Consider the following 53,600-nt stretch of genomic DNA (forward strand, 5'->3'; position numbering starts at 1 on the left):
CGACCAGGCGCGCGTCGGGCCGCGCGAGGCGGGCGGCGGCGAGCGCGGCGAGGCTGCGCGGCGCGCTGAAGCGCTCACCGCCGGCGTGGTAGTCGAGGTCGGGGGCCGTCGCCAGGGCGTCGAGGGCGACGCGCAGCGGCGCGCGGTCGAGGGCCACGCGGGCGCGGGCGCGCGCCACCGGTAGCGCGTCGACGATCGGTCGGTAGCCGGTGCAGCGGCAAAGGTTGCCGGCCAGCGCGTCGGTCACCTGGGCGCGGTCGGCGTCGGGGTGGTTCTCGTAGAGCGCGAACAGCGCCATCGTGAAGCCCGGGGTGCAGAAGCCGCACTGGCTGCCGTGACCCTCCACCAGCGCCTGCTGCACCGGGTGCAGGCCGCCGCCGGCGAGGGACGCGAGGTCTTCGACGGTGAACAGGGCCTTGCCGTCGAGCATCGGCAGCAACAGCAGGCAGGCGTTGGCCGGCGCGAGGCGCACGCCGCCGGGGGCCTCGTCGTCGCGCTCGCCCAGCACCACGGTGCACGCGCCGCAGTCGCCTTCGTTGCAGCCTTCCTTGGTGCCCGTGGCGAGGCCGGTCTCGCGGAGGTATCGGAGAACGGTATGCGTGGGCGGCAGACCATCGATCCGGTGGATGGCTCCGCGGAAATGGAACTGGATGGGGCGCTCGATCATGGTCCGAACCCGTCTCTGCGTCGGTGCCGCGGCGGCCCGGGCCGCACGTGGCGTGCAGACCACGTTATCACAAGGCGGCGGCGCCCGCAGCGAATGCGGGGCTTGACAGCCGCCTCAGATGGGCTATACTCCGCGCCCTTCTGTGCTCCTGTTTTTTCGGGTGCGCCGGAGTGCCTTGGTGGTGAAATTGGTAGACACGCTATCTTGAGGGGGTAGTGACGCAAGTCGTGCGAGTTCGAGTCTCGCCCAAGGCACCAATAGCTGTTCCGCAGTGTTCCGAATCAGGCCGGTAAGCCCAGTAAAATCAAGGGTTCCGGCCTTTTTTGCGTTTACTCGCCGGGGCCCGGGCGCCTAGGCCGGGCAGTCGATGACCAGCACCGAGATGTCGTCGTGGGCCGGGCAGGTGTCCAGGTGGGCGGTGAGGGCGTCGCGCAGGCGCGCGATCAGGTCGGTGTCGCGCGGACAGGCGAGGGCGTCGGCGAGGCGCAATTCGCCGAAGGCTTCGCCGCCGGGGCCGGTGGCTTCGATGACGCCGTCCGACAGCAGCACGAGGCGGGCCGGGGCGGTCCAGGCGAGGGTTTCGATGGCGTCGATGCCGGCGTCGTCCCGCGACACGCCCAGAGGCAGGTTGCGCGATTCGAAGCAGCGCAGCACTTGGCCGGTGTCGTCGAGCAGGTGCACGCCGGGAATGCCGCCGACCCACACCTCGCCGCGGTGCGCGGCCTCATCGAGGCACACGAAGGCGGCGGCGACGAAGCGGCCGGCCGGCAGCGAGTTGGCGAGCACGAAGTTGATCGACTCGACCATCGTGGCGAGGCTTTCGTCCTGTTCGACGAGACGGTAGAACTCCTGAACCACCGGCAGCACGCTCACCGCGGCGGCGAGGCCGTGGCCGGTGGCGTCGGCCAGCAGCGCGAAGAGACGGCCGTCGGGCGCGCGGGCGGCGAGGATCAGGTCGCCCGAGAAGTGGGTGGCCGGCATCACGGTGTAGCGCACGCCGGCCTGGCGGATCAGGTCGGTGCGGATCTGGTGGTCGAGGATGCGGCGGGCCATCTTCGCCTCGCGTTCGTGCTCTTCGTAGTGGTGCTGGAGGATGCTGGCTTGCTCGGCGACCTTGGTTTCGTTGAGCTTGTTGGCGGTGTTGTCGCGCAGGGTTTCGACCACCGCGACGAGCTGGCCGGCGTCGTCGAAGACGGGGCCGGCGTCCACCACTAGATAACGTCGCTCGCCGCGCGCGGGCATCACGCACCAGTTCTCGGCGTGCACGCCGAAGGCCGGCGTGTCGGGGGCGTCGTGGGTGGTGTAGAGCTTGTCGATGGCGGTCCAGTCGTTGTCGGCGACGAGGTCGGCGAGGCACGGGCGCGGGCTGTCGTAGAAGGCCCGCCAATGGTCGCGGGTGCCGATCACTTCGTCCGCCCGGATGCCGGTGAGGCGCTCGCAGGCGTGGTTCCAGATCAGCACGCGTCGCTCGGCGTCGAGGACGAAGGTGGGGACCACGAGATGCGCCATCAGCGTGATGGCGAAGCTGGTGGCGTGGCCGTGGTCCGGGGCGGCGGGCTGAGGGGACATGGCGGTTCTCCGGCGAGGTCGATCGGGCGGGGGCGAGCCTGTTTACGGCGTGGCGGCGCCGATCTTTTGCCGTCGGCGGGTAAGATGGCCGTATCGTGTCCGACCGGAGTCGCCGCCATGTCCACCGATCCGCTGAACCTCGCCCTGGCGATGCCCAAGGCCGAGCTGCACCTGCACATCGAAGGCACGCTGGAGCCCGGCTTGGCCTTTGCGCTGGCGCGCCGCAACGGGGTGACGCTGCCCTACGCCGACGAGGCGGCGCTGGCGGCGGCTTACGATTTCGACAGCCTGCAGTCCTTCCTCGATCTGTACTACGCCTGTGCCGACGTGCTGCGCACGCGCGCCGATTTCCGCGACCTGATGCGCGCCTATCTGGCGCGGGCGGTGGCCGACGGGGTGGTCCATGCCGAGATCTTCTTCGATCCGCAGACCCACACGGCGCGCGGCGTTCCGTTCGAGACGGTGCTCGCCGGGCTGGAGGACGGGCTGGCCGAGGGTGCGGCGCGCTGGGGAATCAGCGGAAGGCTGATCCTGTGCTTCCTGCGTCATCTTTCCGAGGAAGCGTGTCTGGCGGCGCTGGACGAGGCGATGCCCTTCATCGGGCGCATCCACGGCTTCGGGCTGGATTCGTCCGAGCGCGGCCAGCCGCCGTCTAAGTTCGCGCGGCTGTTCGCCCGCTGCCGGGCGCTGGGCAAGCCGGTGATGGCCCACGCCGGCGAGGAAGGCCCGCCGGCTTACATCGTCGAAGCCCTCGACGTGCTCGGCGCGCAGCGCATCGACCACGGGGTGCGTGCGGTGGAGGACGCGGCGGTGCTCGCCCGGCTGGTCCGCGAGGGGGTGCCGCTCACCGTCTGTCCGCTGTCGAACACGCGGCTGTGCGTGTTTCCGACGATGGACGCGCACAGCCTGCCGCAACTGCTGGCGGCGGGCGCCAAGGTGACGATCAACAGCGACGACCCGGCGTATTTCGGCGGCTACCTGGGCGCCAACATCCGTGCGGTGCAGGCGGCCTTCGGGCTGGACGCGGCGACCTGGTACCGGCTGGCCCGCAACAGCTTCGAGGCGAGTTTCGCGACGGACGAAGAAAAAGCCGGGTGGATCGCCTGGCTCGATGCGTTCTTTGCCGCCGCCGGGGTGGCGACGGCGGCGTGAAGGCCGGCGCTCAGGCGGCGAGCGCGGCTTCGATGGCGGCCACCAGCTTGTCGGCGTCGGGCGTGGTGTCCGGCGCGAAGCGGCGCAGCACCCGGCCGTCGCGGCCGATCAGGAACTTCTCGAAATTCCACAGCACCTCCGGGGCGGCGGTGGGCTCGATCTTGTAGCCGCGGAGCATGTCTTCCATGCCCGCGCGGTCTTCGGTTGCCGGCTGGGCGGCGGTGAGGGCCGCGTACAGCGGGTGCTTGTCCGGCCCGGTGGCGACGAGCTTGCTGAACATCGGGAACTGTACGCCGAAGTTGGCGGTGCAGAAGCTGGCGATCTCGGCGTCGCTGCCCGGCTCCTGGCCGGCGAAATCGTTGGCGGGGAAGCCCAGTACCGCGAAACCCTGGTCGCGGAAGCGTTCGTGGAGCTTCTCCAGCCCTTCGTACTGCTTGGTGAGGCCGCACTTGGAGGCGACGTTGACCACCAGCAGCACCTTGCCGGCGTAGTCGGCGAGGGTGGCGGGGGTGCCGTCGATCTTCTTGAGGGGGATGGTGTAGAGGGATTGGGTCATGGGGGTCTCCTGAGGTTGGGGGCGTTGTTGTTGTCGAATGGGACGGACTCCCGGCGGGATCCGGGAGTTCCCCGCCGAAATGGAAATGCCCCGCCGGAGCGGGGCATTGCGGGGCCGGGCCTGGGTGGTTTAAACCACGCCGGCGCCATGCGCCTGCTGGTCGGCCCAGTAGCTGGAGCGGACCATGGGGCCGCAGGCGGCGTTCTTGAAGCCCATCTTGAGCGCTTCGGTCTCGAACATCTTGAAAGTGTCGGGATGCACGTAGCGCAGCACCGGCAGATGGCCGCCGGAGGGCTGCAGGTACTGGCCGATGGTGAGCATTTCGACGTCGTGGGCGCGCATGTCGCGCATGACTTCGAGGATTTCGTCGTCGGTCTCGCCGAGGCCGACCATCAGGCCGGATTTGGTGGGCACCTCGGGGTGGCGCGCCTTGAATTGCTTGAGCAGCTCGAGGGAGTAGGCGTAGTCGGCGCCCGGGCGGGCCTGCTTGTAGAGGCGCGGCACGGTTTCGAGGTTGTGGTTCATGACGTCGGGCGGGGCGGCGTCGAAGATTTCGAGGGCGATGTCCATGCGGCCGCGGAAATCCGGCACCAGCACCTCGATGGTGGTCTTGGGGCTGGCTTCGCGGGTGGCCCGGATGCAGTCGACGAAGTGCTGGGCGCCGCCGTCGCGCAGGTCGTCGCGGTCGACGCTGGTGATCACCACGTAGTTGAGGCGCATCGCCGCGATGGTCTTGGCCAGATCGCCGGGCTCGTTGGCGTTGAGCGGCTCGGGGCGGCCGTGGCCCACGTCGCAGAACGGGCAGCGGCGGGTGCAGATGTCACCCATGATCATGAAGGTGGCCGTGCCCTTGCCGAAGCATTCGTGGATGTTGGGGCAGGAGGCTTCCTCGCAGACGGTGTGCAGCTTGTGCTCGCGCAGGGTGTCCTTGATCTCGTTGAAGCGCTCGACCTCGGCACCGGCGCCGAGCTTGATGCGGATCCACTCGGGCTTTTTCAGGCGTTCGGCCGGGACGATCTTGATCGGGATGCGGGCGGTCTTTTCGGCGCCGCGCTGCTTGCGGCTGTCGGTGCTCATCGGGCTGCGTCCTTTGGTCAGGCGGTGGGGGCGACGGCGTCGGGGAAGTGCCGCTGCAGGTGGCCGAGCAGGCGTTCGGCGACGGTGTCGGGGTCTTCGGTGACGCCGAAGTCCTTGAGTTGGATGGTCTTGAGGCCACTATAGCCGCAGGGATTGATCCACGTAAATGGTGTCAAGTCCATATCGACGTTGAGGGATAGGCCGTGGTAGCTGCAGCCGTTCTTCACACGCAGGCCGAGGGCGGCGATCTTGGCGCCGTGGATGTACACGCCGGGCGCGCCGTCCTTGCGGCGGGCGTCGAGGCCGTAGTCGGCGATGCAGTCGATGAGGGCCTGTTCGAGCAGATTGACCATCTCGCGCACCTTGAGGTGGCGGCGGTGCAGGTCGAGCAGCAGGTAGGCCACCACCTGGCCGGGGCCGTGGTAGGTGATCTGGCCGCCGCGGTCGATCTTCACCAGCGGGATCGCGGTGGGGTGGATCAGGTGTTCGGGCTTGCCGGCCTGGCCCAGCGTGTAAACCGGCGGGTGCTGGACCAGCCACAGTTCGTCCGGGGTGGCGGCGTCGCGGGTGGCGGTGAATTCCTGCATCGCCCGCCAGGTGGGCTCGTAGGGGGCGACGCCGAGGCGGCGGACGATCACAGGACGACCTTCACCATCGGGTGCGACGACAGCTCGCGGTACAGGTTGTCGAGCTGCAGCTGCGAGGTGGCGTTGAGGGTGCAGGTGATTGCCAGGTAGTTGCCCTTGGACGAGGGGCGCATCTGCATCGAGCCGGGCTCGAAATCGGGGGCGTGGCGCAGCACGACCTCCAGCACCGTCTGGGCGAAGTGGTCGACCCGCGCGCCCATGATCTTGATCGGGAACTCGCAGGGAAACTCGAGCAGGGTCTGGCGTTCTTCGGTCATGGCGGGCTCCTTGGGCGGGGAAAAAGCAACGGGCGCCCACCGCATATGGGGGCGCCCGTGGCGTTTTGCTAGGCCCGGCTTACAGGTTCTTGAACCACAGGCGGATGGCGTCCCACATGCGGCCGAACCAGCCGGCCTGGGGCACCTCGTCGAGGGCGACGATCGGATAGTCGCCCACCGGCTTGCCGTCGAGGGTGAGCTGCAGGGTACCGACGGTCTGGCCCTTGGCGAGCGGTGCCATCAGCGGCTGCTGGCTGACGACGTTGGCCTTGAGCTTGGCGACGTCGCCCTTGGGCAGGGACAGCACGAAATCGTTGAGGAAGCCGGCCTTCACGATGTTCTCGCTGCCCTTCCAGACGCGGAACTCGTTCACCGCCTGGTTGGCGCTGTAGACCTTGACCGTGTCGTAGGCCAGGTAGCCCCAGTTGAGCAGCTTCTGGGATTCCTGGGCGCGCACGCTGTCGCTGGTGGTGCCGACGACGACCGACAGCAGGCGGCGGTCGTTGCGCTTGGCGGAGGCGATCAGGCAGAAGCCGGCGCTGTCGGTGTGCCCGGTCTTGACGCCGTCGACGGTCGGGTCGATGAACAGCAGGCGGTTGCGGTTGGGCTGCTTGATCTTGTTGTAGGCGTATTCCTTGATCGAGTAGATCGGGTAGAACTCGGGGAAGTCGCGGATGATCGCGGTGGCCAGGATCGACAGGTCGCGCACGGTGGTGAGGTGCGACGGGTGGGGCAGGCCGGTGGCGTTCTCGAAGTGGGTGTTCTTCATGCCCAGGCGCGCGGCTTCCTTGTTCATCAGCTGGGCGAAGGCTTCTTCGGAGCCGGCGATGGCTTCGGCCAGCGCCACGCAGGCGTCGTTGCCCGACTGGATGATCATGCCGTGGATCAGCTCATCCACCGTGACGGGCTTGAGCGGCTCGATGAACATCTTGGAGCCCGGCACCTTCCAGGCCTTCTGGGACACCGGGATGGTCTGGTCGAGGGCGAGGGTCTTGTTCTTGATGGCGGCGAAGGTGAGGTAGGCGGTCATCAGCTTGGTGAGCGAGGCCGGCTCGATCTGCTGATCGGGCTTCTCGGCGGTGAGCAGCTGGCCGGAGCCGACGTCGAGGAGCAGCCAGGCCTTGGCGGCGACCGGCGGAGGCGTCATCTGGGCGAAAGCGAGCGCCGGGACGAGCAGCAGGAACAGGATGATGCGATGCAGCATGGTGGGGGCCAGAGCGGTAAAACCGCGATTATAGTCACGCTGGCGCCGCCGTTCGCCCTGGAATTTTCGCTTTCGACGGGAACTCCCGGCGGCCCGCCGGGTCTCCCTTGCTGCAATGCAACCCCTTCGTCGAACGCTCTCTCGCCTGCTCTCCCTGACGCTCGCCTGCCTCGTGCTGGTGTGGGCGGGGGCCGCTAGTGCCGAGGAGGCTTACGACTCCGCCACTGAGCTGGTCGAGCAGGTGCAGTTCGACCAGCTGACGGCCCTCGACAACGGCATCGACGGTCCCCACGACTGTCCGGCCTTCGTCAGCAGCTTTGCGCTGCCGACGCGGGTGCTGCTGGAGATGCGGGCCGAAACGCCATTGCCGCGTTTCCGCTCGGTGCTGCCACAGCCCACCTCGCCGCCTCCCAGGCGCGTCTGATTCCCGCCTGATCCCCCGCTGGGCGCTCCTGCGTCGGCCTTCGTGGCCGCCGTCGGGCGCGCGGCTCCGTGTTTCCGTGCATTGAAAGCGGCGCGCCCGGCGCGTCGAAGGAATCCCATGTCTACGAAATTGGTTCTGGCCGTCGCCCTCGCGGTGGCGGCCGCCCCGTCCCTGGCCGCGCCTGTCGCGCCGGCCGGCACCCCCGCCGTGCGTCCGGCGCAGGCGCTGGCCACGCCCGTTTATTCCCTGTCCGCGCTGCGCGCGCTGGCCCGCGACGGGCATCCGGCCCTCGCGGCGGCGGCGGCCCAGGTGGATGCCAGCCGCGCCCAGGTGATCGGCGCCGGCGCCTATCCCAATCCCGAGGTCGAATTTCTCGCCGGCCGCACCCAGGCCCGCGTGCCGGGGGCCGTCGCCGGCGGCGCCCAGAACCTCAGCGTGCAGCAGCGCCTCGACAACCCGTGGCAGCGCGAGGCGCGCATCGCCGCCGCGCAGTCGGGGCTGGAGGCGCGTCAGGCCGAGCGCCGCGGCTTCGAGTCCGACCTGCTGGCGCGCTTGGAGCAGCGCTTCTTCGAGATGCTGCGTCGTCAGGCCGAAGAGCGCGCGACGCGGGAGGATCTGCTCCTGGCCGAGCAGATTCGTGCCAAGGTGGCGGTGCGCGTCGATACCGGCGAGGCGCCGCGCTACGAGCTCATCAAGGCCGACACCGAGTTGCTCAACGCCCAGAAGGCCGCCGAGAGCGCGGCCCTGCGCGTCGCCCAGGCCCGCGCGGCCCTGCGCGCCGTGGTGGGGCCGGCCCTGGGCGGTCAGTTCCAGCTCGAAGGCACCCTGGCCGGCTCGGTGAGCGTGCCGCCGCTCGACCTGCTGCGCGACGAGCTGCGCGCGCGCAACCCCGAACTGCGCCGCAGCGAGGCCGAGGTGCGCCGCGCCGAGCGCCAGCTCGAACTGGAGCGCCTGCGCCGCCAGCCCGATGTGGCGTTGAAGTTCTCCGAAGATCGCGACCACGAGCTGCGCGACACCCGCGTCGGTGTCGTGGTGACGGTGCCGGTGTGGGATCGGCGCCAGGGGCCGGTCGCCGAGGCCGGCGCCCTGCTGGCCAAGAGCCGCAGCGAGCAGGCCGGCCAGATGCTGGTGCTCGAACAGGCGCTGGAGACCGCCTACCGCCAGTACGAGATCGCCAGCACCCAGGTCAGCGCCCTCGAGAACGGCATCCTGCGCGAGGCCGAGGCCGCGCTGCGGGTGGCCGAGGCTGCCTACCGCTTCGGCGAGCGCGGCATTCTCGACTACCTGGACGCCCAGCGGGTCTTCCGTGCCGCCCGCAACGAACTCATCGCCGCCCGCTACGAACTGCAGCTGGCCGTCATCGAAATCGAGCGCCTGCGCGCCGCCAACCTCGAGGATTCGCAATGAAATCCGCTCCCTCCCGTCTGCTGACCCTCGTGCTGTGCGCCGCCGTGCTGGCGGCCTGTGGCAAGGCCAAGGTCGAATCCCCCGCCCCGGCCAAGCCGGACCCGGCCCGCATCGAACCGGGCGACGCCCTCAGGGCGCAGCTCAAGGTGGCGCCACTGGCGCTGGCGCCGGTGACGGATTCGCTGCGGGTGGCCGGCCGCATCGCCTTCGACGAGCAGCGCCTGGCGCGCATCGGCGCCACCGTGACCGGCCGCGTGGCCGACCTGCACGCGCAACTGGGCGACGAGGTGAGGCCGGGCTCGGTGCTGGCGGTGATCCACAGCACCGAGCTGACCACCGCCCAGCTCGCCTACCTCAAGTCGCGCACCACCGCCGAGCTCAACCGTCGCGCGGTGGAGCGCGCCCGGGTGCTGGTGCAGAACGACGTGATCGGCACCGCCGAGCTGCAGCGCCGCGAGACCGAACTGGCGCTGGCCGAGGCCGAGCGCAAGGCGGCGGCCGACCAGCTGCGGGTGCTGGGCCTGTCGGACAAGGCCATCGAGGCGCTGGGGCGCAACGGGGCGATCTCGTCCACCACGCCGGTGGCCGCCACCCTCAGCGGGGTGGTGGTGGAGCGCAAGGTGACGCCGGGCCAGGTGGTGCAGCCGTCCGACGCGCTGTTCACGGTGGCCGATCTGTCGCGCCTGTGGGCCGTGGCCCAGGTGCCGGAGGAGCAGTCCGGTCAGGCCCGGGTGGGCCAGAGCGTCACGGTGGAAGTGCCCGCGCTCGATGGCGAGCGGGTGTCCGGCAAGGTCATCTACGTGGGGCAGATCGTGAACCCGCAGACGCGCACGGTGCTGGTGCGGATCGCGCTGGACAACACCGATGGCCGCCTCAAGCCCGACATGCTGGCGACCATGCTGATCGAGGGTAAGCCGAAAGATCAGTTGGTGGTGCCGGCCAGCGCGGTGGTCCGCGAGGACAACACCGATTACGTGTTCGTGGCCGAGGACGAGGCGGCCGGTCGCTACCGGCTCACCAAGGTGGCGCTGGGGCCCGAGACCCGCGGGCAGCGCCCGGTGCTGGACACCGCGGTGAAGCCGGGGAGCCGGGTGGTGGTGGAGGGCGCCTTCCACCTGAACAACGAACGCCGACGCATTCTGCTGGGGGGTTGAGCGATGATCGAATCCCTCATTCGCGGCGCGCTCAAGCAGCGCGTCGTGCTGCTGGTGGTGGCCGTCGCCTTGCTGGTGGCGGGCCTTCTGGCGGTCAAGAAGCTGTCGGTGGACGCCTTTCCCGATGTGACCAACGTGCAGGTGCAGGTGGCCACTGAGGCGCCGGGGCGCTCGCCGGAGGAGGTGGAGCGCTTCGTCACCGTGCCGGTGGAGATCGCGATGACTGGCCTGCCGGGCCTCACCGAGATGCGCTCCCTCAACCGTAACGGCATCTCCATCGTCACGCTGGTGTTCACCGACAAGACCGACGTGTTCTTCGCCCGCCAGCTGGTGATGGAGCGGCTCATCGAGGTGATGGGGCGGATGCCCGCCGGCGTGGCGCCGGTGCTCGGCCCGGTGACCACCGGCCTGGGCGAGGTGTTCCAGTACACGCTGGAGCACCCGGACGACCGGGGGGCCGACGGCAAGCTCAAGCAGCTCACCGAGGCCGAGCTCATCGAGCGGCGCACCGTGCAGGACTGGGTGGTGCGTCCGCTGCTGCGCTCGGTGGCGGGCGTGGCGGAGATCAACTCCCAGGGCGGCTTCGCCAAGCAGTACCAGGTGAAGGTGAATCCCGACCGGCTGCGCTACTACCAGCTCACCGCCCACGAGGTGTATCGCGCGCTGGCGGCCAACAACGCCAACTCGGGCGGCGGCGTGCTGCCCCTGTATGCCGAGCAGCTCATCATCCGCGGCCAGGGCCTGATCCGCAGCGTCGAGGACATCAGCCTCATCGTCGTCAAGGAGGTGGGCGGCACGCCGGTCTACGTGCGCGACGTGGCCGAGGTGGACCTGGGCGCCGAATCGCGCCAGGGCGCCATCCTGAAGAACGGCGAGACCGAGGCGGTGGCAGGCATCGTGCAGATGATCCGCGGCGGCAACGCGCGGGAGATCGTCGAGCGCCTGAAGCTCAAGGTGGCCGAGATCAACCAGAAGCAGATGCTCCCAGGCGGGCTGCAGATCGTGCCCTTCTACGACCGCACCGACCTCGTCAATGCGGCGATGTTCACCGTCGGCAAGGTGCTGGCGGAGGGCATCCTGCTGGTGATCGTGGTGCTGTTCGTGTTCCTGGGCGACGTGCGCTCGTCGCTGATCGTGGTGGCGAACCTGATCCTCACGCCGCTGCTCACCTTCATGGTGATGAACCGCTACGGGATTTCGGCCAACCTGATGTCCCTGGGCGGTCTGGCGATCGCCATCGGCCTGATGGTGGACGGCGCCGTGGTGGTGGTGGAGAACGCCTTCGTGCGCCTGGGCGAGCGCGCCCGGAGCGGCGAGTCGGCGGTGCGCATCATCTTCGACGCGGCGTCCGAGGTGGGCAAGCCGGTGCTGTTCGGGGTGGGCATCATCATCCTGGTGTTCATGCCGCTGCTGTCGCTGGAGGGCATGGAGGGCAAGATGTTCGCGCCCCTGGCGCTGACCATCGGCATCGCCCTCACGCTGTCGCTGCTGCTCTCCTTCACCCTGACGCCGGTGCTGTGCTCCTACCTGCTCAAGGGCGGCGACGAGCACGACACGCGGGTGGTGGCCCTGCTCAAGCGGCCTTACCTGCACCTGCTCGACAAGGCCCTGGCCCATCCCAAGGCCACCACGCTGGCGGCGGTGGGCGCGTTTGTCGCGAGCCTGGCGGTGGTGCCGCTGCTCGGCAAGTCGTTCATCCCGACGATGCAGGAAGGCGCGCTGACGCCGGTGATCGTACGGGCGCCGAACATCTCCCTGGACGAGTCGATCAAGATGGAGTTCGAGGCGCTCAAGCGCATCATGGAAGTGCCCGGCGTGAAGATGGTGGTGTCGCGCCTGGGACGCGGCGAATCGGCCTCCGACCCGGGCCAGCCCCACGAGTCCGATCCCATCGTGTCGCTCCAGCCGAAGGACGCGTGGCCCGACGGGTGGACCCAGGACGACATCGCCAACGAGATGCGCGAGCGCCTCAAGAGCCTGCCCGGCGTGGAGCTTGCGATTTCCCAGCCCATCGCGGCGCGGGTGGACGAGATGGTGTCCGGCGTGCGCTCCCAGGTGGCGATCAAGCTGTTCGGCGACGATCTGGATACCCTGCGCGCGGTGGGCGAAGACATCTCGCGGGTGCTCACCTCCGTGCCCGGCGCCACCGACCTGCGGGTCGAGCGGGTGTCCGGCCAGAGCTACCTCAACATCCAGATCGACCGCGCCGCGATCGCCCGCCACGGCATCAACGTGGAGGACGTGAACGAGCTGATCGAGATGGCGGTGGGCGGCAGGGTGGCCACCGAAGTGTACGAGGGCGAGCGGCGCTTCCAGCTGCTGCTGCGCTACCCGGCGATGTACCGCAACAACGCCGAGGCGATCGGCAACATCGTGCTGCGCTCGCCCAACGGCGCCGTGGTGCCGCTCCACGACGTGGCGCGCATCGAGGTGCTGGACGGCCCGGCGCAGATTTCCCGCGAGTCCGGCAAGCGCCGGCTGGTGATCGGCGCCAACGTGCAGGGGCGCGACCTCGGCAGCTTCGTGGCCGACGCCCAGGCGCGCCTCGCCAGCGAGGTGACGCTGCCGGAGGGCTATTACCTGCAGTGGGGCGGACAGTTCGAGAACATGGAGCGGGCCATGACGCGCTTGGCGGTGATCGTGCCGATCACCGTGCTGGCGATCTTCTTCCTGCTGTTCGTGCTGTTCAACTCGGCGCGCTACGCCGGCCTGATCATCACCGTGCTGCCGCTGGCGTCGATCGGCGGGCTGTTCGGGCTGCTGGTGGCGGGCGAATACCTGTCGGTGCCGGCGGCGGTCGGCTTCATCAACCTGTGGGGCATCGCGGTGCTCAACGGGGTGGTGCTGGTGTCCTGCGTGCGTCAGCTGCAGGCGGCCGGGATGAGCCAGGCCGAGGCAGTGCGCGAGGGCTGCCGCCAGCGCTTCCGCCCGGTGATGATGACCGCCAGCGTGGCGCTGCTGGCATTGATCCCGATGCTGTTTTCGACCGGCCCGGGCTCGGAAGTGACCCGTCCGCTGGCAGTGGTGGTGATCGGCGGCCTGGTCAGCTCGACCGCCCTGACGCTGCTGGTGCTGCCGGTGCTGTACCGCTGGTTCGAGGAAAAGGAGATCGAGGCATGAAGGAAATCAAGGCGGTCGTCCGCCCCCAGAAACTGCCCCGTCTGCGCGAGGTGCTGCGGGCCTACCCCGGTTTTCCCGGGATGACCATCACCCGCGCGGTGGGCTGCGGCGCCACCGCGCGCCACATCCCCAGCACGATCAAGGAGGAGCTGACCGATTTCTCCGACAAGGTGCGCATCGACATCGTCTCGCCGGACGACCTCGTCGATGCGCTGGTCGAGCTGATCGTCCAGGTGGCCAGCACCGGCCAGACCGGCGACGGCCTGGTGTGGGTGACCGACATCCAGCGCGCGGTGTTCATCCGCCGCACGCTGGATGGCGGGGCTCCGGGGGGTTAGAGCTCGAGGCTGAAGGAAATCCAGCCCATCGTGGCGGCCGGGTTGACCGGCTTGCCCAGATGGGCGGGCAGACACTGCTCGGAGCGATCGGTGATCTCCTGGTGGCGGCTGCCCAGGTTGATGCCGTTCACCGCCACCTCGGCCCGTCGCCCGTCGAGGCGGAAGGCCCGGGCGATGCGCAGGTCGCCGGTGGTGTAGGCGCGGGCGGCGTAGTCGCAGCCCGGCACGTAGCCGTAACCGCCGGCCAGCGGGCCCATGCGCAGCAGGCTGGCGGTGCTCGACCAGCCGTTGGCGTAGCTCTGCAGCCAGGTCAGGCTGGCGCTGTAGGGCGCGGTGCGCTTGAGAATTTCCGGATCGTCGCTGCGCCGGTCGATGAGGGTGTGGCTGAGCAGGATTTCGGTGCCGCTGCGCGGCTTGGCGCGGAGCTGGTATTCGATGCCGCGCAGCTCGACCGGCGAGTCGAGGTTGATGAACTGGCTGCTCGGCAGCGGCAGGATCGCGCTGCCGGCCGGCACGGTGCGGCGGATCACGAAATTGGTGATGCGCTCGTTGAAGATGCGCACGTCGAGCGTCGAATCGAGGGCCTGGAAACGTCCCAGGTAGCCGATCTCGACAGTGTCGACGCGCGGCACCCGCAGCTCGGGGTTGGGCTGGTAGGGCCACGCCAGCAGGGTGTTGGGCTTGGCCGGGTCGTAGGCGCGCACGTCGCTGTAGAGCTCGAAAAGGTTGCGCTGCTGCCAGGCGCGGGCGTAACCGGCGCGGAAGGTGTCGCGCGGGCCGGCCTGCCAGTTCACGAAGACGCGCGGAATGAACTGCGGCACCAACGGGCCGTTCTTTTCGAGCAGTCCGCCCAGGTTGAGCTGCCAGTCGGGGGTGAGGCGCCAGTCGAGGTTCGAGAAGGCCCGGTGCATTTCCGCCACCGGCGGCGTCCCGCCCACGAACAGGAAGGGCGCGTGGGCCTCGTCGCGTCGGGTTTCGAGCCCCCACACCAGCCGCGCCTGGGGCGCCAGGGCGAAACGGTGCTGCAGCTCGACGTTGGTGCGACTGGCGGACCGGTTGCGGTCGAGGGGCACCGCCGGGTAGGTGGGGGGCGCCGAGGCGAGCCAGCGGTCGTGGCCGACCTCGTGGTTGCGGTACAGGCTCACCAGCCATTCCTCGTCGTCGCTGATGGTGCGGCGCCAGGTGAGGTGCAGGGTGCTGTCTTCGGCCGTGGCGCTGCGCTCGGCGTTGTTGCCGAAGGTCGAGTCGGGGTAGCCCAGGTCGCGGCTGATGTGGCTGTAGCCGGCCCGCAGCGTCAATTCGTCGCGGGCGTTCAGGCGGTAATCGCTGCGCAGGCTCAGGGTGCGGTTGTCGCGGCTGTCGCGCAGGCTGCCGAAGCCGCTGTCGCGGGTGCGCGCCGCCGAGATGCGGACGCCGAGCCCGTCGCCGCCGCCGCTCCAGCTGGTGTGCAGGTCGGCCAGCCCGTGGCTGCCGAGATTGGTCTGCGCCGTGGCGCCATGATCCTGGTGGCTGTGACGGGTGATGATGTTGATGACGCCCAGGAAGGCGTTGGCGCCGTAGGCGTTGGAATTGGTGCCGCGCACCACTTCGATGCGCTCGATTTCCTGCAGCGTCAGCGGCAGGGCCGACCAGTCGACGCCGCCGAAGGCGCTCGGGGCATAGACCGACCGGCCGTCGATGAGCACCTGGATCTCGGTCGGGTAATCGCTGCCCAGGCCGTGGTAGGTGACCCACTGGGCGTGGCCGCGCTCCTGGCCGATCTGCATGCCCGGCACCAGCCGCAGCAGGCGGGCCACGTCGCGGTAGCCGGTGGCGCGGATGAAGTCGCGGTCGAGGATGGTGACCGCGCCGGGGGCTTCGTTGAGCGCCTGGGGCAGGCGCGAGGCCGACAACACGGTGGGCAGCTCTTCGAAGAACAGCCTTTCGCCGCTCTCGCTGGCCGACCCGGCGTCGCCAGCGATACCAGGCAGGGAGAACAGGGCGGTGAAGGTGAAGAGCAGGAACCGACGTGACGACGGCAGGGACATCGGGCTTTATCGTTGTTATGACCGGTACGGGAGGCTGCCGCGCCGGCACCGCCCCGATTTTCCCGATTATAAACAGCCTCTCCCGCCCCGAGCGTGGTAAATCGTGACGCCCGTCGTGAGCCTTGTCCTGGTCGCGGAAAGAGAACGGCGCCCCGTCGGGCGCCGATTCGTTTTAAGGTGTTCAGTCGAGCCGCAGGGGCACGAAGATGCGGTTGCCGCCGCGCTGGACGAGGAGCGCGAAGCGATTGCCGGCGCCGTCGAGCTGCTTGCGGAACTGTTCGATGCCGCTGATCGACTGGTTGTTCACCCCGACGATCACATCGCCGGCCTGCAGTCCGGCGCGCGCCGCCGGCCCGCTCACCCCGTCCACCACCACCCCACCGGGCACGCCGAGGCGCGCCGCCTCCTGGGCGGTGAGGGCTCGTCCGGTGAGGCCGAGCTTGCCGCTGGCGGCTTCGTTCTTGCGTTCGGGGCTGGCCGCGGCGGCCAGCTTCTCGGTGCTCTGCTCGCCGAGGGTGACGTTCACCTCGCGGGCCTTGCGGTCGCGCCAGATCGACAGGCGCACCACCGAGCCGGGACGCTGGTCGCCGATGATGCGCGGCAGGTCGGCGGAGCTGTCGATCTTTTGGCCATTCACGCCGAGCACCACGTCGCCGCTCTGCAGCCCGGCCTTTTCGGCGGGCGAGCCGGGCTCGACGTTGGCGATCAGCGCGCCGCCGGGCTTGTCGAGGCCGAAGTTCTGGGCCAGGTCGGCATCGAGCCCCTGGATCGCGACGCCCAGCCGCCCGCGCGAGACCTTGCCGTACTTCTGGAGCTGGTCCTTGACCTTCATCGCCACGTCGATCGGGATCGCGAACGAGATGCCCATGAAGCCGCCGGAGCGCGAGTAGATCTGCGAGTTGATGCCGATCACCTCGCCCGCCAGGTTGAACAGCGGGCCGCCCGAATTGCCCGGGTTGATCGCCACGTCGGTCTGGATGAAGGGCACGTAGTTCTCGTCGGGCAGGCGGCGCGCCTTGGCGCTGATGATGCCGGCGGTCACGGTGTTCTCGAACCCGAACGGCGAGCCCATCGCGACCACCCACTCGCCCACCTTGCTGTGCTCGGCGTCGCCGGTGCGCACCGCCGGCAGGCCGGTGGCGTTGATCTTGAGCAGCGCCACGTCGGTGCGCTTGTCCACGCCCACCACCTTGGCCTTGAACTCGCGCTTGTCGGTGAGGCGCACGGTGACTTCGTTGGCGCCATCCACCACGTGGGCGTTGGTCAGCACGAAGCCGTCGGCACTGACGATGAAGCCGGAGCCGACGCCCTGCTGGATCTGCTCCGGCGAGCGTCCGCCGCCTCCGCCGGGCATGCCCGGCACCGGTACGCCGAAGCGGCGCAGGAAGTCGTAGAACGGATCGCCGGCGAAGGGGTCGTCGCCGTTGCCGCCACCACCGCGGGTGAGCCGCTGGGTGGTGCTGATGTTCACCACCGCCGGTCCGACCTGTTCGACCAGCGCGGAGAAATCCGGCAGCCCGTAGCGTCCGGCGGGCGCGGCCGGGGCGACGGCCGGCGCCACCGCGGGAGCCGGCGTCGCGGCGTGGGAGGGCGAGATCGCGCCGCCTTCCTGCAGGCAGCCGGCAAGGGCCAGGGCGATCGCGGAGGCGACGAGGGTCGAGCGGACAACGGCAGGTTTCATGCGTGGCTCCTGAATTGGCACGGGACTATGGACGACGCGGGCGGCGGCCTGTTCCCGGTTCGAACAAAGGCTTACAAAAGCGCAGCGGCCGGGCACCCCGGTGATGTGCCTGAAAATGGGGGCGCGACGCCGGATTTCCAGTCCTGGCACCGCGATCTTCATTATCCACTTCCCATTTCATGGGTCCGATGTATAGTTAATCACTATCGTTCTCGCCGGGGGTGACCCATGACGCTTACCGATCTCCGCTATCTCGTCGCACTGGCCCGCGAACGGCATTTCGGGCACGCCGCGGAGCGCTGCAACGTCAGTCAGCCGACCCTGTCGGTCGCCATCAAGAAGCTCGAGGACGAGCTCGCGGTGACGCTCTTCGAGCGCAGCGCCGCCGATGTGAAGATCACCGACATCGGTGCGCGCATCGTCGCCCAGGCCGAGAAGGTGCTCCTCGAGGCCGGCCAGATCAAGGAACTCGCCACCGCCGGCCGCGACCCGCTGTCCGGCCCGCTCAAGCTCGGCGTGATCTACACCATCGGGCCCTACCTGCTGCCGCACCTCATTCCCCGCGTGCATCAGGCGGCGCCGTCGATGCCGCTGCTGATCCAGGAGAACTACACCGCGCGGCTGGCCGAATCGCTCAAGCGCGGCGATCTGGACGTGATCGTCATCGCGCTGCCCTTCGAGGAGCCGGGCATCGTCACCCAGGCGGTGTACGACGAGCCCTTCCGGGTGCTGATGCCCGCCGGCCACGCCTGGGAGCAGGAGGCGGCGATTCCCGCCAAGCGCCTGGCCGAGGAGCAACTGCTGCTGCTCGGCGCCGGCAACTGCTTCCGCGACCAGGTGCTGGAAGTCTGCCCCCTGTGCCGCCCCGGCGAGGGCCTGCAGCGCACCCTCGAGGGCAGTTCGCTGGAGACGATCCGTCACATGGTGGCCACCGGTGCCGGGGTGACGGTGCTGCCGAGTACCGCCGCGGCCCCGATTCCGGGCGGCAACCCGATGCTGACGGTGCGTCCCTTCGAGGCGCCCGAGCCGTCCCGCCGCATCGCGCTGGCGTGGCGCGTCACCTACCCGCGCAGCGGCGCCATCGACGTGATCCGCCAGGCGATCCTCGCCAGCCCCCTCGACGGCGTGCGGCCGGTGCGCTGAGTCGTCCTGCGCCGGCCGGTGCGGCGCTCAGGCGCTGGTGCGCCAGCAGCCCGCCTCGGTGACCAGCCAGTCCATCGGCTGGTCGTGGGGCTGCGGCCAGCAGGTGTCGGCGCGGGCCAGCTCGAAGGCCACGCCCACGGTGGGCGGGGCCGGGTCGAGGGCGGCAAGCGTGCGGTCGAAGTAGCCGCCGCCGTAGCCAAGGCGGTAGCCGGCCGCGTCGAAGGCATTGAGCGGCACGAGGATCAGGTCGGGGGCGAGGCGTTCGTCGCCGCCGGGGATCGGGATGCCGTGATGGTCGGTGGCCATCGGCGCGTCGGGCGTCCAGCGCAGGAAGCCCATCGGCTGCGCCGGGTTCAGCACCACCGGCAGCGCTGCCTGCCGCGCCGGCTCGGCGGCCAGCCAGCGACGCACCCACGGCACCAGGTCGGCCTCGCCGCGCCAGGGCCAGCAGAAGGCCAGCCGCATCGGGGCGAGGCGGGCCACGAGCGCGTCGAGTTGCGTCTCGATCCGCGCCGTGAGGGCCGCGCGGGTCGTCGGGGGCAGCGCTTCGCGGGCGGCGATGCGGGCGTTGCGAAGGTTTTTGCGCAGGGTGGCGATTTCGCTGCCGGATCGGGCCGGCGAGGCGGGGAAGGGCGAGGTCACTGTGCTATTCTCCGGCGGCATTTTGGCGAGACGTAGAGCAATGAAGAATAGCGCGTGGGCCGTTCTGGCGGCAGTGTTGTGGATGGCCATGCCGGCCGGCGGCGATCCCGGCGACGAGCGGATCCTGCTGGCCAAGGACGCGGCCCGGGGCGGTGATCGCGGCCGTCTGGCCCAGCTGGCCCCGCCGACCGGACACGTCCTCGACCTCTATCCCGAATACTGGGCGCTGTCCAACATGCTGGCCCGCCCTAACGACGTCGATTACGCCCGCATCCGCGACTTCCTGCAGCGCTACCCGGGCAGCTGGCCGGCCGAGAAACTGCGTGCCGACTGGTTGCGCTTCATGGGCAAGCGCGGCGATTTCGGCCCCTTCGTCGCCGAGTTCGACAAGCTCGAGCAGCCCGAGCAGGATCTCAAGTGCTACTACAGTCAGGCCCGCCTCGCGAGCGGCGACCCCGACGTGCTGGCCGAAGTGCGCCCGCTGTGGTTCTCGCTGGTGGATACGCCGGAGGCCTGCGTGCCGGTGCTGCAGGCGCTGGTCCGGGAGGCGATGGTGAGCCCCGACGAGATGTGGGGCCGCGTGCGCCGGCTGATGGAAGCCAAGCGCGTCACCGGCGCCCGCGCCGTGGCGAGCTGGCTGCCCGCCGACCAGCAGCCGGGCCCCGCCGATCTCGACAAGGCGGCCGCCAATCCGTCCACCTGGCTCGACCGCATGCCGATCAACTTCTCGGCCAGCCGTGCCGGACGCGAGCTGGCGCTGATGGCCCTGGCCCGACTCGCCCGCGACGACCCGCAGGGCGCCTACGCGCGCTATCTCGGCATCAACGAACGTCTCTCCGCCGCGGAGCGCGGCTACGTGCTCGGCCAGATCGGCTGGCAGGCCGCCACCAAGCTGATGCCCGACGCCAACACCTGGTTCCGGATGGCCGGCGACACCCCGATGTCCGAAGACCAGGCCGCCTGGCGGGTGCGGGCCGCCCTGCGCGCCGGCGACTGGAAGGCCGTCAAGGGCGCCGTCGAGGCCATGTCCGCCGAGCAGCGCAGCCAGCCCGACTGGACCTACTGGCTCGGCCGCGCCCAGCAGGCGCTGGGCAACCGCGAGGCGGCCCGCAAGGCGTTCGAGCGCATCGCCGGGCATCCCACCTTCTACGCGATCCTCGCCGACGAGGAGCTCGGCCGCAGCTTCACGCTGCCCCGGAAGGCGCGGCCGATCAGCACCGAGGAATTCGACCAGACCCGCAACGCCCCCGGCATCCAGCGCGCCGTGGCCCTGTTCCGCCTCGATCTGCGCACCGAGGGCACCCGCGAGTGGAACTGGGCGCTGCGCAATCGCGACGACCGCTTCTTGCTGGCCGCCGCCCAGCTCGCCCAGCAGCTCGGCATCTACGACCGCGCCATCAACGCCGCCGACAAGACCCGCAACGAGCACGACTACAGCCTGCGCTACCTCGCCCCCTACCGCGAGCGCATCGAGCCCAACGCGAAGAGTCGCGACCTCGACACCGGCTGGGTGTACGGCCTGATGCGCCAGGAGAGCCGCTTCGTCACCGCCGCCCGCTCGGGCGTCGGCGCCCAGGGGCTGATGCAGATCATGCCGGCCACCGGCAAGTGGGTCGCCGGCAAGCTCGGCATGAGCGGCTACAACGTCGGCTGGCTGCAGGACCCGGATACCAACGTGATGCTCGGCACCACCTACATGCGGATGGTGCTCGAAGGCCTCGACAACCACCCGGTGCTCGCCTCCGCCGCCTACAACGCCGGCCCCGGCCGCGCCAAGCGCTGGAAGGACGCCAAGCCCCTCGAGGGCGCGATCTACGCGGAGAGCATCCCCTTCAACGAAACCCGTGACTACGTGAAGAAGGTGATGGCCAACTCCATCGTCTATTCCGCGCTCCTCGACGGCCGCGCGCCGTCGCTCAAGGCGCGCCTCGGCACCATCGCGGCGAGCGACGGCAGCCTTTCTGGCGTCGGCAGCGCCGCGCCCGGGGCAGGGCTCGACACGCCATCGGCGGGGGCCGGCTCGGGCGAGTGAGCCGCGCCGGGGAATTCCGCGCCGCTTTGCCGATCCATGTCGTGCATGACTGAACTTTCCGGAGCCCGCCCATGAATACGCCCAGCAAGATCCTCGTCGTCGGTGGCAGCGGTTTCGTCGGCACCGCCGTCGCCAGCCGTCTGACCCGCGACGGGGCGCGCCTTGTAGTGCCGACCCGCCGCCGCGAACGCGCCCGCCACCTGCTCACCCTGCCCGCCATCGAACTGGTCGAGGCCGACGTCTTCGATCCGCCGACCCTGGCACGCCTGATGGACGGCGTCGACGCGGTGGTCAGCCTGGTCGGCGTGCTCCATTCCCGTCCCGGCGCGCCGTGGGGGCCCGATTTCGCGCGCGCCCACGTCGAACTGCCGACGCGTCTCGTCACCGCCGCCCAGGCGGCGGGCGTGCGCCGGCTGGTGCACGTGAGCGCCCTGGGCGCCGACGCCGCGGGCCCGTCCGAGTATCAGCGCTCGAAGGCCGCCGGCGAAGCCGCGATCCGCGCCGCCGGCACCGGGCTGGCGTGGACGATCCTGCGACCGTCGGTGATCTTCGGTCCCGGCGACAGCTTTCTCAACCTCTTCGCCGGGCTGGTGAAGCGCTTTCCGCTGCTGCCCTTGGGCGGGGCCACGGCGCGCTTCCAGCCGGTGTTCGTCGGTGACGTGGCCGACGTGGTGGCCGCATCCCTGGTCCGCCCGGACGCTGTCGGCCAGACCTTCGAGCTCGCCGGCCCGCGGGTCTACACCCTGCGCGAGCTGGTCGAATACGTCGGCCGGGTCAGCGGCCACCCCTGCCCGGTGATTCCGTTGCCCGAAAGCCTGGCGATGTTCCAGGCGACGCTGCTCGAATGCCTGCCGGGCCCGTTGATGAGCCGCGACAACGTGCGTTCGATGCGTGCCGACAACGTCGCGGCGGGGGTTGCGCAGCCCTGGGGCCGCGTGCCGACGCCCCTCGAGGCCGTCGCGCCGGCCTACCTCGGCACCGCCAACAAGCGCGCTCGCCTCGCCGCCGGGCTGCTGCGCCGCGATTGACGATGAAGACCTACTGCGTGGGCGGCGCGATCCGCGACGAACTGCTCGGCCTGCCGGTCAAGGATCGCGACTGGGTCGTCGTCGGCGCGACCCCGGAAGCCCTGGTCGCCGAAGGCTACAAGCCGGTCGGCAAGGATTTTCCGGTCTTCCTGCATCCGCGCACCCACGAGGAATACGCGCTGGCGCGCACCGAACGCAAGACCGCGCCGGGCTACGCCGGCTTCGTGTTTCACACCGATCCGTCGGTGACGCTCGAAGAAGACCTCGCCCGCCGCGATCTCACCATCAACGCCATTGCCCGCGACGCCGAAGGCGGCCTCGTCGACCCCTACGGCGGCCAGCGCGACCTCGCTGCGCGGGTGTTCCGCCACGTCAGCCCGGCCTTCGCAGAGGACCCGGTGCGCATCCTGCGCCTCGCCCGCTTCGCCGCCCGCTTCGCCGACTTCCGCGTGGCGCCCGAAACCCTCGCGCTGATGCGTGGCATGGTCGCCGCCGGCGAAGTGGACGCGCTGGTGCCCGAGCGGGTCTGGCAGGAGATCGCCCGCGGCCTGATGGAGGCTCGCCCGTCGCGGATGATCGAGGTGTTGCGCGACAGCGGCGCCCTGGCGCGCCTGCTGCCGGAGGTGGAGCGCCTGTTCGGCGTGCCCCAGCCTGCCGTCCATCACCCCGAGGTGGACTGCGGGCTGCACCTGCTGATGGTGCTCGACGTGGCCGCCGCCAGCGCCCAGCCGCTGCCGGTGCGGCTCGCCTGCCTGCTCCACGACCTCGGCAAGGGCGTCACCCCGGCCCACCTGCTGCCCCACCACCATGGCCATGAAGCCGCCGGCGAGGCGCTGGTGCGGGCGGTCTGCGAGCGTCTCAAGTGCCCGGCCGACTGCCGCGACCTGGCGCTGATGGTGGCCCGCGAACACGGAATCGTCCATCGCGCCCTCGAACTGCGGGCCGCCACTGCGGTGAAACTCGTCGAGCGGTGCGACGGCCTGCGTCGGCCCGAGCGTTTCGCGGCGATGCTTGACGCCTGCGCCTGCGATCACCGGGGCCGTGGTGGCCGCGCGGATCGGCCCTACCCGCCGCGCGAGCGCCTGCTCGCGGTGCTCGAGGCCGTGCGCGGCGTCGACGCCGGGGCCATCGCCCGGGGCGTAACCGACAAGTCGCGGATTCCCGCCGAAGTGCATGCCGCCCGGGTGGCCGCGGTGCGGGCGCTGGGTCTGGTGGGTGACACGATTGTTGACAATCCCATGCCCGCAGCCGGGCAGTAGTCCCGCGTCCGGGGAGGCGGCGAGGGGCATACAATCCCGCCCAGCCATGTTCCACAGCCACGTTTTTCCCGCGTTTTCCCCGCTACTCCGGCAGATCGCGCTGGTGCTGCTCGGTGCCGGCGTCGCCACCGCCGCGGAGGCGACGCAGCCGATCCCGGCCTTCGCCGACGTCAAGTCGGGCGCCACCCCTTCGGTGGCGGTGCTCCTTGCCCGCGACGGCACGCCACTGGCCGAGCGGCGCATCAACACGCACGTGCGGCGCCTCGAATGGGTGCCCCTGGCAAATCTTTCGGCGCCGCTCAAGGAGGCCATGCTGGTCGCCGAGGACAAGCGCTTCTTCGAACATTCCGGCGTCGACTGGCGCGCCTTCGCCGGCTCGCTGTGGCACAACCTGTGGTACGACCGCAAACGCGGCGCTTCCACGCTGTCGATGCAGCTCGCCGGGCTGCTCGATCCGGAGCTGGCCCTGGGCCGCGACGGCGCGCCGCGTCGCTCCATCGGGCAGAAGTGGGACCAGGCCCTCGCCGCCCAGGCGCTGGAGGCGCGCTGGACCAAGGAGCAGATCCTCGAGGCCTACCTCAATCTGGCGCCGTTCCGCGGCGATCTCCAGGGCGTGCACGCCGCCGCCCGCGCCCTGTTCGGCAAGACCCCGGCCGAGTTGGGCCGGCCCGAGGCACTGATCCTCGCGGTGCTCCTGCGCGGTCCCAACGCCAAGCCCGAGATGGTCGGCCGGCGTGCCTGCCTGCTCGCCGAGCGGCTCAACGCGCCGTCTGCCTGCGGCCCGGCCCAGCGCCTGGCCGATAACAACCTCGACCGCCAGCAGACCGCACCGCGCTGGGAGCTTGCGCCCCACCTGGCGCGTCAGCTCCTCCAGCACGCCGGCGAGCGCCTCGTCACCACCCTCGACGCCGATGCGCAGCGGCTGGCCCTCGCCGCCGTGCGCCGGCTCGGCAGCGGCGACGCGGCGGCGGTGGTCATCGACAATGCCACCGGCGACGTGCTGGCCTACGTCGGCGCTCCCGATGCCGGCCAGCCCGACCACGCCGGGATTCTGCGCGGCGCGGGTCCGCTGCTGCTGCCTTTCGCCTACGGTGTCGCGCTGGAGCGGCGCCAGCTTACCGCCGCCACGCTGCTCGATGAATCCCTCGCCAATCACGCCCCGACCCATCCGGACGAGCGCCTGTGGGTGAGCGCCCGCCGCGCCCTCGCCGACAGTCTCGGCGAGCCGGCCCAGGTCGTCCTGCGGATGAGCGGCGACGCCCTCGCCGAACGCCTGCGCCAGGCCGAGGTGGATCTTGCCCGCGGCGGGCTGGCCGACCTGGGGCTGCTGCAGCTGGCCGGCCTGTATCGCAGCCTCGCCAGCGGCGGTCAGTGGCTCGCGCCGCGCCTGACGCCGGGCGGCGATCGCACCCCCCGCCGCCTGCTGCGGGTCGAATCCGACTTCATCGTCGGCGACATCATCACGGCGCTGGACGCCGACGGCAATCCGCAGCCCTTCGCGCTGCGCCACTACGTGCCGGACGGCCGCGAGTCGCTGCTGGCGGGCTATTCCGACCGCTTCAGCGTGGCGCTGTGGGCCGGAGGCAGCCGGGCGCTGCCCGCCCAGGCCGGGGCGGCATGGGCCGAGATCCTGCGCGGTCTGCACCGCAACCAGCCGGCCCAGCGGCCACTGCCGCCGCCGGGGGTCGTGTCGACGCTGGTGGCCTTCGAGCCGCCGGTCGAGAGCGCCCGTCGGGAATGGTTCATCCGCGGCACCGAGGTGGATCGGGTGGCGCTGCCACGCAACCCGCCGCGCATCGCCCAGCCGGGCAACGGCATGCTGGTGGATGCGATGGCGCTGGTCGAGGACGACAGCTTCCGGGTGCATTTCGAAGCGACGCGCGTGCCCGCGGGGGCCGGTTGGCGGCTCGATGGCGAACGCTTCGGCACGCCCGCCGTAGCGGCCGGCGGGAACGGAAACGGGATGGTGGGCGGAAACGGCGGCACAACGCTGCGTACCGCGTGGCGGCCGGTGGCGGGGCGCCACGTGCTCGAATTGCTGGGGCCCGACGGCCAGGTGCTCGACAGCGTGACCTTCGCGGTCCGGGCGCCGCTCGAGCCCGTATCAAAGCCAGCGGAAGACGAGCCAGGCCAGCAGTGACATCAGCAGCGTGCTGGTGAGCGGAATGTGGATGTGACGCCCGAAGACGTCGAAATGCAGATCACCGGGCAGGTGCCCGATTTTCCATTGCCGCAGCGGCAGGCTTGAACTCAGCCCCGACACCACTGCCAGCACGACGATTGCCAGTAACCACTTGAGCATCGGCCCTCACGCAGGCTTCGAAAGAAACGCTTCGACCATCGTCGGTTTCTTCCGGGCCTGGGGAGGGCCGATGGGAATGCAGCTCGACGACACGCAGCCCGGAAAGTAACGCTTTTCCGGGCCGTCGTGTTGTCAGGCCTTGCGGCGGCGGGTCGCCAGCAGGCCGGTCAGGGCCACGCCGGCCAGCGCGAGGCCGGTCGGTTCGGGAACGGAAACCGAACCCTGGTCGACGGTGGCCCAGCGCAGGGTGCCGCCGGCATACAGCGCTTCGCCGAAGCCGTCGCCGTAGAAGGTCACGGTGGTGAAGGTGCTGGTGTCGTCGATGGCGGCCACGAAGTTGGTGTAGACGTAGTCCTTGACGGAGTCGCCGTTGTAATCCTTGTTGCCCGGGTTCGAATCGTCGCTGGTGGCGTTGGCCACCAGGCGGGTCGCACCGCCGTCGAAGGAGATGAACAGGTTCGAGCCGGTGGGCGCGCCGGTGTCGGCGTGGGTCACGCTGGTGCAGCAGGTCGCCCAGTCGGCGATTTGCAGACCGAAGGCGTTCACCGGGGTCGAGAAGGTGAAAGTCAGGCCGGAACCGGACGCCGGGGCGTACGGGTTGATGGTGATGGCCTGGCCGCCGATGGCGTAGCTGTAGCCCGAGGAACGGTAGCCGTTGTAATCGCTGTAGACGAAGCGGCCGGTGCCGTCGGTCGACGTGATGGTCACGGTGGTCGAGCCGGCCGTGGCGGTCCAGCTCGACGCGCCGGACGACAGGCCGGAAAGCGACAGGGTGGTGACCGTGCCGCCGACGCCGGTGATGGTTGCGTCGAACGCAGCCTGACCGGTGACGATATCGTTGTTGTAAATCACGGGCGCCGCAGTGGCGCTCATGGACAGAAGGGCCCCGATGGCCGCGAACAGAACTTTGCTTTGCATTTTAGCCTCCGTGAAAAAATGCAAAATTTAATAAGCAAAATTCATGCTCAAAACGGTTTTTCAAATAAAAACAAAATCTTGCAAAATCATCTAGATGAATTTGCGACAAAGTGTAAAGTCCCTCGACACGCTGGCGTGGGTTTGATGGATTCGCCGGGCCGGCCCGCGATCCGGCGGGCGGGACGATCCGGGCTCGCTCGGACGCTTCGGTGGGGATATGCGGAGTGCTGTTCGGCGCGTCTTTTGCTTTCCTCCGGCAGCGCGCTGGGGTAAGTTCTCGGCCCACCACAAGAAAAATCCTCTCCCCGCCCATGATCTCTCCGCTTGTCTGCCGTTCCCGGCCCGTTGCCGCTGGAGCGTGCGCATGAACCGTTCCCGTTTCGGTGATCTCGAAGTCCTGTCCAGCATGCCCGATGGCCCTGCCCATCCGACGCCGCTGCTGTTCGTCCACGGCGCCTACACCGGCGCGTGGTGCTGGCAGGAGAATTTCCTGCCGTGGTTCGCGAGCCAGGGTTACGCGGCCTATGCGCTGTCCCTGTCCGGCCATGGCCGCAGCCGCGGGCGGGCTTACCTCGACAGTTTCTCGATCGCCGACTACGTGGAGGACGTGGCCGAAGTCGCCACCAAATTGCCGGCGCGACCGGTGCTGATCGGCCATTCGATGGGCGGCATGGTGGTGCAGAAGTTCCTCGAGCGTTTCAGCGCGCCCGGCGTGGTGCTGATGTCGTCGGTGCCGCCCCAGGGACTGCTCGGCTCGGCGTTCGGGCTGGCGTTTGCGCGGCCGCATCTGCTGGGCGACCTGAACCGCATCATGGGAGGCGGTCAGCCGCAGATGGAAACCCTGCGCGACGCGCTGTTCCACGAGACGATCGAGCTGGAGCGCCTGCAGCGCTATTACCACCTCTGCCAGCCCGAATCCCATCGGGCGATCTGGGACATGTCGTTGTTCGACCTGCCCTCGCTGTCGCGCATCCAGGCGCCGCCGATGCTGGTGCTGGGCGCCGAGCACGACGTGCTGATTCCGCCCGATCAGGTGCGGATGACCGCCATGCGCTACGACGTCGAGGCGACGATCCTGCCGGGGCTCGGCCACGGGATGATGCTGGAAACCGACTGGCGGGTGGCGGCCGATCCGATCCTGGCCTGGCTCGCGCGTCAGGGATTGTGACGGCGGCGCGATTCACGTCGCGGCCGTGAACTTCGTCATTGCGGTTGATTCGGGCGTGATCCATTCTGAGAACGTGCGACCGGTGATGGCGCCGTCCCGGAGGGTTTTCCTCCGCCGCTGCCGCCGGGTTTTCCCTTCAACCTTTGGAGGCCGCAGCCGTTAAAAATAACAAGGGGTTCGAATGCCACCCCGGAACGGAGGCCGAAATGGTGATCTTCATGGATATGGAAAGCGGTGATCGGCGCTATCTCGAGCCCGACGAATCGATGGTTCCGGCGTACGACGACGAAGTCTTGAACGCCAATCTGCTGCCCCCCGAACTGGCTCTGGGCCTGCAGGAGATTCCTGCGACCAGCCACGACAGCCACGCCGCGCCGATCGACGCGGAGGCTTTCCTGAACGCCGTCTATCGCTATCAGGAATAAGCGAAACGGCTTGTCAGGCGGGTGGTTCAATCAACGAAGGCCCGCCGACGTGATGCGTCGGCGGGCCTTCGCGCGTCTGGCGAGGCGCGGCTTACAGCGCGTGGAGGCGGTCGCCGCGCAGGAAGCCGAGCAGCGGCTGCGCGATGCCGCGGCCCAGGGCGATCACCTTGAACAGCTCGCCCATTTCGTGGGGGCCGGTCAGGCGCTGCACCGCCTTGGCGGCGCGGATGTAGTCGGCTGATTCTTCGGGCGCGCGCCGCGCCAGGCAGGCCAGCACCCCACTGTTGAACAGGAAGTTGGCCTGATCGGTGTAGCCCAGCACGTCCAGCCCCGCATCGAAACCGGCCTCGGCCACCGCGGTGAAGTCCACGAAGGCGGTGATGTCGTTGAGTCCGGGCCATTTGAACGGGTCGCCGTGGGCGTGGTGGCGGAAGTAGCACAGCAGCGTGCCGGTGCTCCGACTGTCCAGATAGTACTCGGCGCGGGGATAGCCGTAGTCGATCAGGATCATCGCGCCCTGTTCGAGGCGGGCGGCCCATTCGGCGACCCACGCGCGGCCGGCGAGGTTGAGTTCGCTGACGTATTCGCCCTCGTCGGGCAGGGGCAGGTCGAGCGCGGCCACGGCTTCGGCGAGCTTGCCGCTCACCGGCCGGTCGGCCCAGGCGAACTGACCCGCGGCGTCGAGGCTGACGCCGCGTTCGAACACCCCGTCGGCGCGCCAGGCGATCAGGTGCACCGGCATCACGTCGAGCACTTCGTTGGCCACCACCGCGCCCGAGTAGCGCTCCGGCAGGCCGTCCAGCCAATGCACGCGGGCTGCCAGGTGGGGGGCCTTTTCGGCCAGGGTGGCGAACTGGCGTTCGCGCAGTTCGCCGGAGACTTCGAGGATGCCGTAGGTTTCGGGCACGGCGCCCAGGTGCTCGAGTTCCAGCAGCAGATCGGCCGCCAGCAGGCCGGTTCCGGCGCCGGCCTCGATGATGTGCGGCGCCGACAGATCCATGATCTGCTTGACCTGGTTGGCCAGAGCCTGGCCGAAAAGCGGGGTGAGTTCCGGCGCCGTGATGAAGTCGCCGCCCGGCCCGAACTTGCGGGCGCCGCCGCTGTAATAGCCGAGCCCGGGCGTGTACAGCGCGTCGGCCATGTAGGTGGCGAAGGACACCCAGCCGCCGGCGGCGTCGATCTGGCTTTGCAGGCGGGCGACAAGGCGGTCGCTCTGGGCGAGCGCTTCGGCGGACGGTTGAGGCAGGTTCATGGCGGCGGCAGGAGGCGCAAAAGCCGGCATTTTACTCCGTGCGGCCATCCGTGCCGTCCGCCGCCCGCCGTACGGAGGCGTCCCGGCGCCGCACGTCGCACGACGACGCCATTCTGGCGTCAGGCACCGTATGATTACGCTCCCCGTTTTTGTACGTCCAGCCAGTGATGAACCCAGCGGCAGAGCTTCCCGTGGTGCTCGTGACCGGCGGCGCCAGGCGCGTCGGCGCGGCGATCGCACGCCAGTTGCACGACGCCGGCGCACGCCTGGCCCTGCATTGCAGGCATTCGCGTGTGGCGGCCGATGCCCTGGCGGCCGAACTCAACGCCCTGCGGCCGGCGTCGGCTGCGGTGTTCCAGGCCGATCTGCTCGACACTGCGGGTTTGCCGGGCCTGGTCGCCGATGTGGTTGCCCATTTTGGGCAAATCGACGGGCTTGTCAATAACGCGTCCAGCTTCTTTCCCACGGCCCTGGGCGAGATCGACGAGGCGGCCTGGGTCGATCTGATGGGCTCCAACCTCAAGGCGCCGCTGTTCCTCACCCAAGCGGCAGCCCCGTGGCTGGCCGAGCGGAGCGGCGCCGTGGTCAATATCGTTGACATTCATGCCGAGCGTCCGCTCAAGGGGTATCCGCTGTATTGCGCCGCGAAGGCCGGCCTGGTCGGGCTGACCCGCGCCCTGGCCATCGAGATGGCGCCGCGGGTACGGGTCAATGGCGTCGCGCCGGGCCCCATCGAATGGCCGAGCGACGGCCAGTTCTCGCCGGCCGAGCAAGAGGCGATCGTCGCCCACACCCTGCTCGGTCGGGTCGGTGCGCCGTCTGACATCGCCCGCACGGTGCGTTTCCTGCTTTTCGACGCGCCATACATCACGGGCCAGATCATTCCGGTCGATGGTGGAAGAAGTGCGCACTTATAACGTATTTAACATTTATGGCGGACCGATCAAATTCGGGCGCCCTTATAATCAACGGACATCTGACTGAATGGAACACCTCGTGGCTTTCCCCGCGCCGGCGGCGACCGAACCTCCCGAAACGGAATCCCGTTTCTCGAACTCTTTCCTGCGCCTCAAGAAGCACCTGATGCGCAAGACCGGGGAGGCCATTGTCGATTACGGAATGATCGCCGACGGCGACGTGGTGATGGTCTGCGTGTCCGGTGGCAAGGACTCGTTCTCGCTGCTCACGCTGCTGCTGGCGCTGCGCGAAAAGGCGCCGATCGATTTCCGCATCGTCGCGATGAACCTCGACCAGAAGCAGCCGGGCTTCCCCGATCACGTTCTGCCAGCGTATTTCGAGTCCATTGGCGTCGAGTACAAGATCGTCACCGAGAATACCTACAAGATCGTCAAGGACAAGATTCCGGAGGGCAAGACCACCTGCTCGCTGTGTTCGCGCCTGCGCCGGGGCATCATCTACCGCACCGCCAAGGAAGTGGGTGCGACCAAGATCGCGCTCGGTCATCACCGCGACGACATGATCGAAACCCTGTTCCTGAACATGTTCTTCGGGGGCAAGATGAAGGCGATGCCACCCAAGCTGGTGAGCGACGATGGACAGAACGTGGTCATCCGTCCGCTTGCCTATTGCTCCGAGAAGGACATCGAGCGTTTCGCCCGGGGCATGGAATACCCGATCATCCCGTGCAACCTCTGCGGCAGTCAGGAAAATGCCCAGCGCAAGCAGATCAAGGCTATGCTACGCGATTGGGATAGCCGTTTTCCGGGGCGTATCGTGTCGATCGCGACCGCCCTCAAGAACGTGGTGCCGTCCCATCTGGCGGATGGCAACCTGTTCGATTTCCTGAACGTGTCGAGCACGACGAAAGTGGAGCAGGGGGACATCGTCTTCGACGCTCCCGAGTTGCCGGTTCCGCATGAAGAAGCCTCAGCCATCCCGATCGGGATCTGGAGAAGTTAGCACCCATGGATCGCCCTGCCAGCCCAATGCGAATACCCGCGGGAGCCGCCGCGTCCGTGTCGAACCCAGCTTCGGAGCCCGTCGGAGGCCGCTGCGATGACTGAGCGTTCATCCGCCCGCTGCCTGCTGTTTGCCGATGTGGCAAACGGCGTGCGGCTGGCCGTCAAGCTGGGGGAGGCCGAGGCGGGCTACGCCGTCGAGCGTTGCCTGAACCGCATGTCGCGTTGCGCCGAGGCCTATTCGGCCAGCGAACTGGAGATTCGCTCCGACGTGCTGGTGGCGCGCTTTCCCGATGCGGACGCCGCCCTGCTGGCTGCCCGCGAGATGCGCGAACGGGTGCGTGCCCTGCCGCCGATGAGTGGCATCAAGCTGGTCCTGCGGGCGGGCGTGGTGCTCGAATCCGAGGGCAGCGAGGCGGAAAGTGCCGAGAAGTGGGCCGCGCGCCTCGTCGAGAGCCATAACCCGGACACGATCGCGGTTTCCGAAAACCTGTCCGAGCTGCTCTCGCCGTCGATGCGGCGGATGCTCGGCAAGGTGGATGAGGCCCCGGGCAACGCCGCCCTGCCGGCGCTCGAACTGAACAACGCGCCGCCGCCCAGCCCCGCCGAATTGCGCCAGGAGGCGCAGCAGGCCCAGAAGCAGATGCGGGTGAGCTTTCGCGGGCAGAGCTGGGTCATCGATGCCGCCCATCCGACGCTGCTGTTCGGCCGCGAAACCGGCAACGATATCGTCGTTTCCGATCCCCGCGTGTCGCGCCAGCATGCCCGTATCGAACTGCGCAACGGCATGTTCTATCTGGCCGACTCCAGCACCAACGGCACCTATCTGCTCGAGGAGGGTACGGCGGAGCACTGCGTGAAGCGCGACGAGTTCGTGCTGAGCGAAAAAGGCCACATCGGTTGCGGCTTTTCGGTTGGCGACAACATGCTCGATGCGGTGGCGTTCGCGCTCGACTGAGCTTCAATCGACGTCGCCAATGAAAAGAGGGCCCCGCGGGGCCCTCTTTTCGTGGAGGCTACAGGTGCAGAGGCGCGTTCAGCCCTTCAGGCAGCTGCTCATGAATTGCTTGCGCTCGTCGCCCTTGAGCGCTTTCTCGCCGGCTTCCTTGTTACAGGCCTTCATCTTTTCCTGTTGCGGCGTGCCTTTGGTTTCGGCCGCGGCGGGTTTGGCGGAGAGGCATTCCTTCATGAAGGCCTTGCGTTCGTCGCCCTTCTTGTCGGCGGCCGAGACGTTGCATTCCTTCATCTTGTTCTGCTGCGCCGAGGCCGCAAAGGCGGCGGGCGCCAGGCTGGCGGCAAACATCCAAACGGCGACGCTCAGGATCACTTTTTTCATCTGGCCACTCCTCGAATGGGCGGTTTAGGGGACTGCAACACCATCTTAAACGGGGCGCGCGTCAATCCGTTGACGGGGTGCCGGGGCTGGTCGGCCGGATTGCGTGTCTTTTGGTTAAAAGCCGCCTTCTTCCATCGCGCGGCGCTGGCGGTCGACGAATTCCTGGGTCGAGTCGATGCCGCGCAGCAGCAGGATGGTCGAGCGTACCGCGGCTTCGAGCAGGACGGCGAGGTTGCGGCCGGCGGCGACCGGCAAGATCACGCGGCGGATGGGCACGCCGAGGATCATCTGCTGCTCGCCTTCGAGGGACAGGCGCAGGGGGTCCTGATCGCCCGGCTGACGGCGCTGCAGGTGGACCACCAGCTTGAGCTTCATCTTCCGCCGACACGCGGTCTCGCCGAAGATGGTGCGGATGTTGAGGATGCCGAGGCCGCGGACCTCGATCACGTCCTGGAGCAGCGCGGGGCAGCGCCCCTCGAGCACGGTGGGGGCGATGCGCGAAAACTCGACGATGTCGTCCGCGACCAGGCCGTGGCCGCGGGAAAGCAGTTCGAGGGCCAGTTCGGATTTGCCCGCACCGGAATCGCCGGTGATGAAGACGCCGAGTCCCAGCACATCCATCAGCACGCCGTGCAGCGCGACCCGTTCGGCGAGCTTGCGCGACAGGTAGCTGCGCAGCAGATCGATGACATTTGCCGATGGCAGCGGGCTGGCGAACAGCGCCACGTCTTCGTTGGCGCAGACGGTGCGGATCAGGCTCGGAATGTCCTCGTCGTCGGCGACGATGATCGCCGGCGGGCCGTAGGAGAGGATCTCGCGGACGTGGTGGATGACCTTGTCGCGGGTCTGACGGCGTGCCCAGGCGAGCTCGGACGAGCCGAGGATCTGCAGGCGGTCGGGGTGGATCAGGTTGAGGTGGCCGACCATGTCGGCCGGCCAGATCCGGTCTTCGGAAACCGAGATGCGGGTATCGAGGCTGCCGCAGATGTGGCGCAGCCTCAGACGATCGAGGTTGTCGTCAAAGAGCCGGGCGACCGTTGTCTGGCGCATCGCTGCCCCACTGGGCGAAAAGGGTGTGGGCGCCGAGGGCGTCAGGGGCGGCGAGGAGCTGCTCGCGGAAGCCGCGGTCGCTGAACATCTGAGCCAGTTCGGACAGCAGCTGCAAGTGGTGTTCGTTGGCCTGCTCCGGTACCAGCAGCACGAACAGCATCGAAACCGGGCGGCCGTCGGGCGCGTCGAAGGGAACCGGTTCGGCGAGACGGATGAAGGCGCCGAGGGCGTCCTTCAGGCCTTTGATCCGGCCGTGGGGAATCGCGATGCCCTGACCGAGGCCGGTAGAGCCGAGTTTTTCGCGGGCAAACAGGCTGTCGAAGACGGTGCTGCGACCGATGCCGTGATTGTTCTCGAACAGCAGCCCTGCCTGCTCGAAAGCACGCTTCTTGCTGCTCGCCTCGAGGCCGACGACCACGTTGGCCGGGGGCAGGAGTTTGGCGATGAGGTTCATGGAAGACTCTCCTGCACGCGACGGGGCGGGACAGGTGCCGATGAAGAACGACGCTGGAAGAAATCCGGAGGCGGGGGCCGCCGGGACCGTTGTGTCAGTTGGGGCGCATTATAGCCACAACGGTCCCGGGGATAAGGGTATTACGTTTCGCCGGGAATCAGGATTCGGCGAGGTGCTGCTTCAGCGAATCATGGCCGTGATCGGAGGCCTTGTCCTTGTACTTGAGAACCTGACGGTCGAGCTTGTCGGCCAGGGCATCGATGGCGGCATACATGTCGGCGTCTTCGCTTTCGACGTGGATGTCCTTGCCGCGCACATGAACGGTGACTTCAGCCTTCTGACGCAGCTTTTCCACCGAGAGGGTCACGCCGACACTGGTGACGTTGTCGAAATGACGGATCACGCGGTCGAGCTTGGAGGAGATGTACTCGCGGATGGCCGGCGTGACTTCGACGTGATGCCCCGTGATGTTGAGGTTCATGGTTCTTACCTTTCTGTCAGATGGTTTTGCGCAAACTGACCGGCGGAATATCGAGGGACTCGCGGTACTTTGCGATCGTGCGGCGAGCGACGACGATACCCTGCTGGCCCAACAATTCGGCAATCTTGGCGTCGGACAAGGGTTTTTTCTTGTCTTCCGCCCCCACCAACTGGCGAATCAGCGCCCGAATCGCCGTTGAGGAAGCTGCCCCACCGGTATCGGTGGCGACGTGACTGCCGAAAAAATGCTTGAACTCGAAAATGCCTCTTGGCGTGGCCATGTACTTCTGGGTGGTCACCCGTGAGACGGTGGACTCGTGCAATTCCAACTGTTCGGCGATTTCGCGCAGTGTCAGCGGTCGCATCGCCACATCGCCATAATCGAAGAACTGACGCTGGCGGTCAACGATGGCCTGTGAGACGCGCTGGATGGTGTCGAAGCGCTGCTGGACGTTCTTGATCAGCCAGCGGGCTTCCTGCAGGTGGTTCGACAGCGACCCGCTGGCCCCGCGGTTGTCACGCAGGATCTGGGCATAAAGCTGATTGATGCGCAGCCGCGGCATCGCGTCCGGATTGAGATTGACGACCCAGCTGTTGCGCACCTTGCGAACCACCACGTCGGGAACCACGTAGCGGATTTCCGATTGGGCGAACTGGGCACCGGGCCGGGGGTTGAGGCTGAGGATCAGGGCGTGGGCCTCGCGCAGTTCGTCGTCGCTGCAGCGTAGGGCGCGCTTGAGCTTGAGGAAATCGCGGGAGGCGAGCAGTTCGAGATGTTCGGCGACGATGGCGAGGGCCAGCTCGCGGTCACGGCTCGGCGGCAGCGGGCGTAGCTGCAAGGCCAGGCATTCGCTGATGTCGGCGGCGCCGATGCCCGACGGGTCGAGACTCTGGATCTGGCGCAGGGCGATGGTGAGGTCGTCCAGTTCGACTTCCAACTCGGGTGGAAGCAGGGGGAGCAGGTCTTCGAGGGTCTGGCTCAGGTAACCGTCGTCGTCGAGGGCCTCGATCATGAAGCGGACCAGCGCACGGTCGCGATCGGACAGCGGGGTGAGGGCGATCTGGGCGTCGAGGTGGTCGCGCAGGGTCGGTACGGTGGCCTGGAAGTCGTGGAAGTCGTGGAAGTCGGTCTCGTCGTCGTCGTCCCGCTGGCTGCCGCTGCCGGACGACTGCCAGTCGCCGCCGTCGGTGCCGATGTCGAAGTCGTGGTCGGGCTCGCGTTCGCGCTGCTCCGATTCGCGGGCCTGTTCCTGCTCGCGCTCCTGGGCGGCCTCGCTGCCGGCCGGCGCGACGGGGCCGGGAGCCTCGAGGCGGCTGGAGCCGAGGTTGGCGTCCGGCTCGTCGCGCTCGATCATCGGATTCTCGAGGAGGATCTTCTCGATTTCCTGATTGAGTTCGAGGGTCGACAGCTGGAGCAGTTTGATGGACTGCTGCAGCTGTGGCGTCAGCGCGAGATGCTGGGAGAGTTTGAGCTGGAGACTGGGCTTCATGACAGCGATGATGCCTTAAAGCCTGAAGTGTTCGCCGAGGTAAACCTGACGAACCTGCTCATTGCGGACGATCTCGTCGGGGCGGCCGCTGGCCAGCACTTCGCCAGCGTTGATGATGAAGGCGCGGTCGCAGATGCCGAGGGTCTCGCGGACGTTGTGGTCGGTGATGAGGACGCCGATTCCCTTTTCCTTGAGGAAGCGGATGATCTTCTGGATGTCGATGACCGCGATCGGGTCGACACCGGCGAAGGGCTCGTCGAGGAGGATCAGGCGTGGGTCGGTGGCCAGCGCGCGGGCGATCTCGCAGCGTCGCCGCTCGCCACCGGACAGCGAGATGGCGGTGTTGTCGCGCAGGTGGGCGATGCCCAGTTCGTCGAGTAGCTGGTCGAGGCGCTGTGCGATCTGGGCCTTGCTGAGGTTCTGCAGTTCGAGCACGGCCTGGATGTTCTCGGCGACGGTGAGCTTGCGGAAGACGCTCATTTCCTGCGGCAGGTAAGACAGGCCGAGGCGTGCGCGCTGGTGGATCGGGCGATGGGTCAGGACCTGGTCGTCGAGGGTGATCTCGCCGCCGTCGGCGACCACCAGGCCCACGATCATGTAGAAGCAGGTGGTCTTGCCGGCGCCGTTGGGGCCGAGCAGGCCGACGACCTCGCCGCTGCCGACGTTGAAGGAGACGTCGTGGACGACGGTGCGGGCCTTGTACTTCTTGCGCAGGTTGCTGACTTTAAGCAGGCTCATCGCCGGGATTTTCTTTCAGGACTCTACGAATGATTTCGGTCGAAAAGCCGCGACCTTGAAGGAATCGTGCCTGGCGGGCCCACTCGCGCGCGTCGCCCGGGGCGGCGGCGAACTTGCGCCGGTGGATGTCGCGGGCGCGTTCGAGCTCGCTGTCGCCGCAGTTGTCGGCGATGGCTTCGCCGATCTGCTCGGCGGCTACGCCGCGCCGGGCAAGCTCGAGGCGCAGCCGGGCTGCGCCGAAACGGGCCGCCTTGGCGCGCACGAAGGCGTCGGCGAAGCGGGCGTCGGAGAGCAGGCCGAGCTCGGTGAGGCGATCGAGCTCGGCCTTCACGTCGTCTTCGTTGCCGAGGGTACCCAGCTTGCGGGCCAGCTCGGCGCGGGAATGCTCGCGCGTGGCGAGGCAGCGCAGGGCCCGGTCGTGCAAGCTGGTGGCCATCGGTCGGGCGGCGCGGGGCTTACGCGGCTTCGGCGGAGGGCGAGGATGGCGGGATCACGGCCATCTCGGGCAGCCCGACAGCGACGCGGATCTTGTTCTCGATCTCGCGGGCGATGTGCGGGTTGGCCTTGAGGAATTCGCGGGCGTTGTCCTTGCCCTGGCCGATCTTCTCGCCGTTGTAGGCGTACCAGGCGCCGGACTTGTCGACGAACTTGTGCTGCACGCCGAGATCGATGATCTCGCCTTCGCGGGAGGTGCCTTCGCCGTAGAGGATGTCGAACAGGGTTTCCTTGAACGGGGGCGCGACCTTGTTCTTGACGACCTTGACCTTGGTCTCGGAGCCGATCACCTCGTCGTTCTTCTTGATGGTGCCGATGCGGCGGATGTCCATCCGGACCGAGGCGTAGAACTTGAGGGCGTTGCCACCCGTGGTGGTCTCGGGGCTGCCGAACATCACGCCGATCTTCATGCGGATCTGGTTGATGAAGATGACGAGGGTGTTGGTGCGCTTGATGTTGGCGGTGAGCTTGCGCAGCGCCTGGGACATCAGGCGGGCCTGCAGGCCGGGGAGCTGGTCGCCCATCTCGCCTTCGATTTCGGCCTTGGGGGTGAGGGCCGCCACGGAGTCGATGACGACCACGTCGACGCCGCCGGAGCGCACCAGCATGTCGGCGATCTCGAGGGCCTGTTCGCCGGTGTCGGGCTGGGAGATCAGCAGGTCGCCGATGTTCACGCCGAGCTTTTGCGCGTAGGAGACGTCGAGGGCGTGCTCGGCGTCGATGAAGGCGGCGGTGCCGCCGAGCTTCTGCATCTCGGAGACGACCTGCAGGGTGAGGGTCGTCTTGCCGGACGATTCGGGACCGTAGATTTCCACGACCCGGCCGCGGGGCAGGCCGCCGATGCCGAGGGCGATGTCGAGGCCCAGGGAGCCGGTGGAGACGGTCTGGATGTCGTGCTCAACTTCGCCGTCGCCGAGGCGCATGATCGAACCCTTGCCGAATTGCTTTTCGATCTGGGAAAGCGCGGCGGCGAGGGCCTTGGCCTTGTTGTCATCCATCTGTCGTGATCCTTGTAGAAAGGGTTTTGGGGATTATGGCACAGAGTTTGCGTGCGGGTGCTCGCACGACGTTGCGGTGGGTGTCGCAGCGCCGTTTTTTTGCGACATCTGATATTTTATACAGTTCTCGCGGCGAGTCCACAGGCATCGCCAAGGCCTTGAGGCGACGGGGATTTCAGGCGTAGCGGCGGAGCAGTTCGGTGAGCGCGAAGACCACCGCCTGGCGGCGGATCGACTCGCGGTCGCCGTCGAAGCGGCAGGTGGCGGTCTGGGGGGATTCGCCGCTGCGGGCCCAGCCGAAGCAGACGGTGCCGACGGGTTTTTCGGCCGAGCCGCCGCCGGGGCCGGCGATGCCGGAGATCGACAGGGCGACGTCGGCCTCGGCGCGTTCGAGCGCGCCGCGGGCCATCGCGGCGGTGGTCGGTTCGCTGACCGCGCCGTGGCGGGCGAGGGTCATCGGCGAGACGCCCAGCAGCGCGCACTTGGCGTCGTTCGAGTAGGTGACGAAGCCACAGTCGAACCACGCCGAGCTGCCGGCGGTGGCGGTGACGACCTCGGCGACCCAGCCGCCGGTGCACGATTCCGCGGTGACGAGGCGCCAGCCGCGGGCGGCGAGGTGGTCGCCGACGAGGCGCGAGAGGGTGTCGAGTCGGGTGTCCATCAGGCGAGGAGCCTCACGAGGATGGCCAGCGCGAGCAGCGTGTAGCCGGCGGCGAGGAGGTCGTCGAGCATCACGCCGAAGCCGCCGCGGGTGCGCTCGTCCACCCAGCGGATGGGTTGCGGCTTGACGATGTCGAAGAAGCGGAAAAGGGCGACGGCGATGGCCTGCCAGCCGAAAGTGGCCGGGGTCAGCCACAGGACCAGCCAGATGGCGACGATTTCGTCCCACACCACGGCGCCGTGGTCGGCCACGCCGAGGGCACGGCCGGTGCGCTCGCAGGCCAGGACGCCGAACAGGAAGCAGGCGAGCAGCAGGCCGCCGAACAGTCCGTCGCCGAGCGGGGCGCGGATGAAGGGGAAGAGCAGCCAGCCGGCAAGGGTGCCGGCAGTGCCGGGGCCCTTGGGCCACAGCCCGGAGCCGAAGCCGAGGGCGACGAAGTGGGCCGGATCGGAGAGCAGGAAGCGCAGGCTGGGTTTCATGCGCCGCTGCCGAAGTGGTCGTAGCCGCGGGCGGCCAGGTCGTGCAGGCGGCCGGAGTCGGTGCGCAGATGCAGGCCGGGCGCGGCGGCGATGGTGCCGATGCAGTGCAGCGGCAGGCCTAGGCGAGTCGACAGCGCGGTCACGTCGCCGCGGCGGGCGGCCGGCGCGGTGAACAGCAGCTCGTAATCGTCGCCGCCGCTGGTGCAGGCCTTCAGGGCGCGAGCGGGATCGGCGCAGGCGGCAACGAGCGGGGCGAGCGGCAGCGCCGCCTCGTCGAGGGTCGCGCCGACCTGCGAGAGTTCGAGGATGTGGCCGAGGTCGCCGAGGAGGCCGTCGGAGACGTCGAGCATCGCGGACGCGAGGCCACGCAGGGCGAGGCCGAGGGCGACCCGCGGCTGCGGCCGGTGCAGGGCGTCGAGGCAATCGGCGAGGTGCGCGTCGGCGAGGCGGACTTCGCCGCGCAGGTGGGCGAGGCCGAGGGCGGCGCGGCCGGGCCGGCCGGAGATCCACAGATCGTCGCCGGGCCGGGCGCCGGCACGGGTGACGGCCTGGCCGATCGGGACTTCGCCGAAGATCGTCGGGCACAGGTTGAGTGGCCCGCGGGTTGTGTCGCCGCCGATGGCGTCGATGCCGAAGGCGTCGCAGCAGGCGAAGAAACCGCGGGCGAAGGCGGCGATCCAGGCTTCGTCGGCGCCGGGCAGGCTGGCGGCGAGGACGACCCAGCGGGGTTGGGCGCCCATTGCGGCGAGGTCGGAGACGTTGACGGCGAGGGTTTTCCAGCCGAGGTCTTCGGGGTCGGTGTCGGCGAAGAAGTGGGTGCCGGCCACCAGCATGTCGGTGGAGATGGCGAGCTGCATACCGGCGGCGGGGCGGATCAGCGCCGCGTCGTCGCCCACCGCGAGATCGGTGTGGTGGGCGGGACGGGTGAAGTACCGGCGGATCAGGGCGAATTCGGAGGGCATCGCAGGGTGATTCCGCCGGGATTGGGGGCGTGGCGCGCCGGCTCAGGCCGGTTTGTGGCCGCGGGCGGCGGCGCGCTCGCGGGCGTTGGCTTCGACTTCGTCGGCGCGCACGTGGGCGGCGAGCTTGTCGAGCACGCCGTTCACGAACTTGTGGCCGTCGGTGCCGCCGTAGCCCTTGGCGAGCTCGATGGCCTCGTTGATGATGACCCGGTAAGGGGTGTCGGGGCGGTGGATGAGCTCGAAGGTGGAGATCAGCAGGATGCCGCGCTCGATCGGCGAGAGTTCGTTGAGCGGACGCTCGATGTAGGGCGCGAAGCCGACCTGCAGTTCGGGGGCGTTGCTGATGGTGCCGCGCAGCAGGCCCACGAAGAGGTCACGATCGCATTTGTCGAAGCCGCCGACCTCGCTCATCTGGCTTTCGATGGCGGTGAGGGCCGACTGGTTGAGGAGCCACTGGTAGACGCCCTGCAGGGCGAATTCGCGGGCGCGGCGGCGGGGGGACTTGGGGGCGCCGGTCATGCCAGAGCCTTCAGCAGTCGGGCCATTTCGACGGCGGCCTGGGCGCAGTCGGCGCCCTTGACCTGCATGCGGGCGAGGGCCTGATCGTCGTCCTCGGTGGTGAGGATGCCGTTGGCGATGGGCACGCCGGTGTCGAGGGTGACGCGGGTGAGGCCGGCGCCCTGCTCGTTGGAGACCAGCTCGAAGTGGTAGGTCTCGCCGCGGATCACCGCGCCGAGGGCGACGAGGGCGTCGAAGCGGCCGCTCTTCGCCATGACCTGCAGCGTGAGAGGGGCTTCGAGGGCGCCGGGCACGGTGGCGATGGTGATGTCGCTGGCGGCGACGCCGAGGCGCTTGAGCTCGGCGGTGCAGGACGAGAGCAGGCCTTCGCAGACGTCGAGGTTGAAGCGGCACATGACGACGCCGACCCGGAGGCCGCGGCCGTCCAGGTTGGGGGCGATTTCGGGGATGTCGTTGTAGCGGGGCATGGTGTTACCTGGAAAATTGGGGTGGGGCCGGATCAGGCGTCGGGCGCGGCGTGGCCGACGACCGTGAGGCCGAAGCCGGTCATGCTGGGGATCTTGCGCGGGCTGGCCATGATGCGCATCTTGCCGACCTTGAGTTCGCGCAGGATCTGGGCGCCGATGCCGAACAGGCGCGGGTCCCACTTCTGGGCGGGACGCGGGCTGGCGCTGTCGCCGCTGAGCTGGGCGAGCAGTTCCTGGCCGCTCTGGGGGTGGTAGAGCAGGACCAGGACGCCGTGGCCGTGGGCGGCGATGCGCTGCAGCGAGGTGTCGATCGGGAAGCTGTGGCGGCCGCTCTGGGGATCGATGAAGTCGAGCACCGAGACGGGTTCGTGGACGCGCACGAGGGTCTCGACCTCGGGGGCGATGTCGCCGTAGCTCAGGGCGAGGTGAACGTCGCCGGAGGTCTTGTCCTCGAAGGCGGACAGCTGAAAGGTGCCGTGGGCGGTGTTGACGGGTTTCTCGCTGACCTTCTCGACGAGCTTCTCGGTGCGGGCGCGGTATTCGATGAGGTCGGAGATGGCGCCGATCTTGAGGCCGTGGGCGGCGGCGAACTCGATGAGCTCGGGCAGGCGGGCCATGGTGCCGTCGTCGTTCATGATCTCGCAGATCACCGAGGCGGGCTCGAGGCCGGCCATGGCGGCGAGGTCGCAGCCGGCCTCGGTGTGGCCGGCGCGGATCAGCACGCCGCCGGGCTTGGCCATGATCGGGAAGATGTGGCCGGGCTGGACGATGTCGGTGGGCTTGGCGTGACGGGCCACCGCGGCCTGCACGGTGCGGGCGCGGTCGGCGGCGGAGATGCCGGTGGTGACGCCCTCGGCGGCCTCGATCGAGACCGTGAAGGCGGTGCTGAACTGGCTGCGGTTGTCGCGGGCCATCTGGTTGATGCCGAGCTGGCGGCAGCGGTCTTCGGTGAGGGTCAGGCAGATCAGGCCGCGGGCGTGCTTGGCCATGAAGTTGATGGCTTCGGGCGTGATGTGCTCGGCGGCGATGACGATGTCGCCTTCGTTTTCGCGGTCTTCTTCGTCGACGAGGATGACCATGCGGCCGGCCTTGATGTCGGCGACGATGTCCTGGATCGGGGCCAGTGCGCTCATGCGGGGGTTCCTTCGGTGGTGCCGGGGTTTTCGTCGCGCCAGGCCAGCATGCGTTCCATGTAGCGGGCGATGATGTCGATCTCGAGGTTCACGGTGCTGCCGGCGGCGAGGCGCTTGAGCGTGGTGACCTGCACGGTGTGGGGGATCAGGTTGATCGAGAAGTCGCAGCCGTCGACGCGGTTGACGGTGAGGCTGACGCCGTCGACGGTGATCGAGCCCTTCTTGGCGATGTAGCCCGCCAGTGCCGCCGGGGCGCGGATGACGAGTTCGTGGCTCTCGCCGACGGGTTCGAACTTCTGCACCACGCCGATGCCGTCCACGTGGCCGGTGACGATGTGGCCGCCGAGACGGTCGGCCAGGCGCAGGGCCTTTTCGAGGTTGACCTCGCCGGGGGCGTCGAGGCCGACGGTGCAGTTGAGGCTCTCGCGCGAGACGTCGTAGCTGAGGACGTTGCCGTCGCGGGCGATGACGGTGAGGCACACGCCGTTGTGGGCGATGCTGTCGCCGAGCTGGACGTCGGAGAGGTCCAGGGTGCCGACATCCACCGCCAGGCGGACGCCGTCTTCGAGCGGCGTGACGCTCAGGATGCGGCCGGTGGCGGCAACGATTCCGGAGAACATGGGCGTGGTTCTTCTTGAGGGGAAACGGGGATTTTAACGCGATTTCGGGCGAAGTCCGCGCCGACGCGCGTGCGCCGCCGATGGGGCGGCCGGAAAGCCCGGGGCGGGCCTTCCGGCGTCGTGGTCAGAGGATTTCGGCGATGTGGTCGCGCTCCACCAGTTCCTGCTCGAACTGGTGGATTTCCAGCCCGAGGGCGTTGCGGGCCGACACCATGCCGATCGGCTTGCCGTCCTCGACCACCGGCACGTGGCGGAAACCGCCTTCGAACATCAGGTGCAGGGCGTGGGCGAGGGGCTTGTCGGGGCTGGCGGTCTGGAGGTTGGTGGTCATCACCGCGGAGAGGGGGGTGGTGTCGGGGTCGAGGCTGCGGGCGACGACCCGGTTGAGCACGTCGCGCTCGGTGAACAGGCCGCTCAGGACGCCGCCGGGATCGACGACCAGGATCGCTCCGACCTTGTGGGTGGCCATCGTGACCGCCGCGGTGCGCACCGAGGTGTCGGCGCGGGCGGTCACGACGGTCTGGCCGGCGACGATCTGGCGCAGGGTTCTGTTGGGCATGGGAGTCTCCTTGCAGGGTGAAAGGTGGGAAGGGCGATCGCGACCGACCCGCAGGGCGGGCCGGCTCTTCTTGTTGTGGTCGATCAGGCGGCCGCCTTCGGGTTGGCGGGCTTGCTCATGTCGGGCTTGCCACCCTTGGCGCCGTTGTCGCCACAGGCCTGGGAGGCTCCGGCGGCGCCCAGGGCGAGGGCGAGGAGGAGGGCGATCTTGCGCATCATGCTGTCATCTCCGGTTGGGGTGATGGTTCAATATGGAACGCCGGGACCGCTTTCGCAAGGCGGCGCAGCGCCGGGGGCGCTGTGCCGGGATGTGTCGAATTCGGGTGCGGCGCGCAGAAAACACGCTGGGAGCCGGCTGCTTGGGCTTAACATTCCTCCTTCTGAGCAGTCTGTGCCGGGCCGGTGGATAGATGACCGACAAAACGACAAAAAGCTCCCCGGACGAGGGAGTGGAGAGGCAGCCGGGTTCCACCGCCCCAACCGGTGAGACCGCCGGCGGGGCGGCCGACCACGCGGTCGGCGGACCCGTTTTCGAGGCGATCCTGGCCCAGGTGTCGCGCGCCAGCGGCGTGGACATGAGCCGCTACAAGGAAAGCACGTTGCTGCGCCAGACCCGGCGCCGCTGCCGCGTGCTGGGATTCGATTCCCTCGAGGCCTATCTCGCTCACCTCGGGACGGATCCGGAGGAGCCGGGGCGCCTGCACCAGAGCTTCATGATCTCGGTGTCGGCCTTCTTTCGCGACGCCGAGGTGTTCGACGAGCTCGCCCGGGCGCTGCATGGGCTGATCGCCGCCAAGCAGCCGGGCGACGCGCTGCGCGTCTGGGTGCCGGCCTGCGCCACCGGCGAGGAGGTGTACTCCATCGCGATCCTGCTCGCCGAGAGCCTCGGCGAACGCCTCGACAGCCTCGATGCGCGGGTCTTCGCGACCGACATCGACCAGGAAGCCCTCGATTTCGCGCGGGCGGGGGTGTATGCCGCGTCCGACCTGGTGGGGCTGTCGGCGGCGCGGCTGGCGCGCTGGTTCCGTCCGGAAGGCGAGGCCTGGCGGGTGAGCAAGCCGCTGCGCGAACTGTGCGTGTTCTCCCAGCACGACCTGATCGGCCACCCGCCGCTGGTGCGCATGGATCTGGTGAGCTGCCGCAACATCCTGATCTACTTCAAGCCGGGCCAGCAGGCCGAACTGCTGCGCAGCTTCCACTTCGCCCTCAAGCCGGGTGGGCTGCTGCTGCTCGGCAAATCCGAATCGGTGGGGCTCGACGGTGGCGGCTTCGAGGCCGTCGATGCCGCCGGCAAGCTCTACCGCAGCAGCGCGGCGCCGGTCGCCCGGCCCCACGTGGCCCACGCGCCGGCCCTGGCGCGGCCGATCGCGCAGCGGCCGGTGCTGGCCTCGCGGCGCGAGTCGCTGGTGGACATCAGCCGCCGCACCCTGCTGGAAGCCTATGGGCCGCCGGCGGTGTTGATCGACGCGAGTTTCGAGCCGCTGCATTTCTTCGGCGCCTCGCGACGCTACTTCGCCCTGCCGGCCGGCAGCGCCGACTTTTCGGTGTTCAGCCTGTGCCTGCCCGAGCTGCGCAGCGAGCTGCGCGCGCTGTGCTTCCGGATGCGCCAGGAGCGCCTCGAGCAGTTGCAGGGCCTGGGCACGCTGGTGCGCTTCGGCGACGAGGTGCTGAAGGTGCGGCCGGTGGTGCGGCGCATCGAGAGTGGCGGCAGCGACCCGCGCTGGGCGCTGCTGATCGGCTTCGAGGAAAGCCAGGCCAGCGTGATGCTGCGCCCCGCGGGCGCCACGGACACCCTCGCGCCGGACGAGGCCGCCGACGAGATCGCCCGCCTGCGCCGCGAGCTGGCCGACACCCGCGATCACCTGCAGGCGGTCATCGAGCAGCTCGAGGCGTCGAACGAGGAGCTGCAGTGCCTCAACGAGGAGCTCCAGTCGGCGGGCGAGGAGCTGCAGGCGTCCAACGAGGAACTCCAGGCCACCAACGAGGAACTCACCACCCTCAACGACGAGCTGCAGATCAAGTCGGTCGAGTACGCCCGCCTCAACGCCACCCTCGGCAACATCCAGAACTCCATCCGCACCAGCCTGGTGGTGGTGGACCGGGACGGCCGGGTGACCCGCTTCAACCCGCTGGCCTCACGCATCTTCGGGGTGCTGCCCAACGACATCGGCCAGTTCCTGTACGGCGTGCCGTGCTACCTGGAGCTGCCGCGCCTGCGCGAGTGGGTCGAGGAGGTGGTGAGCAGCGACGAATCCCACGTCGAGCACGTGCACCAGCGCGGTTTCCATTACCTGATGCAGATCGACGCCTACCGGGACGAGCACGGCCGCACCAGCGGCGCGGTGCTCACCTTCGCCGACATCTCCGACCTGCATCGCGCCGAGGAGGCCCGCGACCACAGCGAGGCGCGCTTCCGCCAGGTGTGGGATTCGAGCGTCGACGGGCTCGCGGTGGTGGATGTGGAGGGGCGCATGGTGCTGGTCAATCCGGCCCTCGAGCGGATGTTCGGCTACGCGCCCGGCGAGCTGGCCGGCGAGCTGGCCGAATGCCTCGTGCCGCCGCACTTGCGCGCCAACCACGCCATCCAGCGCGACATGTACCGCATCGCGCCAGCGCAGGCGCAGGCCCTGATGGCCCGCCGCAGCATCAACGGCTACTGCAAGGATGGCACCGAGCTGGCGGTCGAGCTGAGCCTCGCCAGCCTGACGCTGGATGGCACCGAGCACGTCCTCGTCACCGTCTCCGACGTCACCGAGCGCAGCCTCTCCGAGGCGCTGCTGCGGGCCAGCGAGCGGCGCCTGCGTCTGGCCCTGGACGCCGCGCGGGCGGGCACCTGGGAGTGGTTCATCGAGAGCGGCAACCATTTCTGGTCCGACGAGCTGTGGCAGCTCTACGGCCTGTCGGCCGACGGCTCGATGCCATCCACCGAGGCGTGGTGGCAGACCATCGATCCGGACGACCTCGACCGGGTGGTCGCCACGGTGATGTCGGCGCGCAACGTCGGCGAGCCCTTCGAGACGGAATGGCGGGTCATGCAGCCGCCGTCGGCGCCGCCGCGCTGGCTGTTGTGCCGCGGCCAGCCGAACTACGGCGAAACCGGCCGGCTGGTGAGCTATATCGGCATCGTGCTCGATGTGACCGAGCGCCGGCTCGGCGAGGAGCGCCGCCGCCAGAGCGAGGCGATGCTCACCACCATCCTCGACAACGTCGGCGCCTGCATCTACATCAAGGACGTGGATTACCGCTACACCTACGCCAACCGCCAGGTGTGCGCCTTGTTCGGCCGCGAGCGCGGCGAGATCGTCGGGCACCCCGACGAGCGCTTCTTCGACGCCGCCACCGCGGCGGTGCTGCGCACCAACGACCGCCGGGTGATCCTCGGCGGCGAGCGCATCGAGGTCGAGGAGACCAACCGCGAGGCGGCTTCCGGCGAGGTGCGCGACTTCCTGTCGATCAAGCTGCCGCTGCGCCGCGAGGACGGCAGCATCTACGCCCTGTGCGGCATCTCCACCGACATCACCGAGCGCAAGCTCGCCGAGGAGCGCCTGCGCATGTTGTCCACCGCCGTGGAGCAGAGCCCCGGCAGCATCGTCCTCACCGATCTGGACGCGCGCATCATCTACGTGAATGCCGCCTTCGAGCGCACCTCGGGCTACACCTTCGACGAGGTGCGCGGCCAGAACCCCAACATGATGCAGTCGGGCCAGACCTCGCCGGAGGTGTTCCGGCAGATGTGGCAGACCCTCACCCGGGGCGATTCCTGGCATGGCGAACTGGTCAACCGGCGGCGCAACGGCGAGGTGTACCTCGAATCGGCGGTGATCTCGCCGGTGCGCCGTGCCGACGGCAGCATCTCCCACTACCTCGGCATCAAGCGCGACATCACCGAGGAGAAGCGCATCGAGCAGGAACTCGACCGCCATCGTCTGCACCTCGAAAGCCTGGTCGAGGCGCGCACCCGCGAGCTGGCCCTGGCCAAGGACGTCGCCGAGAGCGCCAGCCGCGCCAAGAGCGCCTTCCTGGCCAACATGAGCCACGAGATCCGCACCCCGCTCAACGCCGTGCTGGGCATGGCCCACATCATGCGGCGCGAGGGCGCCAGCCCCCAGCAGACCGAGCAGCTCGACAAGATCGACGGCGCCGCCCAGCATCTGCTCGGCGTCATCAACGACATCCTCGACCTGTCGAAGATCGAGGCCGAGAAGTTCAACCTCGAGGACGGCGAGTTTGCCCTCGACGGCGTCGTCGCCAGCGTCGTCTCGATGCTCCACGACAAGGCCGGCGCCAAGGGCCTGCGCCTCGAGGCCAAGCTCGAGAGCCTGCCCAGCCTGGTGCGCGGCGACGCCACCCGCTTCACCCAGGCCCTGCTCAATCTCGCCAGCAACGCCGTCAAGTTCACCGAGGCCGGCACCGTCGCCCTCGATGTGCAGGTCGTGGAGCGGCGCGATGCGCGGATACGGGTGCGGGTCGAGGTGCGCGACAGCGGCATCGGGGTGCCGCCCGAGGTGTTGCCGAAGCTGTTCGGCGCCTTCGAGCAGGGCGATACCTCGACCACCCGCAAGTACGGCGGTACCGGCCTGGGCCTGGCGATCACCCGCCGGCTGGCCGAGCTGATGGGCGGCGAGGCCGGCGCCACCAGCACCCACGGAGTCGGCAGCACCTTCTGGTTCACCGCCTGGCTGGGCGTCGGGCGCGCCGTGCATGCCGCCGACGCGCTGCCGCCCGACGAGGGGCGCGCCGAGGACATCCTGCGCCGCGACTTCGCCGGCGCCGGCGTGCTGCTGGTGGAGGACGAACCCGTCAACCAGGAGGTCGCCAAGCTGTTCCTGCTCGACGTGGGGCTCGACGTGGCGATCGCGGGCAATGGCGCGGTGGCCGTCGAGATGTTGCGCGACGCCGGTTTCGATCTGGTGCTGATGGACATGCAGATGCCCGAGATGGACGGCCTCGAGGCCACCCGCCTGATTCGCCGCATCCCGGGCCGCGAGAACGTGCCGATCGTCGCGATGACCGCCAACGCCTTCGCCGAGGACCGCGCCCAGTGCATGGCCGCCGGCATGGACGACTTCCTCTCCAAGCCGGTCGAGCCCGACCGGCTGTTCTCGACCCTGCTGCGCTGGCTGCGGCGCAGCCGCGAGCGCCTCGCCAGCCCTTAAGCGGCGGGGGTGTCCCCGTGGCGGGCGAAGCCCTCGAGAACGATCTTGCCCACCGCCCTGCCGCTTTCGAGCAGGGCATGGGCCTCGCGGAGGGTGGCCGCGCAGATCGGGCCCAGCTTCAGTTGGGCGGTGCTGCGGATGGCGCCCTGGTCCACCAGGTCGGCGAGGGCGTCCAGCAGGTGGTGCTGGGCGATCATGTCGTCGGTCTGGAACAGCGAGCGGGTGAACATCAGCTCCCAGTGCAGGCTGAGGCTCTTGCGCTTCATCGCGCGCACGTCGAAGGGCGCCGGGTCGTCGATCAGCGCCAGTTTGCCCTGGGGCGCCAGCGCGTCCACCAGCTGCGCGAAGTGCTGGTCGGTGTGGGTCAGGCTGATCGCGTAATCGACCGGCGGCACGCCGAGCGCGGCGAGTTGCGGCGCGAAGGGCTGGCGGTGGTCGATCACGTGGTGGGCGCCCAGCGCCAGCGCCCAGGCCCGGCTTTCCCGGCGCGACGCGGTGCCCACCACGGTGAGGCCGGTGCGCTGACGGGCCAGCTGGATCAGGATCGAGCCGACCCCGCCGGCGGCGCCGACGACCAGCAGCGTGGCGGGGCGGCCGGCGCCGGCGAGGGGCACCTGCAGGCGGTCGAACAGCAGTTCCCAGGCGGTGATGCCGGTGAGCGGCAGCGCTGCGGCGTCCGCCGGGCTCAGGCTCGCCGGCTTGCGGCCGACGAGACGTTCATCCACCAGCTGGAACTCCGCGTTGCTGCCCGGGCGGTCCATGGCGCCGGCGTACCACACCGCGTCGCCGGGGCGGAACAGGGTGGCCTCGGCGCCCACCTCGCGCACGATGCCCACCGCGTCGTAGCCCAGCACCTTGCAGGCGCCCGGCGGCGGCGCGGTGCCGCGGCGTACCTTGGTATCGACCGGATTCACCGCGATGGCCTGGATCTCGACCAGCAGATCGCGGCCCTCGGGCCGCGGGCGGGGCAACTCGACGTCGAGCAGGGCGTCGGGGCGGTCGAGGGCGCCCGGTTGGTGGTAGGCGACGGCTTTCATGCGGGTTCGGCCTCGGTGGTGGGGTGGGTCGGGTAGTCCAGGTAGCCGCGGGCGTCGCCGCCGAAGAAGGTGGTGGCGTCGGGTGCGTTGAGCGGCCAGCCGTGCTGCAGGCGCTCGGCCAGGTCGGGGTTGGCGATGTAGGGGCGGCCGAAGGCCACCAGGTCCGCCTCGCCGCCCTTGAGCACGGCTTCGGCCCGTGCCAGGGTGTAGCCGCCGGCGACGATCAGCGGTCCGGGGAAGGCGGCGCGCAGTTGTCGGCGCGCGTCGATGGCTTCAGGGCTGTCGTCGCCGGGCTCGTTGATGTGCAGGTAGGCCACGCCCCGCGCGGCCAGTTGGGTGGCGGCCGCGACGGCGGTGGGGAGGCTGTCCGGGCAGTCCATGCCGTTCGCCAGGTTGCGCGGCGACAGGCGCACGCCGGTGCGCGCCGCGCCGATGGCGCCGGTGACCGCGTCGGTGACCTCGAGCAGGAAGCGCAGGCGTTTGTCGCGGCTGCCGCCGTAGGCGTCGCTGCGCTGGTTGGCGCTGCTGCGCAGGAACTGGTCGATCAGGTAGCCGTTGGCGGCGTGGATCTCGACGCCGTCGAAGCCGGCCTCGATGGCGTTGCGGGCGGCCTGCCGGAAGTCCGCCACGATGGCGGTGATCTCCGTGGCGTCGAGCGCGCGGGGGGGCGGGCAGGGCACCATGCCGCCGCGTCCGTCGGGCCCGGCTTTCCAGATCTGCCCGGAGAAGGGTAGCGCCGACGGCGCCACCGGCAGGGCACCGGCGTGGAAGTCGGGGTGGGACATGCGGCCGCAGTGCCAGATCTGCAGGAAGATCCGCCCGCCGCGCCGGTGCACCGCCTCGGTGACGTGCTGCCAGCCCTCGATCTGCGCCCGGCTGTGGATGCCGGGGGTGAGCGAGTAACCCTTGGCGTCCGGCGAGATGTCGGTGGCTTCGGCCACGATCAGGCCGGCGTAGGCGCGGGCGGCGTAGTAGGCGGCGTTCATCGCGGTGGGCACGTTGCCGGGCTGGGCGGCGCGGGCGCGGGTCAGCGGTGGCATCACGATGCGGTTGGGAAGGCGCAGATCGCCTACGGCAAGCGGCTGGAAGAGGGGCGCGTTCATGGTGACGGTGCGGGCGTGAGGGAGATGGCGTCGCAGTCTAGGCAGGTGGGGTGGGTTTGATAATTGGGCTATCCTTTAACGAACTTTCAAATCAGTTTTGAAAATGATCCATCTTCCGGACGTCGAGCTGTTCATCCGCGTGGCCGAACTGGGCAGCATCAGCGCCGCCGGGCGTGCCCTCGGGCTGAGTCCGGCGGCGGCCAGTGCGGCCCTCAAGCGGCTGGAGCGGCGGGTGGACAGCCAGCTCTTCGAGCGGTCGACCCGCTCGCTGCGTCTGACCCAGGCGGGCGAGGATTTCCTTGGTTTCTGCGTGCAGTCGCGTCAGGCGCTGGAGGAGGGGCTGGCGGCGCTCAAGCAGGGGCGCGAGCAGCTGTCGGGCGAGATTCACCTGGGCGCCCCCTCCGATCTGGGGCGCGACCGCCTCGATACCCTGCTGGAGCCTTTCCGCCGGCGCCACCCCCAGCTGCGGCTGGTGATGCATCTGGCCGATGATCTGATCGACCTCTACCGCAACCCCATCGACCTGGTGCTGCGCTATGGCCTGTCGCAGGATTCGAACCTTGTCGGGCGCAAGCTGTGCGACAACGGCCGGGTGCTGGTGGCGTCGCCGGATTACCTGGCGCGTCACGGCCACCCGGAAAGCTTCGAGGCGCTGGCCGGCCGCAACTGCATCTGTTTCTACCGCAACGGCGAGCTGTTCAATCGCTGGCGGCTGTTCCTGGACGGTCACCAGCGCGAGGTCACCGTCGCGGGCGACCGCGCCGCCAACGACGGGGCCCTGGTTCGCAAGTGGGCCCGGGAGGGCTACGGCATCGCCTACAAGTCGCGCCTCGACGTCATCGACGACCTGGCGTCGGGGGCGCTGGTCGATTTGTTTCCGGCCGCGCGCTACGACGAGACGCCGCTCTACGTCGCCTATCCCAGCCGGCGCTACCAGCCGGCGCGGATCAAGGCCTTGCTGGCGTGGCTGGCGGAGGCTTTCGGCGCGGCTGTGGCCGGCCCGGCGGTCAGCCCGCCTCCACCGGCAGGGTCGTGACTTCACCGCGCAGCGGCGAGGGCAGGCGGGCGTGGTGCAGCCATTCGAGGGCGATCGGCCACAGGCTGTGTTCGAAGCGGCTGTGGAAGAACGCGAAGTGGCCGATCTGGCGTTCGCCGATGGCCTCGGGATGCAGGTGCAGATGGGTGCGCGGGCTGGCGCGGTAGTAGCCGAGCAGGCGGCGGATCGCCGCCACGGTGCCGAACTCGTCGTCGGCAACGCTGAGGGCCAGGGTGTCGCCGCGCAGGCTGGCGAAGCGGCGCAGGATCGCGTCGCGCTCGGCGGTGGGCAGGAGCGCCCGCCAGTTGTCCTCGAAGCGCGGGGCACGGGCGGTCCAGTCGCGCACCACGCCTTTCGGGGTGTCCTCCAGCCAGCCCAGGCGGCTGCCCGGGAAATAGCCGAACAGCGCGGTCAGGGCCGGCATCGCGAGGTGCCACTTGAGCAGCAGGCCGGCCCGGCGAGGGGCCGCGTAGTCGCGCCAGTAGGCGTACTGCGCGCCCATCGAGAACACCCGGGCGACGTGCCGGCAGGATGGGGCAAGTCCGATCAGGAAACCGCCGACGCTGTGGGCGACGACCTGGACCGGCTGCCCCGGAAAGTGGACGAGGGCGTGCTGCAGCGCGGCTTCCACGTCGAGCCGGCCCCAGTCGATCCAGCCGGCCTCGAAGTGGCGCAGTCGCGTCGGCCGCGATTCGCCGATGCCGCGGTAGTCGAAGCTCAGCACGTCGAAGCCGTTGCGGTGCAGGAAGTCGGCGAAGCGGGCGTAGTAGCGGCAGCGTACCGAGGTGGCGGGGTTGATGACCACCACCGGGCGCCGGAGGTCCGCGTCGGCGTGCTGCCAGCAGAAGCCGCGCAGGGGGTAACCGTCGGCGGCGGTGAAGGCGATCGGGCGCGGAGCGGGGGCGGCGTGCGGGGCCATGGCGGCTGTCCGGGGGTGGTGGGGGCAGTGAGCCGATGGTAGGCGGCGGGCCGTGGCGCTTCAAACGATTCGTCCGCATGGCTGACATGCGGCGGCGTCATGCGGGTGGCTTTGCAATGCGCGGGCGCGCTTGTACATTGCGCTCCGTCGAATCGTTCAACCGAGGAGGGTGAAGATGCATTCCCTGATTGCCGAGCGCCAGCGCCTGTTTGCCTTGCCGGACCAGCCGATGCCGGACGGGGCGGAGGCGGATCTGCTCGATCTCGTCGACGCCGACGGGCGGGTGCGGACGCTGGTGGTGGGCGTGGCGGCGGCGACCGGCTGGGGGCCGGTGGCGGCCTTGTGCGCGGGCGTGGACGCGGAGCTGGCCTTGCCGCCGCCGGCGGTGGCGGTGGCCGGGGCGGCGGGTTTCCAGGTGTGGTTCTCGCTGGCCGAGCCGGTGGCCCTGGCGTGCGCGGCGGACTTTCTGGTGGGGTTGCGGGCGCGGTTCCTGGCCGACGTGCCGGACGCGCGGCTGGTCCTGGCGCCGCTGCCTGCGGGC

The 53,600-nt window shown here is 69.1% G+C and carries 52 protein-coding genes and 1 tRNA gene; 20 read left to right on the forward strand and 33 right to left on the reverse strand.

Going from position 1 to position 53,600, the window contains the following annotated elements; genetic code table 11:
* The coding region (locus tag ACE3P2_RS17835; protein WP_374266947.1) for a 2Fe-2S iron-sulfur cluster-binding protein at positions 1–667 on the reverse strand (667 nt) is incomplete at its 3' end.
* Positions 668–839: 172 nt separating this feature from the next.
* Between ACE3P2_RS17835 and ACE3P2_RS17840 the strand changes: the two genes are divergently transcribed.
* A tRNA-Leu gene (locus ACE3P2_RS17840) sits at positions 840–924 on the forward strand.
* 94 nt (positions 925–1,018) lie between these two features.
* Here the strand turns inward: ACE3P2_RS17840 and ACE3P2_RS17845 are convergent.
* Positions 1,019–2,236 carry a SpoIIE family protein phosphatase gene (locus ACE3P2_RS17845; RefSeq protein WP_374266949.1) on the reverse strand — a complete coding sequence of 406 codons (1,218 nt, stop codon included), beginning with the start codon at positions 2,234–2,236 and terminating at the stop codon, positions 1,019–1,021.
* 117 nt (positions 2,237–2,353) lie between these two features.
* On the opposite strand from ACE3P2_RS17845, the gene ACE3P2_RS17850 reads away from it, so the two are divergent.
* The gene (locus tag ACE3P2_RS17850) at positions 2,354–3,388 is read left to right on the forward strand and encodes an adenosine deaminase (protein WP_374266951.1); all 1,035 of its coding nucleotides are present in this window, start codon (positions 2,354–2,356) and stop codon (positions 3,386–3,388) included.
* A 10-nt stretch (positions 3,389–3,398) separates the two neighbouring features.
* Here the strand turns inward: ACE3P2_RS17850 and ACE3P2_RS17855 are convergent, their stop codons facing one another.
* The 5 genes from ACE3P2_RS17855 to ACE3P2_RS17875 form a co-directional block, all read right to left on the reverse strand.
* A complete protein-coding gene (locus ACE3P2_RS17855; RefSeq protein ID WP_374266953.1) occupies positions 3,399–3,944 on the reverse strand; it encodes a glutathione peroxidase in 546 nt (181 codons plus the stop codon).
* A 129-nt stretch (positions 3,945–4,073) separates the two neighbouring features.
* On the reverse strand, positions 4,074–5,021 hold the full coding sequence (gene lipA / locus ACE3P2_RS17860) for a lipoyl synthase (protein WP_374266955.1): 948 nt from the start codon (positions 5,019–5,021) through the stop codon (positions 4,074–4,076).
* Positions 5,022–5,038: 17 nt separating this feature from the next.
* A complete protein-coding gene (lipB, locus tag ACE3P2_RS17865; RefSeq protein ID WP_374266957.1) occupies positions 5,039–5,659 on the reverse strand; it encodes a lipoyl(octanoyl) transferase LipB in 621 nt (206 codons plus the stop codon).
* Positions 5,656–5,925, reverse strand: coding sequence for a YbeD family protein (locus ACE3P2_RS17870; RefSeq protein ID WP_153162826.1), 270 nt, complete (start codon positions 5,923–5,925; stop codon positions 5,656–5,658). The genes lipB and ACE3P2_RS17870 overlap by 4 nt, the downstream gene beginning before the upstream one ends.
* 79 nt (positions 5,926–6,004) lie before the next feature.
* Positions 6,005–7,129 (reverse strand): D-alanyl-D-alanine carboxypeptidase family protein, encoded by a 1,125-nt coding sequence (locus ACE3P2_RS17875; RefSeq protein WP_374266959.1) that lies wholly within the window; start codon positions 7,127–7,129, stop codon positions 6,005–6,007.
* Between the two features lie 115 nt (positions 7,130–7,244).
* Here ACE3P2_RS17875 and ACE3P2_RS17880 point away from each other — a divergent pair, with 115 nt between their 5' ends.
* From ACE3P2_RS17880 to ACE3P2_RS17900, 5 genes are all read left to right on the forward strand, one after another.
* Positions 7,245–7,553: a hypothetical protein gene (locus ACE3P2_RS17880; protein WP_374266961.1), complete on the forward strand. Its 309-nt coding sequence runs from the start codon at positions 7,245–7,247 to the stop codon at positions 7,551–7,553.
* 117 nt (positions 7,554–7,670) lie between these two features.
* Positions 7,671–8,960, forward strand: coding sequence for a TolC family protein (locus tag ACE3P2_RS17885; protein WP_374266963.1), 1,290 nt, complete (start codon positions 7,671–7,673; stop codon positions 8,958–8,960).
* Positions 8,957–10,114, forward strand: a complete 1,158-nt coding sequence (locus tag ACE3P2_RS17890) for an efflux RND transporter periplasmic adaptor subunit (RefSeq protein WP_374266965.1) — start codon at positions 8,957–8,959, stop codon at positions 10,112–10,114. Before ACE3P2_RS17885 ends, ACE3P2_RS17890 begins: the two co-directional genes overlap by 4 nt.
* 3 nt (positions 10,115–10,117) lie before the next feature.
* Positions 10,118–13,234, forward strand: a complete 3,117-nt coding sequence (locus tag ACE3P2_RS17895) for an efflux RND transporter permease subunit (RefSeq protein WP_374266967.1) — start codon at positions 10,118–10,120, stop codon at positions 13,232–13,234.
* Positions 13,231–13,572: a P-II family nitrogen regulator gene (locus ACE3P2_RS17900; RefSeq protein WP_374266970.1), complete on the forward strand. Its 342-nt coding sequence runs from the start codon at positions 13,231–13,233 to the stop codon at positions 13,570–13,572. Before ACE3P2_RS17895 ends, ACE3P2_RS17900 begins: the two co-directional genes overlap by 4 nt.
* Here the strand turns inward: ACE3P2_RS17900 and ACE3P2_RS17905 are convergent.
* Positions 13,569–15,599 carry a TonB-dependent receptor plug domain-containing protein gene (locus tag ACE3P2_RS17905; RefSeq protein ID WP_374266972.1) on the reverse strand — a complete coding sequence of 677 codons (2,031 nt, stop codon included), beginning with the start codon at positions 15,597–15,599 and terminating at the stop codon, positions 13,569–13,571. The two genes, ACE3P2_RS17900 and ACE3P2_RS17905, sit on opposite strands and share 4 nt — an antisense overlap.
* Before the next feature lie 181 nt (positions 15,600–15,780).
* Entirely contained in the window at positions 15,781–17,280 is a 1,500-nt protein-coding gene (locus tag ACE3P2_RS17910) for a DegQ family serine endoprotease (RefSeq protein ID WP_374266974.1), read from the reverse strand.
* A gap of 228 nt (positions 17,281–17,508) precedes the next feature.
* Between ACE3P2_RS17910 and ACE3P2_RS17915 the strand changes: the two genes are divergently transcribed.
* On the forward strand, positions 17,509–18,423 hold the full coding sequence (locus tag ACE3P2_RS17915; RefSeq protein ID WP_374266976.1) for a hydrogen peroxide-inducible genes activator: 915 nt from the start codon (positions 17,509–17,511) through the stop codon (positions 18,421–18,423).
* A gap of 27 nt (positions 18,424–18,450) precedes the next feature.
* Here ACE3P2_RS17915 and ACE3P2_RS17920 read toward each other — a convergent pair whose 3' ends face one another.
* A complete protein-coding gene (locus ACE3P2_RS17920) occupies positions 18,451–19,065 on the reverse strand; it encodes a 5-formyltetrahydrofolate cyclo-ligase (protein ID WP_374266978.1) in 615 nt (204 codons plus the stop codon).
* Between the two features lie 40 nt (positions 19,066–19,105).
* On the opposite strand from ACE3P2_RS17920, the gene ACE3P2_RS17925 reads away from it, so the two are divergent.
* The 4 genes from ACE3P2_RS17925 (at position 19,106) to ACE3P2_RS17940 (ending at position 25,524) form a co-directional block, all read left to right on the forward strand.
* Complete coding sequence (locus ACE3P2_RS17925; RefSeq protein WP_374266980.1) at positions 19,106–21,097, forward strand: transglycosylase SLT domain-containing protein; 1,992 nt, start codon at positions 19,106–19,108, stop codon at positions 21,095–21,097.
* A gap of 71 nt (positions 21,098–21,168) precedes the next feature.
* The gene (locus ACE3P2_RS17930; RefSeq protein ID WP_374266982.1) at positions 21,169–22,125 is read left to right on the forward strand and encodes a complex I NDUFA9 subunit family protein; all 957 of its coding nucleotides are present in this window, start codon (positions 21,169–21,171) and stop codon (positions 22,123–22,125) included.
* A gap of 2 nt (positions 22,126–22,127) precedes the next feature.
* Entirely contained in the window at positions 22,128–23,384 is a 1,257-nt protein-coding gene (locus ACE3P2_RS17935) for a multifunctional CCA addition/repair protein (RefSeq protein WP_374266984.1), read from the forward strand.
* A gap of 46 nt (positions 23,385–23,430) precedes the next feature.
* Positions 23,431–25,524, forward strand: a complete 2,094-nt coding sequence (locus ACE3P2_RS17940; RefSeq protein ID WP_374266986.1) for a transglycosylase domain-containing protein — start codon at positions 23,431–23,433, stop codon at positions 25,522–25,524.
* On the opposite strand, the gene ACE3P2_RS17945 is transcribed toward ACE3P2_RS17940, so the two are convergent.
* Positions 25,489–25,686: a DUF2905 family protein gene (locus ACE3P2_RS17945; protein WP_374266988.1), complete on the reverse strand. Its 198-nt coding sequence runs from the start codon at positions 25,684–25,686 to the stop codon at positions 25,489–25,491. The genes ACE3P2_RS17940 and ACE3P2_RS17945 overlap by 36 nt on opposite strands.
* Positions 25,687–25,818: 132 nt before the next feature.
* Positions 25,819–26,604 carry a PEP-CTERM sorting domain-containing protein gene (locus ACE3P2_RS17950; RefSeq protein ID WP_374266990.1) on the reverse strand — a complete coding sequence of 262 codons (786 nt, stop codon included), beginning with the start codon at positions 26,602–26,604 and terminating at the stop codon, positions 25,819–25,821.
* A 364-nt stretch (positions 26,605–26,968) separates the two neighbouring features.
* Between ACE3P2_RS17950 and ACE3P2_RS17955 the strand changes: the two genes are divergently transcribed.
* On the forward strand, positions 26,969–27,772 hold the full coding sequence (locus tag ACE3P2_RS17955) for an alpha/beta hydrolase (protein WP_374266992.1): 804 nt from the start codon (positions 26,969–26,971) through the stop codon (positions 27,770–27,772).
* Between the two features lie 206 nt (positions 27,773–27,978).
* The gene (locus tag ACE3P2_RS17960) at positions 27,979–28,197 is read left to right on the forward strand and encodes a hypothetical protein (protein WP_374266994.1); all 219 of its coding nucleotides are present in this window, start codon (positions 27,979–27,981) and stop codon (positions 28,195–28,197) included.
* Positions 28,198–28,288: 91 nt separating this feature from the next.
* Here the strand turns inward: ACE3P2_RS17960 and ACE3P2_RS17965 are convergent, their stop codons facing one another.
* Complete coding sequence (locus tag ACE3P2_RS17965; RefSeq protein WP_374266996.1) at positions 28,289–29,449, reverse strand: class I SAM-dependent methyltransferase; 1,161 nt, start codon at positions 29,447–29,449, stop codon at positions 28,289–28,291.
* 167 nt (positions 29,450–29,616) lie between these two features.
* On the opposite strand from ACE3P2_RS17965, the gene ACE3P2_RS17970 reads away from it, so the two are divergent.
* The 3 genes from ACE3P2_RS17970 (at position 29,617) to ACE3P2_RS17980 (ending at position 32,326) form a co-directional block, all read left to right on the forward strand.
* A complete protein-coding gene (locus ACE3P2_RS17970) occupies positions 29,617–30,366 on the forward strand; it encodes a pteridine reductase (protein WP_374266998.1) in 750 nt (249 codons plus the stop codon).
* Between the two features lie 67 nt (positions 30,367–30,433).
* Positions 30,434–31,369, forward strand: coding sequence for a tRNA 2-thiocytidine(32) synthetase TtcA (gene ttcA / locus ACE3P2_RS17975; RefSeq protein ID WP_374267000.1), 936 nt, complete (start codon positions 30,434–30,436; stop codon positions 31,367–31,369).
* 96 nt (positions 31,370–31,465) lie between these two features.
* Positions 31,466–32,326: an FHA domain-containing protein gene (locus ACE3P2_RS17980; protein WP_374267002.1), complete on the forward strand. Its 861-nt coding sequence runs from the start codon at positions 31,466–31,468 to the stop codon at positions 32,324–32,326.
* 78 nt (positions 32,327–32,404) lie between these two features.
* On the opposite strand, the gene ACE3P2_RS17985 is transcribed toward ACE3P2_RS17980, so the two are convergent.
* The 17 genes from ACE3P2_RS17985 to ACE3P2_RS18065 all read right to left on the reverse strand — a co-directional run bounded on the left by ACE3P2_RS17985 (position 32,405) and on the right by ACE3P2_RS18065 (position 44,027).
* Positions 32,405–32,704, reverse strand: coding sequence for a PsiF family protein (locus tag ACE3P2_RS17985; protein ID WP_374267004.1), 300 nt, complete (start codon positions 32,702–32,704; stop codon positions 32,405–32,407).
* A 114-nt stretch (positions 32,705–32,818) separates the two neighbouring features.
* Positions 32,819–33,754 (reverse strand): HPr(Ser) kinase/phosphatase, encoded by a 936-nt coding sequence (gene hprK / locus ACE3P2_RS17990; RefSeq protein ID WP_374267006.1) that lies wholly within the window; start codon positions 33,752–33,754, stop codon positions 32,819–32,821.
* The gene (gene ptsN / locus ACE3P2_RS17995) at positions 33,723–34,208 is read right to left on the reverse strand and encodes a PTS IIA-like nitrogen regulatory protein PtsN (protein ID WP_374267008.1); all 486 of its coding nucleotides are present in this window, start codon (positions 34,206–34,208) and stop codon (positions 33,723–33,725) included. The genes hprK and ptsN overlap by 32 nt, the downstream gene beginning before the upstream one ends.
* 157 nt (positions 34,209–34,365) lie before the next feature.
* Positions 34,366–34,689, reverse strand: a complete 324-nt coding sequence (hpf, locus tag ACE3P2_RS18000; RefSeq protein ID WP_374267010.1) for a ribosome hibernation-promoting factor, HPF/YfiA family — start codon at positions 34,687–34,689, stop codon at positions 34,366–34,368.
* 16 nt (positions 34,690–34,705) lie between these two features.
* A complete protein-coding gene (locus ACE3P2_RS18005) occupies positions 34,706–36,178 on the reverse strand; it encodes an RNA polymerase factor sigma-54 (protein ID WP_374267012.1) in 1,473 nt (490 codons plus the stop codon).
* Between the two features lie 15 nt (positions 36,179–36,193).
* Positions 36,194–36,916: an LPS export ABC transporter ATP-binding protein gene (gene lptB, locus ACE3P2_RS18010; RefSeq protein ID WP_374267014.1), complete on the reverse strand. Its 723-nt coding sequence runs from the start codon at positions 36,914–36,916 to the stop codon at positions 36,194–36,196.
* The gene (gene recX, locus ACE3P2_RS18015; protein WP_374267016.1) at positions 36,903–37,352 is read right to left on the reverse strand and encodes a recombination regulator RecX; all 450 of its coding nucleotides are present in this window, start codon (positions 37,350–37,352) and stop codon (positions 36,903–36,905) included. Before recX ends, lptB begins: the two co-directional genes overlap by 14 nt.
* Positions 37,353–37,371: 19 nt before the next feature.
* Positions 37,372–38,409, reverse strand: coding sequence for a recombinase RecA (gene recA, locus ACE3P2_RS18020; RefSeq protein ID WP_374267018.1), 1,038 nt, complete (start codon positions 38,407–38,409; stop codon positions 37,372–37,374).
* A 175-nt stretch (positions 38,410–38,584) separates the two neighbouring features.
* A complete protein-coding gene (gene pncC, locus ACE3P2_RS18025; RefSeq protein WP_374267020.1) occupies positions 38,585–39,070 on the reverse strand; it encodes a nicotinamide-nucleotide amidase in 486 nt (161 codons plus the stop codon).
* Positions 39,070–39,549, reverse strand: a complete 480-nt coding sequence (locus tag ACE3P2_RS18030; RefSeq protein WP_374267022.1) for a phosphatidylglycerophosphatase A — start codon at positions 39,547–39,549, stop codon at positions 39,070–39,072. Before ACE3P2_RS18030 ends, pncC begins: the two co-directional genes overlap by 1 nt.
* A complete protein-coding gene (gene thiL, locus ACE3P2_RS18035; protein ID WP_374267024.1) occupies positions 39,546–40,511 on the reverse strand; it encodes a thiamine-phosphate kinase in 966 nt (321 codons plus the stop codon). Before thiL ends, ACE3P2_RS18030 begins: the two co-directional genes overlap by 4 nt.
* A gap of 42 nt (positions 40,512–40,553) precedes the next feature.
* Positions 40,554–41,030, reverse strand: a complete 477-nt coding sequence (nusB, locus tag ACE3P2_RS18040; RefSeq protein ID WP_374267026.1) for a transcription antitermination factor NusB — start codon at positions 41,028–41,030, stop codon at positions 40,554–40,556.
* Positions 41,027–41,497, reverse strand: a complete 471-nt coding sequence (ribH, locus tag ACE3P2_RS18045; protein ID WP_374267028.1) for a 6,7-dimethyl-8-ribityllumazine synthase — start codon at positions 41,495–41,497, stop codon at positions 41,027–41,029. The genes nusB and ribH overlap by 4 nt, the downstream gene beginning before the upstream one ends.
* Before the next feature lie 32 nt (positions 41,498–41,529).
* On the reverse strand, positions 41,530–42,630 hold the full coding sequence (gene ribBA / locus ACE3P2_RS18050) for a bifunctional 3,4-dihydroxy-2-butanone-4-phosphate synthase/GTP cyclohydrolase II (RefSeq protein WP_374267030.1): 1,101 nt from the start codon (positions 42,628–42,630) through the stop codon (positions 41,530–41,532).
* Positions 42,627–43,250 carry a riboflavin synthase gene (locus ACE3P2_RS18055; RefSeq protein ID WP_374267032.1) on the reverse strand — a complete coding sequence of 208 codons (624 nt, stop codon included), beginning with the start codon at positions 43,248–43,250 and terminating at the stop codon, positions 42,627–42,629. Before ACE3P2_RS18055 ends, ribBA begins: the two co-directional genes overlap by 4 nt.
* A 124-nt stretch (positions 43,251–43,374) precedes the next feature.
* Positions 43,375–43,809 carry a cyclic nucleotide-binding/CBS domain-containing protein gene (locus ACE3P2_RS18060; RefSeq protein ID WP_374267034.1) on the reverse strand — a complete coding sequence of 145 codons (435 nt, stop codon included), beginning with the start codon at positions 43,807–43,809 and terminating at the stop codon, positions 43,375–43,377.
* Positions 43,810–43,892: 83 nt separating this feature from the next.
* Positions 43,893–44,027, reverse strand: a complete 135-nt coding sequence (locus tag ACE3P2_RS18065; protein ID WP_374267036.1) for a hypothetical protein — start codon at positions 44,025–44,027, stop codon at positions 43,893–43,895.
* Positions 44,028–44,257: 230 nt separating this feature from the next.
* On the opposite strand from ACE3P2_RS18065, the gene ACE3P2_RS18070 reads away from it, so the two are divergent.
* A complete protein-coding gene (locus ACE3P2_RS18070; RefSeq protein ID WP_374267038.1) occupies positions 44,258–48,964 on the forward strand; it encodes a PAS domain S-box protein in 4,707 nt (1,568 codons plus the stop codon).
* On the opposite strand, the gene ACE3P2_RS18075 is transcribed toward ACE3P2_RS18070, so the two are convergent.
* Positions 48,961–50,001 (reverse strand): zinc-binding alcohol dehydrogenase family protein, encoded by a 1,041-nt coding sequence (locus tag ACE3P2_RS18075; protein ID WP_374267040.1) that lies wholly within the window; start codon positions 49,999–50,001, stop codon positions 48,961–48,963. The two genes, ACE3P2_RS18070 and ACE3P2_RS18075, sit on opposite strands and share 4 nt — an antisense overlap.
* Positions 49,998–51,104, reverse strand: a complete 1,107-nt coding sequence (locus ACE3P2_RS18080) for an alkene reductase (protein WP_374267042.1) — start codon at positions 51,102–51,104, stop codon at positions 49,998–50,000. The genes ACE3P2_RS18075 and ACE3P2_RS18080 overlap by 4 nt, the downstream gene beginning before the upstream one ends.
* 103 nt (positions 51,105–51,207) lie before the next feature.
* On the opposite strand from ACE3P2_RS18080, the gene ACE3P2_RS18085 reads away from it, so the two are divergent.
* Positions 51,208–52,140, forward strand: coding sequence for a LysR family transcriptional regulator (locus tag ACE3P2_RS18085; RefSeq protein WP_374267044.1), 933 nt, complete (start codon positions 51,208–51,210; stop codon positions 52,138–52,140).
* On the opposite strand, the gene ACE3P2_RS18090 is transcribed toward ACE3P2_RS18085, so the two are convergent.
* Positions 52,112–53,059 (reverse strand): alpha/beta fold hydrolase, encoded by a 948-nt coding sequence (locus ACE3P2_RS18090; RefSeq protein WP_374267046.1) that lies wholly within the window; start codon positions 53,057–53,059, stop codon positions 52,112–52,114. The genes ACE3P2_RS18085 and ACE3P2_RS18090 overlap by 29 nt on opposite strands.
* A 175-nt stretch (positions 53,060–53,234) precedes the next feature.
* Between ACE3P2_RS18090 and ACE3P2_RS18095 the strand changes: the two genes are divergently transcribed.
* On the forward strand, positions 53,235–53,600 hold a 366-nt coding region (locus tag ACE3P2_RS18095; RefSeq protein ID WP_374267048.1), incomplete at its 3' end, for a hypothetical protein.

The organism is Zoogloea sp., from assembly GCF_041911615.1.
In the GTDB taxonomy this organism is placed as follows: Bacteria; Pseudomonadota; Gammaproteobacteria; order Burkholderiales; family Rhodocyclaceae; genus Zoogloea.

Bases quoted from the DNA above. Each gene is read 5' to 3' on its own strand.
- ACE3P2_RS17980 (WP_374267002.1), top strand. From the start codon at position 31,466: ATGACTGAGCGTTCATCCGCCCGCTGCCTGCTGTTTGCCGATGTGGCA.
- ACE3P2_RS17890 (WP_374266965.1), top strand. From the start codon at position 8,957: ATGAAATCCGCTCCCTCCCGTCTGCTGACCCTCGTGCTGTGCGCCGCC.
- ACE3P2_RS18055 (WP_374267032.1), bottom strand. From the start codon at position 43,250: ATGTTCTCCGGAATCGTTGCCGCCACCGGCCGCATCCTGAGCGTCACG.
- ACE3P2_RS17905 (WP_374266972.1), bottom strand. From the start codon at position 15,599: ATGTCCCTGCCGTCGTCACGTCGGTTCCTGCTCTTCACCTTCACCGCC.
- ACE3P2_RS17930 (WP_374266982.1), top strand. From the start codon at position 21,169: ATGAATACGCCCAGCAAGATCCTCGTCGTCGGTGGCAGCGGTTTCGTC.
- ACE3P2_RS17945 (WP_374266988.1), bottom strand. From the start codon at position 25,686: ATGCTCAAGTGGTTACTGGCAATCGTCGTGCTGGCAGTGGTGTCGGGG.
- ACE3P2_RS18085 (WP_374267044.1), top strand. From the start codon at position 51,208: ATGATCCATCTTCCGGACGTCGAGCTGTTCATCCGCGTGGCCGAACTG.
- ACE3P2_RS17875 (WP_374266959.1), bottom strand. From the start codon at position 7,129: ATGCTGCATCGCATCATCCTGTTCCTGCTGCTCGTCCCGGCGCTCGCT.
- nusB (WP_374267026.1), bottom strand. From the start codon at position 41,030: ATGACCGGCGCCCCCAAGTCCCCCCGCCGCCGCGCCCGCGAATTCGCC.
- ACE3P2_RS17970 (WP_374266998.1), top strand. From the start codon at position 29,617: ATGAACCCAGCGGCAGAGCTTCCCGTGGTGCTCGTGACCGGCGGCGCC.
- ACE3P2_RS17880 (WP_374266961.1), top strand. From the start codon at position 7,245: ATGCAACCCCTTCGTCGAACGCTCTCTCGCCTGCTCTCCCTGACGCTC.
- ACE3P2_RS17895 (WP_374266967.1), top strand. From the start codon at position 10,118: ATGATCGAATCCCTCATTCGCGGCGCGCTCAAGCAGCGCGTCGTGCTG.
- ACE3P2_RS17940 (WP_374266986.1), top strand. From the start codon at position 23,431: ATGTTCCACAGCCACGTTTTTCCCGCGTTTTCCCCGCTACTCCGGCAG.
- ACE3P2_RS17960 (WP_374266994.1), top strand. From the start codon at position 27,979: ATGGTGATCTTCATGGATATGGAAAGCGGTGATCGGCGCTATCTCGAG.
- ACE3P2_RS17870 (WP_153162826.1), bottom strand. From the start codon at position 5,925: ATGACCGAAGAACGCCAGACCCTGCTCGAGTTTCCCTGCGAGTTCCCG.
- ACE3P2_RS17915 (WP_374266976.1), top strand. From the start codon at position 17,509: ATGACGCTTACCGATCTCCGCTATCTCGTCGCACTGGCCCGCGAACGG.
- hpf (WP_374267010.1), bottom strand. From the start codon at position 34,689: ATGAACCTCAACATCACGGGGCATCACGTCGAAGTCACGCCGGCCATC.
- ACE3P2_RS17925 (WP_374266980.1), top strand. From the start codon at position 19,106: ATGAAGAATAGCGCGTGGGCCGTTCTGGCGGCAGTGTTGTGGATGGCC.
- recX (WP_374267016.1), bottom strand. From the start codon at position 37,352: ATGGCCACCAGCTTGCACGACCGGGCCCTGCGCTGCCTCGCCACGCGC.
- ACE3P2_RS17955 (WP_374266992.1), top strand. From the start codon at position 26,969: ATGAACCGTTCCCGTTTCGGTGATCTCGAAGTCCTGTCCAGCATGCCC.
- ttcA (WP_374267000.1), top strand. From the start codon at position 30,434: ATGGAACACCTCGTGGCTTTCCCCGCGCCGGCGGCGACCGAACCTCCC.
- ribH (WP_374267028.1), bottom strand. From the start codon at position 41,497: ATGCCCCGCTACAACGACATCCCCGAAATCGCCCCCAACCTGGACGGC.
- ACE3P2_RS18005 (WP_374267012.1), bottom strand. From the start codon at position 36,178: ATGAAGCCCAGTCTCCAGCTCAAACTCTCCCAGCATCTCGCGCTGACG.
- recA (WP_374267018.1), bottom strand. From the start codon at position 38,409: ATGGATGACAACAAGGCCAAGGCCCTCGCCGCCGCGCTTTCCCAGATC.
- thiL (WP_374267024.1), bottom strand. From the start codon at position 40,511: ATGCCCTCCGAATTCGCCCTGATCCGCCGGTACTTCACCCGTCCCGCC.
- ACE3P2_RS17900 (WP_374266970.1), top strand. From the start codon at position 13,231: ATGAAGGAAATCAAGGCGGTCGTCCGCCCCCAGAAACTGCCCCGTCTG.
- ACE3P2_RS18065 (WP_374267036.1), bottom strand. From the start codon at position 44,027: ATGATGCGCAAGATCGCCCTCCTCCTCGCCCTCGCCCTGGGCGCCGCC.
- ACE3P2_RS17845 (WP_374266949.1), bottom strand. From the start codon at position 2,236: ATGTCCCCTCAGCCCGCCGCCCCGGACCACGGCCACGCCACCAGCTTC.
- ACE3P2_RS17850 (WP_374266951.1), top strand. From the start codon at position 2,354: ATGTCCACCGATCCGCTGAACCTCGCCCTGGCGATGCCCAAGGCCGAG.
- ACE3P2_RS17910 (WP_374266974.1), bottom strand. From the start codon at position 17,280: ATGAAACCTGCCGTTGTCCGCTCGACCCTCGTCGCCTCCGCGATCGCC.
- ACE3P2_RS17935 (WP_374266984.1), top strand. From the start codon at position 22,128: ATGAAGACCTACTGCGTGGGCGGCGCGATCCGCGACGAACTGCTCGGC.
- lptB (WP_374267014.1), bottom strand. From the start codon at position 36,916: ATGAGCCTGCTTAAAGTCAGCAACCTGCGCAAGAAGTACAAGGCCCGC.
- ribBA (WP_374267030.1), bottom strand. From the start codon at position 42,630: ATGAGCGCACTGGCCCCGATCCAGGACATCGTCGCCGACATCAAGGCC.
- ACE3P2_RS18075 (WP_374267040.1), bottom strand. From the start codon at position 50,001: ATGAAAGCCGTCGCCTACCACCAACCGGGCGCCCTCGACCGCCCCGAC.
- ACE3P2_RS17965 (WP_374266996.1), bottom strand. From the start codon at position 29,449: ATGAACCTGCCTCAACCGTCCGCCGAAGCGCTCGCCCAGAGCGACCGC.
- ACE3P2_RS18080 (WP_374267042.1), bottom strand. From the start codon at position 51,104: ATGAACGCGCCCCTCTTCCAGCCGCTTGCCGTAGGCGATCTGCGCCTT.
- ACE3P2_RS17885 (WP_374266963.1), top strand. From the start codon at position 7,671: ATGTCTACGAAATTGGTTCTGGCCGTCGCCCTCGCGGTGGCGGCCGCC.
- ptsN (WP_374267008.1), bottom strand. From the start codon at position 34,208: ATGAACCTCATCGCCAAACTCCTGCCCCCGGCCAACGTGGTCGTCGGC.
- ACE3P2_RS17950 (WP_374266990.1), bottom strand. From the start codon at position 26,604: ATGCAAAGCAAAGTTCTGTTCGCGGCCATCGGGGCCCTTCTGTCCATG.
- ACE3P2_RS18060 (WP_374267034.1), bottom strand. From the start codon at position 43,809: ATGCCCAACAGAACCCTGCGCCAGATCGTCGCCGGCCAGACCGTCGTG.
- ACE3P2_RS17985 (WP_374267004.1), bottom strand. From the start codon at position 32,704: ATGAAAAAAGTGATCCTGAGCGTCGCCGTTTGGATGTTTGCCGCCAGC.
- lipA (WP_374266955.1), bottom strand. From the start codon at position 5,021: ATGAGCACCGACAGCCGCAAGCAGCGCGGCGCCGAAAAGACCGCCCGC.
- ACE3P2_RS18090 (WP_374267046.1), bottom strand. From the start codon at position 53,059: ATGGCCCCGCACGCCGCCCCCGCTCCGCGCCCGATCGCCTTCACCGCC.
- pncC (WP_374267020.1), bottom strand. From the start codon at position 39,070: ATGGACACCCGACTCGACACCCTCTCGCGCCTCGTCGGCGACCACCTC.
- ACE3P2_RS18030 (WP_374267022.1), bottom strand. From the start codon at position 39,549: ATGAAACCCAGCCTGCGCTTCCTGCTCTCCGATCCGGCCCACTTCGTC.
- hprK (WP_374267006.1), bottom strand. From the start codon at position 33,754: ATGCGCCAGACAACGGTCGCCCGGCTCTTTGACGACAACCTCGATCGT.
- ACE3P2_RS17855 (WP_374266953.1), bottom strand. From the start codon at position 3,944: ATGACCCAATCCCTCTACACCATCCCCCTCAAGAAGATCGACGGCACC.